The following is a 47,356-nucleotide window of genomic DNA, read 5'->3' on the forward strand; positions in this document are numbered from 1 at the left end:
TCAGCAGAACCCCGGTTGAGCAGTAGCAGATTACGTTTGATCACCATCAGCACCCGGCGGCCATCCGGTAATGAAGCCATCGCAATACCGTATTTATACATCTCATCCCGCGCGCCGGGCAGTTCATTAGCCACCCGGATAAACGGGCTGGTCTTGATCAGTTCATCGCTGGTCAGCGTCCTCACCTGATACTCATGACTGCCCAACTGCTCAGATTGCCACTTGCTGGTCAGTGAAGCATTCAGGCTGTCCAGTCGCTGGCGAATATCCGGACGCAGGCAGGAGATATGAATATGCAGCTGATTCTGCGTTCTGCCGCGAAGTGAATTGATGGTGAGTGCCACCGCGCTGTCATCAACAGGCTGGCCGCGTTTCTCTTCCATATAGTGACGGGAACGCCAGGCTTCGGCAAAGAAGTTGGGCGTCGAGGGATTCAGCACTTTCGGGCTTTCAATACCGGTTATTTTCTCCACCGGCATCAGTAAAAATTGCAGTGGACCCACGCGATCTTTCAGTACCACGTAGCTATTGTGAAGGTCTACCAGACGGCACGGGGTGGGATCGTTATTCTGCTGCTGATTAGGGACACACTTCTGGCTGACAATCCGCCACAGGGCATCGGAATTATTTTTATGATTGTACGCCACCGAGGCACAACCGGCCGTCAGGGCTATCGCAATTAGTCCCACTACAATCAGGACACGCTTTCGTCCCTGCATGATCGAAACCTCTGGTCATCACCTGCTCATAATGTAAACGAACAGGTGATGAAGATCATGTCAAATAATCAATCGCGGTGACCATTTAAAATGCTTTCAATTTTATCAGGGTACAGGCGCAGCTCCGCTACCCTGGTTCTATTAATCCGGCTTCATCACCTGATCGTAAGTGCCGCCATCAGAGAAGTGGTCTTTCTGAGCTTTGGTCCAGCCACCAAATTTATTATCGATGGTGAACAGCTTCACTGGCGCGAAGGTACTGGCAAACTTCTTCGCCACTTCAGGATCGCGCGGGCGATAGAAGTTCTGTGCGGCGATGGTTTGCCCTTCTGGCGAGTAAAGGTATTTCAGATACTCATCGGCAACTTTGCGGGTGCCGCGCTCATCGACAACCTTATCCACTACGGAGACGGTCGGCTCGGCAAGGATAGACTCACTTGGGGTGATGATTTCATATTTATCTTTACCCAGCTTGTTGGCCAGATAAGCTTCGTTTTCCCATGCAATCAACACATCGCCTAACCCTCTTTCGACGAAGGTATTGGTTGCGCCACGTGCGCCTGAATCCTGCACTTCAACGTTTTTGAACAGCGCTTTGACGTAAGCCTGAGCTTTAGCCTGATCGCCATTGTTGTGGTCCAGCGCCCAGCCCCATGCCGCCAGATAGTTCCAGCGTGCGCCACCGGAAGTTTTCGGGTTCGGGGTGATCACGGATACGCCAGGCTTGGTTAAATCCTGCCAGTCATGGATCTGTTTGGGATTCCCCTTGCGGACCAGGAACACAATGGTGGAAGTGTAGGGAGCAGAGTTATCCGGCAAGCGCTTGATCCAGTTCTTGTCGATACGCCCGCGGTCGGCAATCGCATCCACGTCGGACTGCAGTGCCAGCGTGACAACATCGGCACGGATGCCGTTGATAACGGAAGTGGCCTGTTTGCCAGAGCCGCCATGTGACTGACGGATCACGACATTGTCACCGGTTTCCTGCTTGTAATGCGCACTGAACGCCTTGTTGTACTGTTCGTACAGTTCACGGGTTGGATCGTAAGAGACGTTCAACAGCTGAATATCTTTTGCCAGCACACTGGTTGAGACCAGTAACAGGGTTATGCCCACACTCCACTTCTTCATCACACGCGCTCCCAAAGGTTTTTTTGCTGTAAGAGAGCGTGACACAAAGTCTTTCACGATTTAAAGAATTAAAAAATAGCTGTAATAACTTAATGGAATAACGATTTGCATAAAAAAGGCGCTGACAGCCAGCGCCCTGATTTTTGTCAGTAAAGTTTCTTGGCAGTATCCAGCCAGTCACCTTTAAACGGACGTTTCATGTTTTCAATCGCGTCGATGATGTCGTGGTGGACCATCTTCTCGTTCTGAATACCCACGCAACGACCGCCATAGCCCTGCAGCAGCAGTTCAATAGAGTAAGCGCCCATGCGGGAAGCCAGGATACGGTCATAGGCTACCGGTGCGCCGCCGCGCTGGATATGGCCCAGTACGGTGGAACGTGTTTCACGTTTCGTTTCGGCTTCGATGTATTTCGCCAGCTCGTCGATATCGCAGATGTGCTCGGTAATCGCCACGATGGCGTGTTTTTTCCCTTTAGCGATACCCGCTTTGATCTCCTGCACCAGCTCTTCGCGGGTGTAAGGGATTTCCGGCAGCACGATAAACTCACAGCCACCGGCAATGGCTGCCGCCAGCGTCAGGTCGCCACAGTAGCGGCCCATCACTTCCACGATGGAAATACGCTGGTGCGAAGAGGAGGTATCACGCAGGCGGTCGATAGCTTCCACCACGGTTTCCAGCGCGGTAAAGTAACCAATGGTGTAGTCAGTACCCGCCACGTCGTTATCAATGGTGCCAGGCAGGCCGATGCACGGGAAGCCCATCTCGGTCAGGCGCTTGGCGCCCATGTAGGAACCGTCGCCGCCAATAACCACCAGCGCATCAATGCCGCGCTTCTTCATGTTCTCAATGGCAACGGTACGCACGGATTCTTCACGGAATTCAGGGAAGCGGGCTGAGCCAAGGAAAGTGCCGCCACGGTTGATCATATCGGACACGCTGTAGCGGTCCAGATTCACCATACGATCTTCGTACAGCCCCAGATAGCCATCATAGATACCAAAAACTTCCAGATTCTCACTCAGCGCTGCGCGAACCACTCCCCTGATGGCAGCGTTCATGCCTGGAGCGTCACCGCCACTTGTCAGTACACCGATTTTTTTTATCATGACAACCTCTGAACTTGTTGATGCAAATTATAAATTCTGAACGCCGTTGGGGGGATCGACGCACGCTCGATCTTACGGACTGATAATGGCAATAGTATATCAAAGCCTGTGAGCTGAATTGATTCAGGTCAGTGATCATTCGCCTAAATTATTTGCGCTACGTCACGTTTTTTACACTGTAATGGTAAGCCATTTATTTTACTGGAAATCATAGCTCATGCGGATGCTGTTCGGGAACCACCGAACAGGGGTCCTGGTGGATGGTGATATCCGCGCCGGGAAAACCTTTTAACAGAGCCTGCTCCACCTCTTCAGCAATTTGATGAGCCTGGAACAAAGGCAGATGATCGTCCAGTTCCAGATGCAACTGAATAAAGCGCGTAGGACCAGACTGGCGTGTACGAATATCATGGGCTCCCTGCACACCCGGCCAGCTGGAAACGATAGTCATGATTTCCTGCTGGTCCTCTTCCGGCAGCGCTCTGTCCAGCAGCGACTGCACCGCATCGTAGCCCATCCGCAATGCACTGTAGAGAATATAAACGCCAATACCCAACGCAAACAACGCATCGGCACGTTTGAAGCCATACCAGCTTAGCGCCAGGGCCAGTAAAATCGCGCCATTCATGATCACGTCGGACTGGTAATGCAGCATATCGGCCCGCACGGCCTGGCTGCGCGTCCGCCGCACCACCCAGCGTTGAAAAGTCACCAACACCATCGTTGAAAACAGCGCAATTAAAGTCACCACAATACCGACCAGTGGCGCCCGCATTTCATTGGGCGTGGCCATGTGCTGCAAGCCAGTCAGGAAGAGGAACAATGCAGAACCGGAAATAAACATACTTTGCGCCAGCGCGGCGAGGGATTCAGCTTTACCGTGGCCAAAAGTGTGTTCTTCATCGGCGGGTTGAAGGGAGTAGCGCACCACAAAAAGGTTGGTCAGAGAGGCAGCGATATCCACCAGGGAATCCACTAAAGCCGCCAGCAGGCTGACCGAACCGGTATACCACCAGGCGAAAATTTTCACCAACAGCAGTAGCGAAGCCAGGGTCGTTGCCGCCAGCGCAGCACAGTTCACCAGGCGCGCGTAGTGTTGTTCCATGCCACACTCCGTTCAGTTCAGTGCGCTAAGTATACTGGATTTGGGACAAAAAAAACCCCGCCATCATGGCGGGGAAGACAGGGATAGTGTCTATGGCAAGGAAAAACAGGGATACTATGTTACTGGTTACTGCCGATACTACTCACTGCCTGCAGCGATGACGCCTGCTGCATGTTCGTTAGCTTGCGCATTTCGCTCATGCGCTGCTGGTGTTTCTGGTTCAAAACGTCCTGCTGGCTTGGTGTTAACAGGTGGTACATCTGGTTGCGAACGCGGGCCATCTCGACCTGCCGGGCAACTTCCGCCTGTGCTATTTGATCCAACCGGGCTTTGTAGGCCGCTTCGTCAAATTTATCTGCGATAATCATGTCGTGCAGTTGTTCTAAATCGCTAATACTTATGGGAGAACGTTCATAACGCGCCTGCTGCATCAGATCCCGCATCTGTTGACGCTGCTGTTCAGTGAGATTGATGCCATCAAACATGTGACTCTGCGGGATTTGCGTCATACTGCGTGGCGCCGCGTTGTCGTGATGCATCTCGTCAGTCGTCGTCACTTCTGTGGCCCACGCGGCGGAAAAACTCAGTATCAGCGCCGGTACCACAACGACGGCGGTAACTTTGCGCATCGTTAACTCCCAGGTTGGTTTCCATATTTCGATTCAACGAAAATGAGTCTACGGAACCAGCTGCAAACATGCGTCAGGCGGTGTAAAACTACGTAAAGTCATGGAATGACAGCATTCGTTCACGGTATTTTGCCTGCGGAGGGCAATAAAAATGAATAAAATCCTGTTGGTTGACGATGACCGCGAATTGACTTCGCTACTGAAAGAATTACTTGAAATGGAAGGGTTTGACGTGACGGTTGCCGGTGACGGCGAACAGGCACTGGCCCTGCTGGACAGCTCAATAGATCTTCTGCTACTTGACGTGATGATGCCGAAGAAAAACGGCATTGATACCCTGAAAGAACTGCGCCAGCAGCACCAGACGCCGGTCATTATGCTGACCGCCCGAGGAAGCGAGCTGGATCGCGTTCTGGGGCTGGAACTGGGTGCCGATGACTATCTGCCGAAGCCGTTTAACGATCGTGAGCTGGTAGCCCGTATTCGCGCTATTTTACGCCGGTCAAACTGGAGCGAGCAGCAACAATTGCACGACAACAGCTCTCCGACACTGGAAGTGGACAATCTGCGCCTGAATCCGGGCCGTCAGGAAGCGAGTTTCGACGACCTGGCGCTGGATTTGACCGGCACGGAGTTTACCCTGTTGTATTTGCTGGCTCAGCATCTGGGGCAGGTCGTCTCCCGTGAGCATCTGAGCCAGGAAGTACTGGGCAAACGCCTGACACCGTTTGACCGCGCCATCGATATGCATATTTCAAACCTGCGCCGCAAACTGCCGGATCGCAAAGACGGTCATCCGTGGTTTAAAACGCTGCGTGGCCGGGGCTATCTGATGGTTTCCGCTACATGATTTCAAGTCTGACCACCCGCATCTTCGCCATTTTCTGGCTGACCCTGGCACTGGTGCTGATGCTGGTTTTGATGGTGCCCAAGCTGGATACCCGCCAGATGACGCCGCTGCTGGATAACGAGCAGCGTCAGGGCATCATGATTGAGCAACACGTTGAGGCGGAGCTGATGCAGGATCCGCCAAACGACCTGATGTGGTGGCGCAGGTTATTCCGCGCCATTGATAAATGGGCTCCTCCTGGCCAGCGCCTTTTGCTGGTCACCAGTGAAGGGCGCGTTATTGGCGCACAGCACAGCGAAATGCAGGTGATCCGTAACTTTATCGGCCAGTCCGATAACGCCGATCATCCGCAGAAAAAGAAATATGGCCGGGTTGAGATGATCGGCCCCTTTTCGGTGCAGGACGGCGAGGATAACTACCAACTTTATCTTATCCGTCCAGCTGGCAGCTCGCAGCTCGACTTTATTAACCTGCTGTTCGACCGCCCGCTGCTGCTGCTGATTGTCACCATGCTGATCAGCTCTCCGCTGCTGCTGTGGCTGGCATGGAGCCTGGCAAAACCGGCGCGTAAGCTGAAACATGCGGCGGATGATGTGGCCGCAGGGAACCTGCGCCAGCGCCCGGAACTGGAATCCGGTCCGCAGGAGTTTCTGGCTGCGGGTTCCAGTTTTAACCAGATGGTCAGCGCGCTGGAAAGGATGATGACCGCTCAGCAGCGTTTGCTGTCGGACATTTCCCACGAATTGCGCACTCCGTTGACCCGTCTGCAACTGGCGACCGCGCTGATGCGTCGCCGCCAGGGCGAAGGGAAAGAGCTGCAGCGTATTGAGATGGAAGCCCAGCGTCTGGACGGCATGATCAATGACCTGCTGGTCCTCTCCCGCACGCAGCACAAGAACGCGCTGGTCAGTGAGGCAATGAAAGCCAATCACCTGTGGTCAGGCGTGCTGGATGACGCACGCTTTGAGGCCGAGCAGATGGGGAAAACGCTGGAAGTCCCCTATCCGCCTGGCCCGTGGCCGCTGTATGGCAACCCGAGTGCGCTGGACAGCGCGCTGGAAAACATTGTCCGTAATGCGCTGCGCTACTCCTGGTCGAAAATTATGGTCAGCTTCTCAGTTGATAAGCAGGGCATCACCATTCACGTAGATGACGATGGTCCGGGCGTCAGCGCGGAAGATCGCGAACAAATTTTCCGTCCGTTCTACCGTACCGACGAAGCCCGTGACCGTGAGTCAGGAGGGACCGGGTTAGGGCTGGCAATTGTGGAGACCGCTATCCAGCAACACCGTGGCTGGGTGAAGGCTGATGACAGCCCGTTAGGAGGTCTTCGTCTGACGATCTGGCTGCCGCTCTATACCAGCAACAACTGATCTTTGCTATGCTTCGGCCCTCGTTCATGAGGGCCGCTGTCGATGCTGAATATCGTATTATTTGAACCTGAAATTCCCCCCAATACCGGCAATATCATCCGCCTGTGCGCCAACACCGGCTTCCGTCTGCACCTGATTGAGCCGCTCGGCTTTGCCTGGGATGATAAACGCCTGCGCCGTGCCGGGCTGGATTACCACGAATTCACGGCCATTCAGCACCATGCTGACTATGCCGCTTTTCTGGCTGCGGAAGCTCCTCAGCGGTTGTTTGCGCTGACGACTAAAGGAACGCCTGCACACAGCGCGGTAAGCTATCAGGCCGGGGATTATTTGCTGTTCGGACCGGAAACACGGGGACTGCCAGCAGAGATACTGAACGCATTGCCTGTTGAGCAGAAGATCCGCATTCCGATGCAGCCAGACAGCCGCAGTATGAATCTGTCGAATGCGGTTTCAGTGGTAGTGTACGAAGCCTGGCGCCAGCTGGATTATGCTGGCGCGCTGATCAAAGAGTAGTTAAATACCGTCGCCGAACTCAAAGCCCGGAACCATGCCGTTGAAGTGCTGATCCATATCCATCGACGGTTTCTCGCTGTTCGGTTTACCGACGATACGCGCCGGTACGCCAGCAGCGGTGGTATGCGGAGGAACAGGCTGCAGCACGACTGAACCCGCGCCAATCTTCGCCCCGCGGCCCACTTCGATATTGCCAAGAATTTTGGCGCCTGCGCCAATCATCACCCCTTCGCGGATTTTTGGGTGACGATCGCCGGAGGTTTTGCCGGTTCCGCCCAGCGTTACCGACTGCAGAATCGACACGTCATCCTCAATCACCGCCGTTTCACCCACGACGATGCCGGTAGCGTGGTCGAGCATGATGCCCCGGCCAATTCTGGCCGCCGGATGGATATCCACGGCGAAGGAAACTGACACCTCATTCTGCAGATAGACCGCCAGCGCCCGTCGTCCCTCATTCCACAGCCAGTGACCAATACGGTAGGCCTGCAGGGCGTGAAAACCTTTCAGATAGAGCAATGGCGTGGAGTATTTATCAATGGCAGGATCGCGCTGGCGCACCGCCTGGATATCGCAGGCGGCCGACTGGATCATCGACGGATCCTGCCTGTACGCTTCCTGCACGATCTCACGGATGGCAATGGCAGGCATGATGGGGTTCGCCAGCTTGTTGGCCAGCATATAACTCAGCGCGCTACCCAAGTCGTCATGCTTCAACAGCGTGGCGTGGTAAAAACTGGCCAGCATTGGCTCGCAGTCCGCCAGGGCCCGCGCTTCCGCTTTAATATAATCCCAGACCAGTTCAGGCTCTACACACGGCATTACTCTCTCCCCATCAAATAGCGCGTCCGGTCGACGCCGGTTCGCTACAGCGCCCTGTCTCAGCTGGCGCTGTTCTCATCTTTTCTGGTGCGTCCAAGCAAGCTCAATGCTGCCTCCCGCGCACTCTTTTCGCAATACAATACCTGATAAATTTGCTCGGTTATCGGCATCTCCACGCCACAGCGCGCGGCCAGAACCTTAACCTCTTTAGTATTTCGGAAACCTTCCACCACCTGGCCGATGGTGGTTTGTGCCGTTTCAACGTCCGATCCCTGCCCCAACATCATGCCGAAGCGGCGGTTACGCGACTGGTTGTCGGTACAGGTCAGCACCAGATCGCCCAGTCCGGCCATGCCCATAAATGTTGTGGGATCGGCACCCAGCGCAATGCCCAGACGGGTCATTTCCGCCAGGCCGCGGGTGATCAGCGCCGTACGCGCATTGGCCCCAAAGCCAATACCGTCAGAAATACCGGCACCAATAGCGATAACGTTTTTTACCGCTCCCCCGAGCTGAACGCCGGTGAAATCCGGATTGTTATACACGCGGAAACTTTTGCCACAGTGCAACAGAGTTTGCAGATCTTCCGCGAAAACGGCATCAGTTGCTGCCAGAGCAATGGCTGTTGGCATACCTGCCGCCAACTCTTTGGCAAACGTCGGCCCGGAAATCACCGCCAGTGGAATTTGACCGCCGAGGATCTCGCGCGCCACTTCCTGTAGCAGCCGCCCGGTCTCTTTCTCCAGGCCTTTGGTGGCCCAGACAATGCGGGAATCGGCCCGCAGATGTGGTTTGATTTGCTGTAACACATCGCCGAATACGTGGCTGGGTACAACCACCAGCAGATCGCGACTGGCCGCAATAGCGGTCGCCAGGTCGGTTTCAAGGCTCAGCGAATCAGGAAAGGGAACATCGGGCAGGAAAGCCGTATTACAGCGGTCAGCCTGAAGCTGTGCCTGATGGTGTGGGTTATGACCCCACAGCACGACGTTGTGGCCGTTGCGGGCCAGCGTGATAGCTAAAGCGGTGCCGTACGAACCGGCACCGATGACGCTCATTGAAGCATTAGCTTGTGGCATCAGGCATCCTGTTGAGGTGCGGCGCCTTCGTTTGACTGCTGAAGATAGTTCATGAACAGCGCGTCAAAGTTAACCGGGGCCAGGTTCAGTTGCGGGAAGGTACCGCGGGAAACCAGGCTGGTGATGCATTCACGTGCATACGGGAAAAGAATGTTCGGGCAGTATGCACCCAAGCAATGCGCCATCTGGTTGCCTTCGATACCGGAGACAGAGAAGATGCCAGCCTGCTGCACTTCGCACAGGAACGCGGTGTCTTCGCCGACGGTTGCGGTCACGGTGACACGCAGAACCACTTCAAACACGTCATCTGCAAGCTGGCTGGAAGCCGTATCCAAATCCAGTTTCACTTCTGGTTCCCACTCTTTCTGGAAAACCGCAGGCGCGTTAGGTGCTTCAAAGGAGATATCTTTAGTATAGATACGCTGGATCTGGAAAGACATCTCGGTGTTGTTTTGTTCTGACATGTTACGTAATCCTATATGTTTAATAATCCGTTATTGCGCTGCTCGCCCGTTTTATTTTAAGAGCGGGTCGAGACCTTGTCGGCTATCGAGCGCGTACAGGTCGTCACAGCCGCCAATATGCTGTGCATCGATAAAAATCTGTGGGACGGTGGTACGGCCGCTGCGTTTGATCATCTCTTCACGCTTACCGGCATCGCCATCAATGGCAATTTCCTGATAATTCACCCCTTTCTGGCTCAGTAGCGCCTTAGCGCGATGGCAGAAAGGACAGGTTGCTTTGGTATAGACCTCAACGTTTGCCATGCCGTACCTCCAAATATTATTTACCGCGTACCAGCGGCAGGTTCTCACCGCTCCAGCCGGAAACGCCATCTTTCAGGACGTAAACCTGCTCGAAACCGGCAGCGTTCAGCTGTGCAGCAGGATCGGCTGCGGAAGTGCCGTTAGCACAGACAACAATTAGCGGCTGCGCTTTGTGTTTATCCAGCTCGCCAAAGCTGCCTTTTTTGATGTCGGCAGCCAGTACGTTGATCGAATTCGAAATATGGCCCTTACGGAAGTCATCGCGGGAACGCACATCGACTACCACGGCTTCTTCTTTATTGATTAAACGGGTAGCTTCACCGCGGCTAATCGTTTTTATCTTGGAGAACATGCCCTTAACGGTGGTCACGATCACCAGAACCAGCAGAACAACCCACGCCAGACTGAGAATGGTGTGGCTGCCTGCGAACTGCATAATATCTTGCATGAGGGGTAACAACTCCCGAAAGGGTTAATAAGCTAAAACAAGGCTTCTGAGTATACCTGCCAGTGTTCTCATGTACAGTCGTGATGCGGTCAGAGTTACGTTTTCTGGGGCAGATCCTCAAAAAAAATTGCGTTAAGTGTAAAACCTGCTGTCGACTTGCGACAGCCTCATTATTAAGCGGCGAAATGTTGTACTACTTAATCCCTTCCGGTGAGCTTTTTGACACTCCCCCGCCTCACCTGAACCAGCGGTCTGTCACCACTGGAAACGCAAATGCCCCCACAGATGACTGGTAAGCTGCTGTTCATCGTGGAATAATCCTCGTCCTATGAGGGAAAAAGCGACAGTTTCAATTCAACGAACCCAGGGTAATGGAGCGGCCGCAGGCGTTCCGTTACGATCTGCCGTGTTCAGCCTCTCTGCCAGCGTGCTCTGCGCTGGCCTTCTGCTGTTGCCTGCAGCCAGCCAGGCTGCCGACGATAACAAGTCTGAGCTGAAGAGCATTCAGCAAAACATCGCTGCTAAAGAGAAGAGCGTGCAGCAGCAGAAACAGCAGCGCAGCAAACTGCTCGATCAGCTGCAAAGCCAGGAAAAAATCATTGCCCAGGCCAGCCGACAGCTACGCGAAACGCAAATTTCCCTCACCGCTCTGAATAAAGACATTGCGGCACTGACCGCTTCAATCAGCAAATTGCAGGCCCGGCAGGACGCCCAGGAGAAATTACTGGCCGAACAGCTGGATGCCGCTTTTCGTCAGGGCCAGCACAGCGGATTGCAGCTGATCCTCAGCGGAGAGGAGAGCCAGCGTAGTGAACGCATTCTGGCCTACTTCGGCTACCTCAATGACGCTCGCCAGAAATCTATAGACGATCTGAAAAAGACCCGCAGCGATCTGTCGGCGCAAAAAGCCACTCTGGTGGACAAACAGACGCAGCAGAAATCCCTGCTGGCTACGCAACAGGGCCAGCAGCAGAAGCTGGAAGGTGCCCGCGCCGCCCGTAAGAAGACCCTGACCACGCTTGAATCCTCGTTGGAGAAAGATCAGGCCCAGTTGGTCGAGATGCGCCAGAACGAAAGCCGCCTGCAGGACAAAATTGCCAAAGCCGAGCGAGAAGCCCGCGCGCGTGCTGAAAAAGAGGCAAGAGATGCACAGCGTGTTCGTGACCGCGAAGCGCAGGCAAAGAGCAAAGGCACCACTTACAAACCCACTGAAGGTGAGCGTTCACTGATGGCGCGTACCGGCGGTCTGGGTCGTCCCTCTGGTCAGGCGATCTGGCCGATCCGCGGAGCCATTGAACATCGCTTCGGCGAGCAGCTGCAGGGCGAGCTACGCTACAAAGGTCTGGTGATTGATGCTCCTGAAGGCACCGAAGTGAAAGCCATTGCCGACGGTCGCGTACTGATGGCCGACTGGTTGCAGGGCTACGGCCTGGTGGTGGTGGTTGAACACGGCAAAGGGGATATGAGCCTTTACGGCTATAATCAGAGTGCGCTGGTGAGCGTGGGAACCCAGGTTAAGGCAGGACAGCCAATCGCCCTGGTGGGGACCAGCGGCGGCCGGGGCACGCCTTCACTGTATTTCGAAATCCGACGCCAGGGACAGGCCGTCAATCCACTACCGTGGTTGGGAAAATAACTTTTGTCACATCTCCGTAAAATCAGCGGCGTGCTGACAGGTCTGCTGATGGCCTGCTCGGCACATGCCGGCAAACTCTCCATTGTTATCGATGATTTTGGCTACCGCCCGGCGCAGGAAAATCAGGTATTACAGATGCCAAAGGCCGTTTCCGTCGCGGTACTGCCCAACGCCACTCACGCCCGTGAGATGGCGGTTAAAGCGCATCTGAGCGGTCATGAAGTTCTGATCCACCTGCCGATGGCCCCGCTCAGCAAACAGCCGCTGGAAAAGGATACGCTGAGGCCGGATATGTCCAGCGCCGAAGTGGAACGCATTATCCGCGAAGCCGTAGCCAAAGTGCCTTATGCCGTCGGGCTGAATAACCATATGGGCAGTGCAATGACCTCCAGCCTGTCAGGAATGCAGAAAGTGATGCAGGTGCTGAATCACTATAATTTTTACTTCCTCGACAGTATGACTATCGGTAACAGCCAGTCCACCCGTGCTGCTCAGGGAACCAGCGTTAAAGTGATCAAACGCCGGGTGTTCCTCGATGATACGCAGAACGAAGCGGATATCCGCAAACAGTTTATGCGAGCGGTCCACCTCGCTCAGCGGGATGGCTCTGCTATTGCTATTGGTCATCCCCATCCGACCACGGTAAAAGTGCTGCAGCAGATGTTGCCGACGTTACCTGCAGACATTACTCTGGTTCGCCCAAGCCAGCTGCTGAATGAGCCACAGAACACCAGCCATAAGCCGCTGCCAGTGGAAAACAAACCGGCCACGCCGCGTAATCCGTTCCGGGGTGCGCAGAGCTGTCCGGTTAAAGTGCTGCCGGTACCAGCAACCCGGGCATTGGGCGTAGTGGCAGACAGCATTTCCGACAGCGCGGGTGTTCGCTATATTAAAACTAATTTTTCCGGGTTGAAGTTTGACCTGGAAAAGACCCCATAATCTTACTGTTGCGTCCCGCCCCCTGACGCGGGACGCAGGATACATGGATACGGAAGCGGCGTGATGGAACAACAGCGTAAGAAGATCCTGCTGCTGGATACCGGCAACGAATGGGGCGGCGGCACCAACAGCATGCTTGAGCTACTGAAGCGCATTGACCGCACCCGGTTTGATATTCACTGCTGCTTCTATCACAACTACTCCCGTGGCAAAGGCGAGTCGATTAAGCAGGTCCTCGAATCGCTCGACATCCCTGTCATTTTTCTGCCTCAACGCCGCCAGCCTGGCTGGGCAAAAGTCAGCAAAGAGCTGCTGCGCTCACTGGTGTTTTTCCACCGTGGCCTGCGTCAGAAAGTGACCCGCCTGGTGGATAGCCTGTGGCGCATCAACCCGAATGCCAGCAGAATCCGGCAACTGCTGGTGCAACAGAATTTTGCCATGCTGTATATGAACAACCAGCCGGGATCGAACGCCGAAGGCTACCTTGCCGCTGCGGGACTGCCCGTGATCGTGGTGCAGCACTGCCGGATTGAACCCGTCCTGACCCCTGAACTGGTAGAGCTGGTGAACAAGCGTGCCGACGCTGTGATTGCTGTATCCACTGGCGTGCATAGTGTATTACTGGCGCACGGCGTGGCGGCTGAAAAATGTTTCACCGTCTTTAATGCCATTGATATCCGGCAGCAGCTACCAGATCGCGAAGAGATGCGCCGCCAGCTGCTGAACGTGCAGCCGGAGACACTCGTTTTTGGTAGCATCGGCTCGTTAATTGCCAGAAAGTCCAATCAGCACAGCCTGCAGGCGCTGGCGAAATTCGCAGCCACCTTTCCCGAAGCTGACTGGCGCATGGTGATCCTCGGTGAAGGACCGGAGCACGAAGCTCTGCAGCGCCTGGCTCAGCAATCAGGCATTGCCGATCGCGTTCAGTTCACCGGTTTTCGCAGCAATGCGCTGGAATACCTCGCCGCTTTCGACGTGTTTATTCTGGCCTCGAAAAGTGAAGGACTGCCCCGCGTGGTGCTGGAAGCGATGCTGCTGAAAACAGCGGTGATTGGTTCCCGCGTGACGGGAACAGCCGAGCTGATCGAGCATGATAAAACCGGGTTGCTGTATGACTACGGTGATATTCAGGCCCTTTATGAACAGATGAAAACGCTGTGGCTTGATGCCGCAAAGCGCCAGCAGTTATTGCTGCAGGCGAACACCAGCGTGAAAGAACACTATGCCATTGAGAAGTACGTCTCAGGTGTGGAAACCATTTTGCAAAATGCGGCTCACGGAAACTCATCGCATGTTTGAATTTTTGAATCCTCAGTATCGTCACGTTCGCGCCCGTCACAACCTTTCTTATCAACAAAATAAGGTGCAGGGCACGGTGACAGTCACCTCGATTGTGATCCCCTGTACCGGCGCGGACTTTGTCGAAGAGGCCCTGCTCAGCGCACTTTTTGCCTCCCGTTTCGCTCCGGCAGCGGAAGAGATTGTTATTGTGACCGATCAGCCAGCCGGACAGTTTGGCGAACTTCCCCCTAAAACCAGAGTGGTCACGCTGGAGGTGCCTTTTCGTGAAGAGAGCTACCGCTACAAACAGATTTACCGCAGCCGCCTGATCAAGCTGCAGGCTCCGCTACAGGCGCGGACTGAAGGGGTTTTGATGATCGATTCCGATCTGAACCTGCTGCAGATGCCGGAAATCAGCATGCTGGACGGGCATATCTACTCCAGCTTCCGCCAGGGCAAAATGATTGCCAAGCTGATGAAGGCACCCGAAGAAAACCGCCCGGCTTACTATCGCAACAGCATCCGCCCGTATATTGTCGATCATGTTAACGGGGCATTTCTTGCCGCCACCCGCCAGACCTGGCAGCGAATCTGCCCGCTGTGGCTGACGCTGTTCCAGGATACCTGGGAGCTGATGGACGATTCCCAGCCGCCAACCGATCAGCTGCCGCTGGCGGCATTGCTGGATTTGCTGGATCTGAAAACCGTCAATCTGGGCGACTGGATGAACTGGCCGGTGTCGAAGAAAATCGGCGGCAACACGGCCGTTATCCCGCAAGAGGTGGTTGGCGCACATGGCGGCTTCCCTCTGTCTGAATGGCAGAAATACCTTGAATCCCCTGCCACACCGCTGACGTTTAAAGGCCAGGACTACACGCGCAAAGTGCGCTACCTGACTGACGCAGAAAAACAGCAGTAACAAGAGCAACCGGTAAAAGAGGGTCTTGCCGCTTTTACCGGCCCTGATCATTTATTGCCAGTCGAGAATGACCTTTCCTGACTGGCCGGAGCGCATCTGGTCAAATCCCTGCCGGAACTCATCAATACTGAAGCGATGGGTGATCACCGGCGTCAGATCCAGCCCGGACTGGATCAGCGCGGCCATCTTGTACCAGGTTTCAAACATCTCCCGGCCATAGATTCCCTTGATAAACAGCCCCTTGAAAATAACCTGATTCCAGTCAATCGACATCTCAGACGGTGGAATACCCAGCAGCGCAATCCGGCCGCCGTGGTTCATCACGCTCAGCATACTGCGGAAGGCTGCTGGCGCACCGGACATCTCCAGCCCGACGTCAAACCCCTCCGTCATCCCCAGTTCGTGCATCACTTCTGTCAGCTTTTCCCTGCCAACGTTCACTGCCCGCGTTACCCCCATGCTGTGCGCCAACCCGAGCCGGTAATCATTCACATCAGTGATCACTACATGACGGGCACCCACATGGCGACAAATCGCTGCGGCCATAATGCCTATCGGCCCGGCACCGGAAATCAGCACGTCTTCACCCACCAGATCGAAAGAGAGCGCGGTATGGACGGCATTGCCAAAGGGGTCGAAAATGGCGGCGAGCTCATCGGGAATATTGTCCGGGATGCGGAAAGCATTAAACGCCGGGATCACCAGATACTCGGCGAAGCAGCCCTGCCTGTTCACCCCCACGCCAATTGCATTACGGCAAAGATGGGTCCGGCATGCGCGACAGTTACGGCAGTGGCCACAGGTGATATGCCCTTCGCCCGAAACACGATCGCCAATGGTAAACCCCTTCACTTCCTGGCCGATTGCCACCACTTCGCCGACATATTCATGGCCGACTATCATCGGCACCGGAATGGTCTTTTGCGACCATTCGTCCCAATTGTAGATATGCACATCCGTACCGCAGATGGCGGTTTTACGGATTTTAATCAACAGGTCATTATGACCAGGCTCGGGGATCGGCGCATCGCTGACCATCCAGATCCCCTCTTCTGCCCGCAGTTTGGCTAATGCTTTCATCGTCACCGCTCCTCTCAGGCAATCACGCCCAGTTGCTTTCCGATACGGGTAAAAGCTTCCACTGCATGCACCAGTTGCTCATGAGTGTGACCGGCAGAAATTTGCGTGCGGATACGCGCCTGGCCCTTGGGCACTACCGGGTAGAAGAACCCGGAGACATAGATCCCCTCTTTCTGCAGAAGGCGGGAAAACTCCTGCGCCACCTTCGCTTCGCCCAGCATCACCGGAATGATGGCGTGATCCGCTCCCGCCAGAGTGAAACCGGCTCTGGACATCTCTTCGCGGAAGAACTTCACGTTTTCCCAAAGGCGCCGACGCAGGCCGTCACCTTCAGTGAGCATATCCAGCACGCGCAGAGAGGCCGCGACAATTGCCGGGGCGAGAGAGTTAGAGAAAAGGTAGGGACGTGAGCGCTGGCGCAACCATTCCACCACCTCTTTCCTGGCAGCGGTGTAACCACCAGAAGCGCCGCCGAGCGCTTTACCAAGCGTGCCGGTAATGATATCAACGCGCCCCATCACTTCGCAGTATTCCGGCGTGCCACGCCCACCCGCGCCCACAAAACCTACTGCATGTGAGTCATCCACCATCACCAGCGCGTGATAACGTTCGGCCAGATCGCAGATCCCCTGCAAATTCGCAATCACCCCATCCATAGAAAACACGCCATCGGTAGCGATCATGATATGACGGGCACCGGCTGCCTGAGCTTCCTGCAGGCGCTGCTCCAGCTCGGCCATATCGTTGTTGGCATAGCGATAACGTTTAGCCTTGCACAGGCGGACGCCATCGATGATGGAGGCATGGTTCAGCGCATCGGAAATAACGGCATCTTCCGCATCCAGTAACGTTTCGAACAGGCCGCCATTGGCGTCAAAGCAGGAGGAATAGAGGATCGAATCCTCCATTCCCAGAAACTCTGCCAGCCGTTTTTCCAGCTGTTTATGCGTGTCCTGAGTGCCGCAGATAAATCGCACTGAAGCCATGCCAAACCCGTGGCTCTCCATGCCTTCTCTGGCAGCCGCAATCAGCGCCGGATGATTCGCCAGTCCAAGGTAATTATTGGCGCAGAAATTAACAGCGCGTGCTCCTCCCTCCAGCCCGACTTCTGCCTGCTGCACGGAAGTCAGCGGGCGTTCGGCCTTGAACAGTCCTTCCTGTTCTAAATCAGTGAGCTGCTGCGAAATTTGCTGATAAAACGATGACGGCATTTTCATTCTCCACCAGCGGGCTGATTAGCGGAACATCTTACTGATTGAAGGCCAAATGAACGAGATTGTCAGTTGCAGAGTATTATTTTTGCAGCATAAATCACGGTAACGAATGACAATTACATTCGCTTACGGAGTCATCTGGCTGCCTGCCGCGTGATGAGATGTTATGATAATAGGCATTAGCGTGTGAAACCTCCCGTTTCACCCACTCTCTTTAAAGGTTAAAGCTCATGATCATCGTCACTGGCGGCGCGGGATTTATCGGAAGTAACATCATCAAAGCGCTGAATGACCAAGGCCACACCGATATTCTGGTGGTCGACAACCTGAAAGACGGCACAAAATTTACCAACCTCGCGGATCTGAATATCGCCGATTATATGGATAAGGAAGATTTCCTGATCGCCATTCTGGCCGATGAAGAGCTCGGTGACATCGAAGCGGTATTCCACGAAGGCGCCTGCTCATCCACCACCGAGTGGGATGGCAAGTACATGATGGATAATAACTATCAGTACTCCAAGGAGCTGCTGCACTACTGCCTGGAACGCCGGATCCCGTTCCTGTACGCCTCTTCTGCTGCTACCTATGGCGGCCGCAATGAAAACTTTATTGAAGAGCGTCAGTATGAACAGCCGTTGAACGTTTACGGCTACTCCAAAATGCTGTTTGACCACTACGTGCGCGACATTTTGCCAGAGGCTGATTCGCAGGTGTGCGGGTTCCGCTACTTCAACGTATATGGCCCGCGTGAAGGTCATAAAGGCAGTATGGCCAGCGTTGCGTTCCACCTGAACACCCAACTGAATAATGGCGAAAACCCAAAACTGTTCGAAGGTAGCGATAACTTCAAGCGCGACTTCATCTACGTGGAAGACGTGGCTTCAGTGAACCTGTGGTTCTGGCAGAACGGCGTGTCCGGCATCTTTAACTGCGGAACCGGCCGCGCGGAATCCTTCCAGGAAGTGGCCGATGCGGCACTGAATTACCATCAGAAGGGTGAAATCGAATACATCCCGTTCCCGGATAAACTGAAAGGTCGTTACCAGGCTTATACTCTGGCGGATCAGACCAAATTGCGTGCGGCGGGCTACGATAAGCCGTTCAAAACCGTGGCCGAAGGCGTGACAGAATACATGGCCTGGCTGAACCGCAACGTGTAACAGGGCACTTCCGGTAATGAAAATTCTGGTTATCGGCCCTTCGTGGGTTGGCGATATGATGATGTCGCAAAGTCTCTATCGCACGCTGAAGGCTGAACATCCTGAAGCCGTCATCGACGTGATGGCACCCGCATGGTGCCGTCCACTGCTGTCACGCATGCCGGAAGTCAACGAAGCGCTGGCAATGCCGCTCGGCCACGGCGCGTTGGAGCTGGGCGAACGTCGTCGTCTGGGAAAAGCGTTGCGCGGCAAAGGTTTCGACCGCGCTTATGTCCTGCCTAACTCCTTCAAGTCTGCCCTGGTACCCTTTTTTGCCGACATCAAAACCCGTACCGGCTGGCGCGGTGAAATGCGCTATTGCCTGTTGAACGATGTCCGGGTGCTGGACAAGGCGGCTTTCCCGCTGATGGTGGAGCGCTACGTCGCGCTTGCTTATGACAAACAGCGGATCGGCAGTGCGAAAGATCTGCCTCAGCCGCTGTTGTGGCCTGCACTGGTCGTCAGCGCGGAAGAAAAGCTGGCCACTGCGGCAGAGTTTACTCTTTCGGAAGCAAGACCCGCGATTGGCTTCTGTCCCGGTGCTGAATTTGGCCCAGCCAAGCGCTGGCCGCATTATCACTACGCCGCGCTGGCGCAGAAGCTGATCGATGATAGCTACCAGATTGTGCTGTTTGGCTCGGCGAAAGATAAAGAGACCGGCGAACAGATCCTGCAAAACCTTCAGGAAGAGTCCCGCCAGCACTGCCGTAACCTGGCTGGCGAAACGAAGCTGGAGCAGGCGGTTATCCTGCTGGCTCACTGCCGTGCGGTGGTCAGTAACGATTCAGGTCTGATGCATATCGCCGCCGCGCTGGATCGTCCGCTGGTGGCGCTGTACGGCCCAAGCAGTCCGGACTTTACGCCGCCGCTGTCGGACAAAGCGCGCGTTATCCGCCTGATCACCGGCTACCACAAGGTGCGCAAAGGCGAAGCGGAAGAAGGTTACCATCAGAGTCTGATCGATATTCAACCCGAGCGTGTCCGTGCCGAACTGGCCAGCCTGCTGGGTGAAAGCCAGGAGAATGAATGCACGTCCTGATAGTTAAAACCTCCTCAATGGGCGACGTGCTCCATACCCTGCCAGCCCTGACCGACGCCATGCAGGCGATCCCGGGGATCCGTTTTGACTGGGTAGTGGAAGAAGGTTTTGCCCAGATCCCCGCCTGGCATCCGGCGGTAGACCGCGTGATCCCTGTGGCGATCCGCCGCTGGCGTAAGCACTGGTTTGGCAGTGAAGTGCGTGAAGAGCGCTTTCTTTTCAAGCGTGAGGTTCAGTCTCGACAGTACGATCTGGTGATTGATGCCCAGGGCCTGATTAAAAGTGCCGCGCTGGTGACCCGCATTGCTAAAGGAATCAAACACGGACAGGATAGCCGTAGCGCCCGTGAGCCATTTGCCAGCTGGTGGTATGACAAACGTCATGAAATCAGTAAGAAGCAACATGCGGTGCAGCGCACTCGAGAACTGTTTGCCAAAAGCCTTGGCTATCCTCTGCCCGAAACCCAGGGCGACTATGCCATTGCAGAACATTTCCTGGCGGAACCACCAGCCGATGCTGGCCAGTATCTGGTGTTCCTGCACGCCACTACGCGAGATGCGAAACACTGGCCTGAAAGCCACTGGCGCGAGCTGATCGGTCTGCTGCAGCCCGGCGGGTTGAAGATTAAACTGCCCTGGGGCGCGGAGCATGAACATCAGCGGGCACAAAGGCTGGCAGAAGGCTTTGACTATATTGAAGTGTTGCCAAAGCTGAGCCTGGAACAGGTCGCCAGAACATTGGCCGGTGCAAAGGCGGTGGTCTCCGTCGATACCGGGCTCAGCCATTTAACCGCCGCGCTGGATCGCCCCAATATCACCCTGTATGGCCCGACCGATCCGGGACTGATTGGTGGCTACGGTAAAAATCAGTTCGTCCTGCGTCCGGTTCAGGGCAATAATATGGCGGATATCTCTGCACAGAATGTTGCAGAGCTGCTCCATCCCTTTATCACGCCAGTGGCTGATTAAACGCAGATGAAAACACCCAGCCTGAGCATCCTGATTGCTGCACATAACTGCGGCGATTATCTTGCCGGAACTTTAGAAAGCATAGTCGCCTCATTGGGTGAGTCGCTGTCACAATCAGAAATTGTGGTGATTAACGACGCCTCTACAGACAATACACAGGCAATCATTGATGATTACGCGCGACGTATCCCCCAGCTTCGCCCAGGTCGCACCGATTACCGCAATGTAGGTAAGGTGCGTAATCATGCCGTTCAGCAGGCCACAGGGGACTATATTCTGATGGTAGATGGTGATGACCAACTGCTGCCTGGCGCTTTGCACGATCGGCTGCATACACTGCAGAAACACACCCCGGATATCCTGCTCAGTAAGATTATCGAAGTCAGGCAGGAAACGCCGCAGCTTCAATGGCAACCAGCTGAGCCTGAATTACTCGCCCGCAACGACGCCATCGAACGCTTCCTGGTACATCGTGACTATCAGGCTCATTTTATCGGGCAGTTCTTCTCCAGACAGTTGCTGCAACAGCATGCTTTCCCGGAGTTCATCTGTTACGAAGATACCTGGCTGTTCCCGCTTCTGCTGACACGCAGTAAAAAAACGTTGTTCACGCAGAGTGGTTTTTATCTCTACCGCAAGCACGAGCACAGCCTGTCGACAGCTATTGATGAGCACAAGATCGCCTGTCTGATTGCAGCAACCCAGAATATGGATGAAGTACTGCCGCCACAATTTGAGCACCTGATCACCTGTCACTGGCTTGATATCGCCAATCGCTATCACCTTTCGCTACGCGGGACTTCGCAGGGGCAGCAGGTCAGAGAGCGAATCGCGCGCGTCAGCCTGAGCCGTTTTTTGCTTAGCGGAAAAATCAGGGTGAGTTACAAAAGGAAGATGTTGGCAGTGCGTAAACGGGGCCTCTGAAGACCCCGCGCTTTTGCTGATTATGCGGCAGATACACCCTTTTCTGACTTCATCGCAGCATACTCCGCCAGCGTCATTCCCCGGGTCCGGTTATGTAGCCAGCTGAATAACCTGTCGAGGTCGTCATAAAGCCTGTCGATATCGGCTTCGTTTTTAAATGTCGGGCTGCCATCAGGCATAAACTCGGATGAATGCAGCATAAATTCGACATAGTCGGCCCCGGAAGCCAGCGTTTTTTCCGCCACGTTGATCATCTGTTGAACATTTCCCCCGGTCGGACGAAGCCAGTGAACGGAAGGGCTGCGCTTTTTGCCGCGAAGCGCGTCGTACCCCTGTTTGAGAGTATTCATCAGTCCTGAATGTTTGTACTGAATGCTCATCGGCACTTCCAGCAGCGCAGAGCTGCCTGGGCGGGAAATATCTTCAGTATCAAGATAGTAGGCAGTCCGCGGGAAACGGGTGTAGTTTGTTCCACCTTTGCCCTGCGGTGCTCCGGGAGAATATTGCCAGTTCACCCCCGGCGTGACCGAACAGTCAACCTGATAACCGAATTCGATCAGCAACTGTGCATAATATTCATCAAATGCCCAGCGTCCGGCCCGATGGCTCACCATTTTTGTTTTAAACGTCTCTTCCAGCAGCTGAGTCATATACGCCACTTTTTTGCGTATTTCCTCACGCGGATACTCAATCAGATAGGGCTGGAACTGCCAGTCATTTTCGGTCAGTTGATAGTCCGGAGGGCTGTTCCAGGCATGCAGGTGCATTCCCACTTCGCCAGTATTACGGGCAATAACGTCGCGGGCAAAATCGATATAAACCGGATCGACAGCCATTTCATAGTTGGTCAGCCAGGTGGGTTTAAAGGCGTACTTTTCGCAAAGTTGCTGGAAACGGGAGAGAAATGCCGAGTTTTCGGTCGTCACATTCCCTGAACGGTTGCGCCAAAGGTTATCGCCTTCGGTATCAATAGTGATTAAAAATGCTGGTGTGTTCATGCCACATGCGGCTCCGTTATGACCCTGCCGGTATGTTACGCAGCTGTCCCCGGTGACGCAAAAAGATTTGCTGACACTCCGGGACAATGTCCGATTCGCGGTAGCGCTATCTTTTTTATTTTTCTAAGATAACCTCAATAGATTATGTTGACCGCGTTCAGCAGCCGCACCTGCTCAATACCACAGGTGTACCGGGCGAAGGCAGAGGGATTGCCTGAATCGATAATAAAAAGGTAAGCACTCTTTATGCGGCAGAGAGGAAGGAGCATCTTCTCGCAGCAGACTTTCTCTGTTTAAGGATAAAAAATTGTCCAAGCGTATTTTGATGATCATTGATGGCCTGCCCGGCGGTGGCGCGGAGAAAGTCGTGCTAACGCTGGCGAAAGGGCTGATTGAGCGTGGGCATCGGGTTTCGCTGTTTTCACTGCGTGCGGTGTGCGAATACCCCATCCCGGCTGGTTTGCATTATCAGGTCATTCAGGATCGCTGCCGATCACCCTGGCGAAAACTGACTGAACTGAACAGGCGAGCGGCTTTACTCGATCGGGCGATAGCGACGACAGAAGAAGCTGGCTCTTTTGATCTGGTGGTTTCTCATCTGCATAAAACCGACCGCATCGTCAGCCGTTGTCCCCGACTGCAACCGGAGAAAACCTGGTACTGCCTGCACGGCGTCTTTTCAGCTTCTTATCTGGCACACAGGAAGGGCTTTTCACTGTGGCTGAAGAAAACGAAAACCCGCAAGGTCTACCAGAACCGTAATGTGTTGGCTGTATCAGAGTACGTGCTGGAGGATCTTAAGCAAACCTTCCAGGTTCAACCGGCCCGGGAAGCCGTCATTTTCAATCCTTTTGATGTCGATGCCATCCTCAGTCAGTCGATGAAGCCTTGTAAAATGGCCGGTCAGGATTACCTGATCCACGTAGGCCGCTTCCATCAGACAAAACGCCACGATCGCCTGCTTCGCGCCTACGCGAAAAGCGGCCTGACCGCGCCGCTGGTCCTGATAGGCCAGGGCAGCCCTGAGGCTACCACCACCCTGAAAGGGCTGGCGAAGGAGCTGGGGATCGTCGACAGAGTTTTCTTTGAGGGTTTTACCAGCAATCCTTATCCCTGGATCCGCAATGCAAAACAGCTGATTGTCAGCTCCGACAGTGAAGGATTTGGAAACGTGCTGGTTGAAGCTCTGATTTGCCATACGCCGGTCGTCAGTACTCGCTGTCCGGGCGGCCCAACCAGCATTATGACCGGCGACCTGGCTCGCGGCCTTGCTGGCATGGATGAAGACTCGCTGGCGGCCACCATGCGGGATGTCTGGCAACATCCTACTGCCGTGGAGGAACTTGACCTCAAGGCTTACAGTATTGAGGCGATATGCCAACAATATATTGATTTAATTAATGAAAGTTAACGTTTCCCCGGCACATTCCGTCAATAAAGATGATTAAGATAGCCCGGAAGCCTCACTCATCGTTTCGGATTGGGGTGCAGAGCGCACTTTTCTTTCTTCATCATTTAAGGTTTTAGCCCATGATAACGCTCATAAACAGGAACGGATATCAGAGCTCAGTGACAACTATTTGCAGAGTACCTATGCCAACCGGTTCAGATCGTGGCAATGGATTGACAACTTCGCTCAGGGAGAAAAGAGCGTGAATTATGTGTTGATATTCCTGCTTCTGCTGCCGGTTAAGCTGCTGATGAAGCTGGGACGTAAAAAGCAGAAGCGCAATCTGGTGATCCAGACGGCAAAGATCGGTGATTTCATCAATATAACCCCTTTGCTGGCCCACCTTAAGCACAGCGATGCCCTGCTGAGCCGCGCCGTTGCGCCGTTAGCAAAGCACGACGCTATGCTTGAAGAGATCTTCTATGTGGAAGACTACAAAACCAGCCTGGTGACCAAGCTGAAGCTCGCTTTTAAGCTGATGAACCGGTATGAAAATGTTTATCTGCTGCACCCTAACAACATTAACCTGTTTTATGCAGCCTGCTGTAACGCTGACAATAAGCAGTTCCTGTCGATGTACCGAAGGAGAGGATATCAGGGAATTTTCTACCTCACGGCAACAGGTATTGTTGAGCACAAAAAAAACACGCTGACGCTGGAAAACTATCTCAGGCTGGCCGATCGGTCACTGACCAAAGAGAGTTATCCCAAGCACGCTACGTTTCCATTGCTGCAGCCTGAAAACTCGCCTGAAGAACTGTTCAGAACTGACCGGATTAAAATCGGCCTCAGTATCTCAGCCGGAAATCAGGCCAAAACGATCCCACCGGCAATCTGGAAGACGTTTTTCGATCGGCTCAGCGATCTGCCCTGCTTATTTTATGTTTTTGGTTCCCCGAATGAACTTACTCACCTTATTGAGCTCAATAAAGTGGTCGGTGAACGCGATAACCTTGTGAACATGATTGGCAAAGTGTCTCTGGAAGGACTGCCCAGCGCCATCAGCCAGATGGATTTTTATGTGGCGTCTGACTCGGGGAACATTTATATCGCTGATTCACAGAATGTGCCGACTATTTTAATTTACGGCCCTTGCTGCGTCGAAGAACAACGCCCACTGGGTGATGTCCTGCTGATAGGCCCGGATCATATCGCCCCGACGTCTTATGTGTTCCAGGCGTTATATAAATTTCATCATCCGGCTGAGCAACTGTTCGCCCTTGATCAGCGCAAACTGGATGATATCCATCACTTTATTTGCGTGCGCAGCCCGCAATTTGTTGCAGAGAAGAAGATACTATCCTGAGTATGAAGCCGCATTCTGAAGCCTCCGCCCCCCAGCTGAGCGTGATTGTCCCGATGTACAACGCCGGAAAAAGTTTCCAGGCCTTTATCGGGTCAGCGCTGGCGCAGACGCTGCAATCTGTTGAAATCATCATCGTTAACGACGGGTCCACTGATGAATCGGCGGAAATGGCTCATCGCTATGCTGCGCAGTATGACCATGTTCAGGTTATCGATCAGCCGAATGGCGGTGTTTCCCGGGCGCGTAACGCCGGTCTTGCTGTTGCGCGCGGACGCTATGTCACTTTCCCCGACGCTGATGACACCATTTCACCGGAGATGTACAGCAAACTGATCGACATGGCGGTCAAAGACGATCTCGACGTAGCCCAATGCAATGCTGAACGGGTGTTCTGGGGGGGGAATGATGCCAAACCGCTGATCCCCACCGACCGTTTGCAATCAACGGGCGTGCTGAGCGGAGCAGAATGGCTGGGTAAGGCGCTGTCGAGCAACCGCTATCTGCACGTGGTCTGGCTGGGAATTTACCGCCGGGCACTGATTGAACAACTCAACCTGCTGTTTGAGCCAGGTTTACATCATCAGGATATTCCGTGGACCACCGAGCTGATGCTTAATGCCCGGCGGGTGCGCTACACCGAAGAGATACTTTATCGCTACTACGTTCATGACCAGTCAATCAGTAATCAGAAGCGCACCGGCATGCGCAATGCAGAATATCAGCGTCATTACCTGAAAATCGCCCGAATGCTGGATGAGATCAATCAGCGCTACCGCCATAAAGTTAATATTCCCGCAGCGCTGTACCGTCAGGTGACGAAAGAGGCATTAACGGTTTGCCACTCCATCCGCCGCGAGCCGTATGAGGAAGCACGCCAGGCAATGATTGCCGATATGTTTGCAACAAAAACCCCCGGCAGAATGCTGCGCAACGCGCGCGGTGCCCGTCAGTGGTATCAGTTGCTGCTCTGGCTGAGTCGTATCTGGCGGTGGCGAAGGAAGTCATGCCGCTAAGCGGCCTTTCCCCGAAAAGGGGTTTCCCTTACAATCGGTCCACTTCACTTTGAGATCCAATGAGCATGGCCTCTCCTCAATCGATCCCCGCCACGTTTGCGCCGCAAAACATCCTGCTGATCAAGCTGCGTCATCATGGTGATATGCTGCTGACCACACCGGTGATTAACGCCCTGCGTGAGCAGTATCCCGCGGCCAGCATCGACGTACTCCTGTATAAAGAGACCCGTCCGATGCTGCAGGCGCATCCGGCCATTCGCCATCTGCACGTTATCGATCGCAACTGGAAAAAAGAAGGAAGCTGGCAGCATCTCCGCCATGAAGTGGCGCTGCTGCGCGCCATCCGTGGTCAGCATTATGACCTGGTGATTAACCTGGCTGACCAGTGGCGCAGTGCCATTCTCACCGGGCTTTCCGGAGCGAAAATCAGAATCGGCTTTGATTTTCTCAAACGACAAAACGCCCTGTGGCGACATGCCCATACTCACCGGGTTTCCACCAGAGATCACAGCGAACTGCACACGGTTGAGCAAAATCTGGCGGCTCTCAGGCCCTTGAATATTCCTGACAGCGGCTTCCCGGCTTCAATGCATTACAGTGACAGTGACTGGCAGCAGACGCAGGCCGCGCTGGCAAAACGGCAAACTTTGCCAAAGTCTTATATCGTTATCCAGCCAACCTCTCGCTGGGTGTTTAAATGCTGGGAGGATGACAGGGTCGCCGGGCTGATCGATGCGCTCGCCGGTTACGGTTGCGATATTATCCTGACAGCCGCGCCTGATAAGAAAGAGCAGGCAATGATCGACAATATTCTTTCCCTCAGCCATAACCCACAGGCGATTTCCCTGGCCGGTCAGTTGACGCTGCCTCAGCTGGCCGCGCTGATTGACCACGCCCGCCTGTTTATCGGCGTGGACTCTGCTCCGATGCATATGGCCGCCGCGCTGAATACGCCCTGTATCGCATTGTTTGGCCCGACCAAACTGAAACAGTGGCGACCATGGGGAGAGAATAATCAGGTTATCTGGGCGGGGGATTATGCGCCTTTACCGTCTCCGGACAGCATCGACACCAAAACTGAAACCCGCTATCTTTCGGCGATCCCGCTGGACAAGGTGGTGAATGCCGCAAGGAAATATCTGGATGAGTAAAGTTCGCCTGGCGATTGTGCGGCAGAAATACCGGCCTGATGGCGGCGCTGAGCGCTTTATCTCTCGGGCGCTGGAGGCGCTGGATGATGACAGCCTGCAGCTGAATATCATCACCCGCAGCTGGCAGGGCGAACCGAAGCCGGACTGGCATCTGCATATCTGTAACCCCAAAAAGTGGGGCCGCATCTCCCGTGAGCATGGCTTTGCCGTTGCTGCACGCCACTGCTGGGAACGTGAAAAGTTCGATATCGTGCAGAGCCACGAGCGCATTGCCGGCTGTGATATTTTCCGTGCCGGAGACGGCGTGCATCGCGTCTGGCTGCAGCAGCGGGCACGTGTGATCTCCCCTTTTCAGCGCATGTTAACCCGCTTCAGCGGCTATCACCGCTACGTAATGGCAGCGGAAGAGGAGATGTTTCGCTCGCCCGCGCTGAAAAAAATCATCTGTAACTCGCTGATGGTAAAAAACGACATCATGCGATGCTTCCAGGTTCCGGAAGAGAAGTTCGCCGTTATTTATAACGCCATCGACTCGCAGCGCTTTACGCCAGCCACGGCGGAACAACGGCAACAGTCGCGCGAAAAGCTGCAACTGCCTGCAAAGGCCAAAGTCTTTATCTACGTGGGTTCCGGCTTTGAGCGCAAGGGGCTGAAAGCCAGCATTTCAGCGCTGGCCGCCACCGATGCGCATCTGCTGGTCGTTGGGCAGGATAAGCAGCAGTCACAGTACGCCAGTCTGGCCCGTCGCCTGGGATGTGAAAACCGCGTGCATTTCTGCGGCGTGCAAAACAACGTCATCCCGTTTTATCATGCCGCCGACGGTCTGATTCTGCCGACGCTGTATGATCCATTTCCTAACGTAATCCTTGAAGCGATGTCCTGTGGCCTGCCCGTGATCACCAGCTTTACCTGCGGAGGAGCCGAGTTCATTGTTGATGGCAAACAGGGCTTCGTCTGCGATGCTCTGGACACCGCTTCCCTGACAGCTGCCGTAACCGCCATTCCACTGAGAACCCTGGACAGTCGGATGGGCAATGCCGCCCGCGAACGCATCCTGCCATATTCGCCGCAGCAGCTGGCAGGCCAACTCCATGCGCTGTATCAACAAGTGTTACAGCAGCCCTGATAAGTAGTGTGAGCGGGGAAGACTTATCTGCTAACATGCCGTATTGTTTCTCTTTTTCGGCATTCTCTGGCGCGAGTCTCTCCGCACTTTTTTAAAGACTGTGATGACAACACTTTATACCGTCCTGCTGTACCTCATTCAGCCCCTGATCTGGCTTCGGCTCTGGCTGCGAGGCCGTAAAGCCCCTGCCTACCGTAAACGCTGGGCGGAACGCTATGGCTACTGCGCAGGCAAAGTAAAGCCGGACGGTATCCTGCTGCACTCTGTTTCGGTTGGTGAGACACTGGCTGCGGTTCCGCTGGTCCGGGCTTTGCGCCACCGCTACCCTTCAATGCCGATCACCGTCACCACGATGACGCCAACGGGTTCCGAACGAGCCGCCTCAGCCTTTGGCAAAGATGTGCATCACGTCTATCTGCCGTACGATCTGCCTGGCTCCATGAACCGCTTCCTGGACAACGTCAATCCCCGCCTGGTGATCATTATGGAAACCGAGCTGTGGCCAAATATGATTGCCCTGCTGCACGCGCACAAAATTCCGCTGGTGATTGCCAATGCACGCCTGTCAGAACGGTCAGCCAGAGGTTACAAAAAGCTCGGTAAATTTATGCAGCGGTTGCTGCAGCAGATTACCCTGATAGCGGCGCAGAATGCTGAAGACGGTGAACGTTTCATCAGCCTGGGGCTGAAGCGCCCCCAGCTGGCAGTTACCGGCAGCCTGAAATTTGATATTTCCGTCACTCCGGAACTGGCCGCCCGTGCCATAACGTTGCGACGCCAGTGGGCACCGCGCCGCCCGGTATGGATTGCCACCAGTACCCACGAAGGGGAAGAGAGCATTATTCTGGATGCGCATCGCAAACTACTGGAGCGTTTCCCGAACCTGCTGCTGATTCTGGTCCCCCGTCATCCGGAGCGTTTCTCTACCGCCCGTGAAATGGCGCAAAAAGCTGGGTTCAGCTTTATCCTGCGCAGCAGCGGCGAGATCCCGTCCGGCAGCACCCAGGTGGTGATTGGCGATACGATGGGCGAGCTGATGCTGCTGTACGGCATTGCCGACCTGGCGTTTGTTGGCGGCAGCCTGGTGGAGCGTGGCGGTCATAACCCACTGGAAGCGGCGGCCCACGCCATTCCGGTACTGATGGGGCCGCATACCTTCAACTTCAAAGACATCTGCGCCAAACTGCAGCAGGCCGACGGACTGATTACCGTCACCGATGCCAGTTCGCTGGATAAAGAGATCGGCACCCTGGTGACGGACGAAGATTACCGGCTGTACTATGGCCGTCATGCCGTGGATGTACTGCATCAGAACCAGGGCGCGCTGCAGCGTCTGCTACAGTTACTCGAACCCTATCTGCCACAGCGGAATCACTAAATGTCTTCACGCCAACCTCTGTCAGTGGTGCTGATTGCCAGAGACGCAGCCGACCTGCTGCCGGAATGTCTTGAGTCCGTCAGCTGGGCTGATGAGATTATCCTGCTGGACTCGGGCAGCAGTGATGGGACGCCTCAGATCGCGGCACGCCACGGCGCGAAGGTGTATCACTCCACAGAGTGGCACGGCTACGGTAAACAACGTCAGCTGGCACAGAGTTACGCCAGTCACCCGATGATTTTGATGATCGATACCGACGAGCGCGTCACGCCGCAGCTGAGAAACGCCATCGAAGCAGTGCTGGAACAACCTCCTGCAGATAAAGTTTACAGCCTTGGCCGCCGCAACCTGTTTCTGGGTCGCTTTATGCGCCACAGCGGCTGGTATCCCGATCGGGTGACCCGCCTCTATCCCCGTCATTTCAGCTATAACGATCACCAGGTGCATGAATCACTGGAAACCAACGGTTCTGGGGTCACTGCGCTGAAAGGCGACCTGCTGCATCTGACCTGCCGTGACTTCTCCGCTTTCCAGTGGAAACAATTTGCCTATGCGGAAGCCTGGGCAAAACAGCGCTATCATCAGGGGAAACGTTGCAATTTCTTCTCGGTGTTTAGCCACACGCTCGGCGCATTTTTCAAAACGCTGATCCTGCGCGCCGGTTTTCTCGATGGCAAACAGGGCTGGCTGCTGGCGGTGGTGAACGCACAGTACACGTTTAACAAGTACACGGCGCTCTGGGCGCTGAATCACTCCTCTCACGCTTCCAGCAAGGGCGGCCTATGAGCACCAAAGCGATTTATCCCGGAACCTTCGATCCGATGACTAACGGTCACCTGGACATCGTCACCCGCGCCGCACTGATGTTCGACCAGATTGTACTGGCTATCGCCGCCAGTCCCAGCAAAAAGCCGATGTTCTCGCTGGATGAGCGCGTGGCGCTGGCCCGCCAGGTCGTGACCCATCTGCCCAATGTGGAAGTGGTGGGATTCAGTGATTTAATGGCGAATTTTGCCCGCGACCAGCAGGCAAATGTGCTGGTGCGTGGCCTGCGCGCAGTATCTGACTTCGAATATGAGATGCAGCTGGCGCACATGAACCGGCATCTGCTCCCCACGCTTGAGAGCGTGTTTCTGATGCCGTCGGAAAAGTATTCTTTTATCTCTTCCTCGCTGGTGAAGGAAGTGGCGCGCCACCAGGGTGATGTCAGCGCTTTTTTACCCGCACCGGTCTTCACTGCGCTACAGGCAAAGCTTTAACGTTCAACCTCAGGTGGCACGCGGCCACCTGAAAAGTTACTTCTGGCAATTTGGGCAGAAGAAGGTGCTGCGCTGAGCGTGTCTGGCACTCTCAATCGGCGTATTGCATACCCGACAGGGTTCACCTGCACGGCCATACACCTGCAATTCCTGTGCAAAATAGCCCGGTTTCCCGTCAGTCTGCAAAAAATCTTTCAGGGTAGTGCCACCCTGTTCAATTGAGCGCAGCAGAACCGCCTTGATGGTGTTGACCAGCAGCGCGCCTTCTTCATGGCTCAGCGCCATCGCCTGACGATCGGGATGGATCCCGGCGGCAAAGAGCGATTCGCTGGCATAAATGTTACCCACACCGACCACCAGTTTGTTATCCATCAGCCAGGGTTTCACCGGTGTGCGCTTGCCACGCGACTTCTCAAACAGATAGTCCGCACTGAACGCCTCGCTGAGCGGCTCAGGCCCCAGGTGGGCCAGCACGTTACTGGCGGCAAGGTCGCTACTCCACAGCCAGGCACCAAAGCGGCGCGGATCGGTATAGCGCAGTACTTTGCCGTTGCTCATCACCAGATCAACGTGGTCATGTTTGTCAGGAGGCAGCTCTTCCGGCAGGATCCGCAGGCTGCCGGACATCCCCAGATGAATAATGATCCAGCCTTCGGGCAGCTCCAGCAGCAGGTATTTTGCGCGACGCTGCACGCTGATCACCGGCTGGTCGCTTAGGCTGTGGATTTCATGGGATACCGGCCAGCGCAGGCGGCCGTTGCGGACAATCGCATGCAGAATAGTGGCCCCGACAAGATGTGGTTCAATCCCGCGCCGGCTGGTTTCAACCTCTGGTAATTCTGGCACTCAGCTGCCTCCTGCTGTTTTGCTTGCCCACAAAAGAAAAAACCCCGCCGAAGCGAGGTTTTTCATCCACCAAAATCAATTACTTGATTTTAGCTTCTTTATAGATCACGTGCTGGCGGACAACTGGATCGAATTTCTTCAGTTCCAGTTTTTCCGGCTTAGTACGTTTGTTCTTCGTGGTGGTATAGAAGTGACCTGTACCAGCAGAAGAAACCAGCTTGATCTTCTCACGAATACCTTTAGCCATGTTTCAGTTCCTTACCTTAGTACTTCTCACCGCGGGTACGCAGATCGGCCAGAACCGTCTCAATACCCTTTTTATCAATTACGCGCATGCCTTTGGCAGTGACGCGCAGTGTAACGAAGCGCTTTTCGCTCTCAACCCAAAAACGGTGAGAGTGCAGGTTCGGCAGGAAACGGCGTTTCGTCGCGTTCATTGCGTGGGAACGGTTGTTACCCGTTACCGGACGCTTGCCAGTTACTTGGCAGACTCGTGACATGTCTATTCTCCAAAAATCAAATCAGCTCGAGCTTTAAAAATAAGGTTTTGGCCGCCTCGTCAGGCTCGAGGCCCATCCAGGCGAGTTCTATGTGAACCCGCTGAGCAGGCCCAAACGCCAAACCCGAGATTCTCAAAGGTGGCGTAGTATACGCCCTGCGCCGCTGGTGCTCAAGTCCCGAACAGATAAAGATCCCTTTGGATCGTGCAAAATTGCTCCATTTGAACAGTAAAACGCCCCGTGTTTTAGCGGAAACCGGCTTGCGGTCAGACAATTACGCCTTCAGAGCCATCCCCGCTCGGCAAACGAAACATATTCGCCATGTCCGATCACCAGATGGTCGAGTACGCGGATTTTCATCAGCTGGCAGGCCGCGATAATTTGTCTGGTGATCTCTTTATCTGCTTTGCTGGGCCGGGAAAGCCCGGAAGGATGATTATGCGCCAGGATTAGCGCAGCGGCATTATGCTTCAACGCTTCACGCACAATTTCACGCGGGTGAACTTCCACGCTGTTGATTGTTCCAGCAAACATCTCACAGTGGTGAAGCATCTGGTGCTGGTTATCGAGGAAAACCACCATAAAGATCTCCCTCTCCCGATGCGCCAGCGTGCTTCTTAAAAAACTGAGCATATCCGCAACACTCTCCACACACTGATGCTCCAGCACCTCGTTGCAGGTAAAGAAGCGTCGCCCCAGCTCCGCGATGGCATTCAGCTGCGCGTATTTGGCAACCCCCATTCCTTTGATATGTTTAAACGCGGTTTCGCCCGCTGTCATCAGTTGATACAACGAACCAAATTGCTCGATCAGCTGTGCGGCCAGCGTCATCACGTGCACACCTTTCGCTCCCGTGCGTAAAAATATCGCCAGCAACTCCTCGTCCGTCAGTACCCTCGCCCCTTTTTGCAGCAGCTTTTCTCGTGGCGGGATTGTCAGCCATTGTTCTTCCATATGTTTGCACTCCTTTTCCACCCCCGAAAATCATGGCATTATATACAGTAGTTTTCCATCTGTTTTGGTCAGCTTCCCGATCGGCATCGCAAAGGCAACATTGTGCTAAAAGGTGGAGAGGCGGGAATGTGGTAAAATAGCGGAATTGTGACGCCAGTATGTGCGTCAGTCTGATTCTACGGGGCGGATAGCAGCATGACAGGATTAACCGGTAAACACATTGTTTTAGGCGTAAGCGGCGGTATTGCAGCTTATAAAGCGCCTGAGCTGGTCAGACGCCTGCGCGACCGAGGGGCTGAAGTACGGGTGGTCATGACCGAAGCCGCAAAAGCTTTTATCACTCCTCTGAGCCTGCAGGCCGTATCTGGTTATCCGGTGTCTGATGACCTTCTGGATCCGGCTGCTGAAGCGGCAATGGGGCATATTGAGCTGGGCAAATGGGCCGATCTGGTGATCCTCGCCCCGGCCACTGCAGACCTGATTGCCCGCGTCACTGCGGGGATGGCTAACGATCTGGTGACCACTATTTGCCTTGCCACACCGGCCCCCATTGCTGTGGTTCCGGCAATGAACCAGCAGATGTATCGTGCGTCTGCCACTCAGCACAATCTGCAGGTACTGGCAGAGCGCACCGTGATGATCTGGGGGCCTGACAGCGGCAGCCAGGCCTGCGGCGATGTCGGCCCGGGCCGGATGCTGGATCCTTTGGCGATCGTGGATGAGGCGGTCAGCTGGGCTTCCCCCGTCAACGACCTGAAACATCTCAACATTATGATTACCACCGGTCCAACCCGCGAAGCGCTTGATCCGGTACGGTTCATTACCAACCACAGCTCAGGTAAGATGGGCTTCGCCATTGCGGCGGCGGCGGCAAAACGGGGCGCGAATGTGACGCTGATTGCCGGTCCTGTGGCGCTACCAACCCCTGCCTGGGTCAAGCGTATAGATGTCATCACCGCGGCAGAAATGCAGCAGGCAGTGATGGCTGATGCGCATCGTCAGCACATATTTATCGGCACCGCAGCCGTTGCTGATTATCGCGCTGCGGAAGTTTCTGCGGAAAAAATTAAAAAACAGGGTGATGAAATTACCCTGCGGATGGTAAAAAACCCCGACATCGTGGCCAACGTAGCAGCGATGCAGGAGAGCCGACCCTACGTGGTGGGATTTGCGGCAGAAACCCAGAATGTGGAAGAATACGCCCAACAAAAAAGGGTGCGAAAGAATCTGGATTTGATCTGCGCCAACGATGTTTCGAAAGCCGGGCAAGGCTTCAACAGTGACAGCAATGCCCTGCATCTTTTTTGGCAGGGGGGAGAGAAGGTCTTACCGCTCAGCGATAAGTCACTCCTTGGCCAACAGTTAACAGACGAGATAGTCAGCCGTTATGATGAAAAAAATCGACGTTAAGATTTTAGACCCGCGCGTAGGCAAAGAATTGCCTCTGCCCACCTACGCTACTTCAGGTTCTGCGGGTCTTGACCTGCGCGCCTGCCTCGATGAAGCCATCGATCTGGCACCGGGCGTCACCACACTGGTGCCAACAGGTCTGGCTATCCACATCGGCGACCCGCAGCTGGCAGCAGTGATCCTTCCCCGCTCTGGTCTGGGGCATAAGCACGGCGTGGTTCTGGGCAACCTGGTGGGCTTGATTGATTCCGACTATCAGGGACAGCTGATGGTTTCCGTCTGGAACCGCGGCCAGACTGCGTTCATCATTGAACCCGGCGAGCGCATCGCCCAGATGGTTTTTGTGCCGGTAGTGCAGGCCGAATTTAATCTGGTGAACGATTTCGACACCAGCGATCGCGGTGAAGGTGGCTTCGGTCACTCAGGCCGTCAGTAGCAATCGGCCTCCCTCCGGGACGATTTACCAATTCCTATTTCCGCCGTGAGTATTTCGCTCACGGACGTTGCGTGGGCAATTGCCCGTTCAAGGTGATATTTCAGGGGTCTTTCAGGACATGGCAGAAAAAAAGAGTGCGAAAAGGAACCGTCGCGAGGAAATATTGCAGGCTCTGGCACAGATGCTGGAATCCAGCGATGGCAGCCAGCGGATCACCACCGCCAAGCTGGCGGCAAACGTTGGGGTCTCGGAAGCGGCACTTTACCGGCACTTTCCCAGCAAAACCCGGATGTTTGACAGCCTGATCGAGTTTATTGAAGACAGCCTGATTACGCGCATCAATCTGATTTTGAAAGACGAGAAAGAGACCCTGCCGCGTCTTCGTCTGATCATCCAGTTAATCCTGGGCTTTGGTGAGCGTAATCCAGGTTTAACGCGAATTCTGACCGGTCATGCGCTGATGTTTGAGCAGGATCGCTTGCAGGGACGGATTAATCAGCTGTTTGAACGTATTGAGGTTCAACTTCGTCAGGTGCTGCGCGAGCAGAAAATGCGTGACGGGGAGGGCTTCAGGACAGATGAAACGCTGCTGGCAAGCCAGCTGCTGGCGTTTTGTGAAGGGATGCTGTCCCGCTTTGTTCGTTCTGGTTTCCGCTATCGTCCAACGGTGGATTTCGACACCCGCTGGCCATTACTGGCCACCCAGCTGGTCTGACAGCACAATGAAAGCGGGCCAGTGAAAACTGGCCCGCAGCACATCAGATACCGTACTCTTTGCGGTAAGCACGAACAGAGGCCAGATGGTCTGCCAGTTCGGGCTTCTCTTCCAGATAAGCAATCAGCTCGTTCAGGGTGATAATCGAAATCACCTTGCAGCCGTAATCCCGCTCCACTTCCTGAATTGCAGACTGCTTACCACGTCCGCGCTCCTGACGATCGAGAGAGATCAGTACGCCTGCCAGCGTTGCCTTGTTAGCAGCGATGATTTCCATTGATTCACGGATAGCCGTTCCGGCAGTGATCACATCGTCCACCAGCATGATGCGGCCCTGCAGCGGGCTGCCTACCAGCAAACCACCTTCGCCATGGTCTTTCGCTTCTTTACGGTTAAAGCAATAAGGCACGTCGCGGTCATGATGATCGGCCAGCGCAACTGCGGTGGTAGTGGCAATCGGGATACCCTTGTAAGCCGGACCAAACACCAGGTCGAAATCAATGCCGGAATCAACCAGCGCCTGAGCGTAAAAACGCCCGAGGAGCGCCAGATCGCGACCAGAGTTAAACAGACCCGCGTTGAAGAAATAAGGGCTTTTGCGCCCTGATTTCAGCGTGAACTCACCAAATTTCAGCACCTGCTTGTTGATGGCGAATTCGATAAATTGGCGCTGCCAGGCTTTCATGTCTTCTTCCTCGTTTAATTATAAAAAAAGGCGACTCTCGGGTCGCCTTAACAATCAGTTCTGTAATGCCGCTTTCTGCGCCTGAATCAGCGACTCAATCCCGCCCCGCGCCAACGCCAGCAACTTCAGCAGTTCATCATGGCTGAAGGGTTCACCCTCTGCCGTGCCCTGAACTTCAATCATGCGGCCATCTTCCGTCATCACCACGTTCATGTCAGTTTCTGCAGCGGAGTCTTCCACATATTCCAGGTCACACAGTGCTTCGCCGTTAACGATACCAACGGAAATCGCGGCAACCATGCCCTTCATTGGATTAGTCTTCAGCTTGCCGACAGACACCAGACGGTTCAGCGCATCGGCCAGCGCCACACAGGCTCCGGTGATGGAAGCGGTTCGGGTACCGCCATCCGCCTGCAGCACATCGCAGTCGAGCGTGATGGTAAACTCACCCAGCGCTTTCAAATCCAGCGCGGCACGTAGCGAACGGGCAATCAGGCGTTGGATCTCCAGCGTACGACCACCCTGCTTGCCTTTGGCGGCTTCACGCGCGTTACGGCTATGGGTAGCACGTGGCAACATGCCGTATTCAGCGGTGACCCAACCCTGCCCCTGACCTTTCAGGAAACGTGGCACGCCCTCTTCAATGGTGGCGGTGCACAGCACTTTGGTATCACCGAATTCAACCAGGACTGAACCTTCAGCATGTTTGGTGTAGTGGCGGGTTAGTGTGACGGGACGCACCTGTTGTGCGCTACGGCCTGCTGGACGCATGGTTTATCTCCGGCTGGTAAAAACAGTATTGGCTGCGCATTATACGGATTTCACCGCCGGATGCCTATGACCGCCTGTCGGTTGCGGTGATTCTTATAGCATCCGGCGTCAGCCGGTAGTCTCAGTCCAGAGTTTTACGGTAGCTTTTCAGTCCGATCCCCATCACTACCACGGCCAGTCCAAGTAAAGGAAGCAGATCGGGCAGTAAAGCGACCTGCGTCACTACAGACAGAGCGGCAATCAGTGGGGTATTTTTCATCAGCTTCCTTTTTTTCAGTCTGCTTTCACTGTCATCATTTCGCCTGGCAGTGGCCAGAACGGCTTTGCACATCTTAATCATCCGGCTTTAAAACACCAGATACGCCAGCCGATTTGCCAGAGTTTGCCCTGACGCCTGTTAAGCCATCGCCTGCACCGCTATAATCCCCTCATCTTTCTCTGAAAACGGGTACGCATAATGATCCGCAGTATGACCGCCTACGCCCGGCGCGAAACCAAAGGCGAATGGGGCAGCGCAGCCTGGGAGCTTCGTTCCGTCAACCAACGCTATTTAGAAACCTACATCCGTCTGCCTGAGCAATTCCGTGGCCTGGAGCCGGTGATCCGTGAACGAATTCGTAACCGCCTGACGCGCGGCAAAATCGAATGCAACCTGCGCTTTGACGCCGACCCGCGAGCGCAGAGCGCGCTGGTGCTGAATGAGAAGCTGGCAATCCAGCTGGTTCAGGCGGCAAACTGGGTGAAAATGCAGAGCGACGAGGGGGAAATAAACCCGGTCGATATCCTGCGTTGGCCTGGCGTGATGTCAGCAGAAGAGCAGGATCTGGATGCCATTTCCGCCGAACTGCTGCGAGCATTGGATAGCGCGCTAGATGACTTTATCACCTCGCGGGAAACTGAAGGTGCGGCACTGAAGTCACTGATCGAGCAGCGTCTGGAAGGCGTCAGCACTGAAGTCACCAAAGTGCGTGCGCAGATGCCGGATGTGCTTAAATGGCAGCGTGAACGTCTGGTCACCAGGCTGGAAGAAGCGCAGGTGCAGCTGGACAGCAACCGCGTTGAGCAGGAGCTGATCATGCTGGCGCAGCGCGTGGACGTGGCGGAAGAGCTGGACCGTCTGGAAGCGCACGTGAAAGAGACTTACAACATCCTGAAGAAGAAAGAGGCCGTTGGCCGTCGACTCGACTTTATGATGCAGGAGTTCAACCGCGAGTCGAACACCCTGGCCTCGAAATCGATTAATTCTGAAGTCACCACTTCCGCCATCGAGCTGAAGGTACTGATTGAGCAGATGCGCGAGCAGATTCAGAATATTGAGTAATATCTCACCAGATTTCATATAATGTCATAACACTAATAAAACCCGTATGTTACGGGTTTTATTGTCTCACTAAGTACCATCAGTTCTCGCCAAATCTCCCGCCTTTGCTGTACCATCAGGAGTACCAAGTACATTTTTAACCGCTATCGTTTTGGTACAAGCAGGAAGAATGGGAAAGCTATCAGATATACAGATAAAAGCCTGGCTAAGGTCTCAGGAACGCTTCGAGGGACGCTCTGACGGAAACGGATTGTATCTTTGCTACCGCAAAGAGTTCTCAATACCAAAATGGCGCTTTCGCTACAGCTTTGGAGGCAAGGCGCGTGCGATGTGGATCGGTTCGTATGGTGATCTGTCCTTAGCAAAAGCGCGTGAAAGAGCCAGAGAGCTATCTGCAAGAGTAGCTTTAGGCTATGACGTCGCCGGAGAGAAGCAGGAGCGTAAAGCCTCTACCCTCGCCAAAATCGAGAAAGAGAAGAACGCTCGCCGCGTTTCTGACCTGGCGCTTGAGTACTACGAAAAGCAAATTGTTGGACGATGGAAGCATCCCGACATTCTTCGCAGACGCATTGAAAAAGACATTAACCCTCATATAGGCGGCATTAAGGTAGAAGACGTTAAGCCTGGGGACATTGATATGATGTTGCAGAGCATTGTCCAGCGTGGTGCGCCAACTATCGCTAATGACGTATTACGTTGGATAAAGCGAATATTTAACTATGGTATAAAGCGTCAGTATTTGGGCGTTAATCCGGCGGCAGCTTTTGATAATAATGATGCAGGCGGCCAAGAGAAATCAAGAGATCGTTTTCTCTCAGAAGAAGAAATTGAATTACTTTTCCGTGCGATGAAAATGGCTAAAGGGTTTAGCCGACAGAATGAGATAACTTTTAAGTTACTTTTACTTCTTTGCTGTAGGAAAATGGAACTGTGCTCAGCTAAATGGGAAGATTTCAACCTTGCAGAAGGTGTTTGGTATTTAAAAAATACTAAAAACGGCGATAATCTGGATATTCCTCTTCCTGATTTATCTTTGACTTGGCTGAAGGAACTGAAGCAACTTTCTTTAGGCAGTGAATGGGTTCTGCCAGCAAGAAAAATGCAGAACAGGATGATACCTCATATTGCAGAAAGTACCCTTCCCGTGGCACTGGCAAAGCTTAAACCGCATATGGAAGGAGTTGAAGGATTTACTATCCACGACTTCAGGCGAACCGCCAGAACGCACCTGGCCCTTTTGGGTATAGACCCAGTGGTGGCCGAGCGTTGCCTTAACCATCGTATCAAAGGTGTTGAAGGCATCTATAACCGACATAATTACTTTAATGAAAGGAAATCAGCGCTAAATAAAATGGCTGATTTTCTGGCTGGAATAGAGGCGGCAGTATAATGCATTTTAGTTTCTCAAAGGGTAGCGCCATTGACAGGCTGACCTATTACCCCCAGATTGAAATAAAGGAGCTAGCAAGGGCTTTAGCTAATGTTGATCCGCATACAAAAACTGATGATTTGCCAGAAGATAAGGCCAGCATAGTCAGCGCTTACTCTGACTATCTTATCCGGGTTAACAGAAACCTATATGCTTTCCTGAAAGCAAATGGAAAGAAAAAAGAACTTGAGTTATTTTACCCAAAACCTATTGCAACTAATTGTCCTATAGAAGCAAACATTCTCTTTGCATCCAGCATTAACCTTATCGAAAAAGACGTAACTCCCAATATTTTAGCTGAAAAGTGCATTCTATCTTTATCTCAGATGTACAAAAAATATGGAGAAGCGGTTATTACTTATTGTGGCGGCGAAAAAGCCGTTATGATCGCAAAAGAAAATGCACAAGATAGGCGTGGCGAGCATAAAAAAAATGAAGAAAATGCATCTTTACATAAAATTATAGGGTTGCTTGCGATCAATCTTGCAATGGAAAAATCAGCCAGCGGATCTACAAAATGGATCAACAAAGCTGGTTCACCCAGCATTGAGTCTCTACATAATTTGTTGAACGACTATGCCGAATCTAATGGCATAAGCAAAAAAGGGATAGGTAAATCTTCTTTTTACGACAAGTTACGAACTTCGCTTTCCTCACTTTACGACGAATAACACTGGTATTGTGCCCGGCACGAATATGCTCGGGCGCTCTGCCTGTGATCGGAATATGCAACAATAGGCCAAACTATGCCATCGCGTTACTTTTAATTACCATTCAATTGCCAACATTAGCCATTAGTATTGAACCTGTAGATATATAAAGGGACATACCGGTCAAGAAAGAAAAAAATACTTTATAAAAATCAAATAATTAACAAGATTAATAATACTTCTTTCACCTCACATAGCCACAGGCTGCACTTTGATGGAATGGTATTTTTTTAGTGGAATTTTAAATTTATTGATGGAATTCCATTTTCAGTGGAATACCTCACCACATCTCGATTAGTCTCACCACATACCATTTTTAATCAATGAGATAGGAGAGCCTGCTTTGAATATCACACCCTACGGCAGTATTCCAGAAACAGGATTTGTCAGGCAAAAGCAGTTGATGCATTGCCTGCCGTTTTCATCAGCAACTCTATGGAGGCGGGTCGCGTCTGGCTCATTTCCAAAGCCAATAAAAATTTCCGCTCGTATTACTGCCTGGCGCGCTGAGGAGGTTAAAGAATGGATAGGCCAGCAGCGTTCGCATTGATAAATGTGCGGCGACAAGTCACCCCGAAACATCATCCTTTAGGTTCAATGCCACGACGCTTAAGTTCCTGTCTTGCAACCTCTTTGAACCAGTTGCCTAGAGTGGTTTGGTCTTTGGCTGCTTCAAGATCGAGTTGCTCTCTCAGTTCAGGATTAATGCGGATCTGGAAGGTCGGCGATTTACCACCGGTTTTAGGAGTGCGATCTTTAGCCCTTGACATTGTACGTACCTTCTACTTTAATGAACACCATAAGGTACGTACCTTATACAACAAAGCACTTGAAAACAAGCGGCTCTGCAAGGTACTCGCAATACCTCACAAAGCCTGACCATAAATGAACTTGGGAGTCACATACATGGCTACATCAAAGTGTACCTGGATCTTTGCTGCAATCAACCGTGCGCAGTCCAACTGCCGCCTGGTAATGCTGCGGGTTACGGCAAATGATGAGCGCAGCGCCCGCCGTCGTCTGGCAGCGGATTATATTTTGCTCTTTGCAGGCCGCCTGCCCTGCCTGGGAGATCATTATGCGTGAGTATCCGCAACCCGGCGAACGCTGGCAGCATGAACAGGGCTGGACGGTCAGCATTATCCGCCTGACGGCGGCCCCCTTCAGCGTGGCGGCCGCTAACCCGGAATTCAGCCATGAGGTGCTGTATCGCTATGACAGCGACGGCCAGCTTACCTCCGGCCCGCTGGCGTGGTTTGAGGCGCACTATCAGCGTATCGCTGCGGCTCCCCGTCAGCGGGCAGCTACAACCGGCGGTGAAGGCGGTTCCGCCCCCCTGAGCCTGCATCCATCCGTGACGTTTGTGCATTACCGGGATAGGGTTACCAGCCCACGCCCGGAGCCGGACGCCGACCACTACTCACGCTTCCTGTAAGCCGTAACCGAATCCAGTAACGGAGTTATCCATGAATACTTTTAACGGGCAGCATGCTGCTCAGGGCCACCCCTTGCCGTTAAACCGCCATTTTGCCGCTTACGGCCTGCCGGAAGACGCATTCGAGAAGCTCGAGAGGGCTAAAGATGCCTGCGACCTGCTGCAACAGCTCTTTGCGCAACACCCTCAAAACGACGGCCTGCCGTTCGGTGGCAACGTGCCGGGCGTGGCCGCGCTGATGGACTACCTGTATGCCGACCTGAAAGAGGTGACGCGGCACTGCACCCCGCTGACGGAGGCGCATGTATGAGCCAGCCAAACGTCTCGGTCTTTCCGGCGGAGCTGACCACCGCCCTGTACCGTCGCGCCATTGCGTCAGCATGGCGGGCAAAAGTACTGGCCGATACCGGCAGCGAAAACTTCGGGCCTCACAGGCTGTCGGTGGAGCGCATTGAAATGGCGATTGCCCTGCATGTTGAAAGCGCAATGGTGAACGAGTACGGCGAGGCGCAGGGCGCAGCTGCGGCACTGGCGCTGATGAGCGACATGGTGGAGCCGGGGCTGCTGACCGCCCCGCCGGTACTGACGCCACGCGGTAATGACGTGATGACGACCCTGTACCGCACGCTTCCGGCGGCGTTTGATGATTTCTGCGATACCGGCATTTCACTGTATGACCATTAAGGGGGCGCTATGACAGTCACACAGATTGCCTCCGCCGCGCGGGGCCGCTGGCCGGTCATCCTGCCGCTGCTGGGCATTACCGTTCCGGACAACGGCAGGCACGGCCCGTGTCCGCACTGCGGCGGCGATGACCGTTTTCGTTTTGATGACCTTGAAGGGCGCGGTACGTGGATTTGCAGCCACTGCGGCAGCGGTGACGGCCTCGACCTGGTTAAGCAGGTCACGGGCAACGGAGTGAAGAAGGCCGCGCAGTCGGTGGCGCAGGTGCTGGATTTACGCGACGTGCAGGACATGCCGGTAACGCCAGCCAGAGAAAAAGCCCCGAAGCGTGATATGGCCGCCACGGTGGCTGCACTGCTGGTAGAGAGCCGCACCGGCGAAAGTGCCTACCTCGGCGTGAAGGGGTTCACCAGCTATCCCGCCACGCTGACCGGCAAGGCGCAGCGCATCAGCAACACGGCGTTCCCTGCAGGCTCCCTGCTGCTGCCGCTGACGACGACTGACGGCTCGGTAAACGGCGCGCAGCTGATAGCGCCCGGCGGTGAAAAAAGCCTGCTGCCGGGCAGCACCATGAAGGGAGCATTTATCACGCTGGCCCCGCTGCCCTCAGAGCCGCCGGTGCAGGTGGTGATTACCGAGGGCTGGGCCACGGCGCTGACCGTCAGCCAGCTGACCGCCGGTTACGTGGTGGCCGCCGTCTCGGCGGGTAATCTGCCGAACGTGGCGAAGGCGCTGCGGGCGCGCTGGCCGGAGGTGAAAATCATCCTTGCCGGTGATAACGATTTTCACGACGGAGAGGAGAACGCCGGAAAGACGTTTGCAGATCGCGCTGCTAAAGCCGTCGGTGGCTGGGTGACGCTGCCGCCGGGCGAAATCCGCGCCGACTGGAACGACTACCACCGCCAGCACGGCGTGACCCGCGCCCGTGAAGCCTTCCGTAACGGTCTGGTGCTGTGCGGTGAGGGCCGCACGCTGCTGCCGCAGGGGTTCCGGCTGACGCAGGAGTATCTCTGGTATGAAAAGCAGGTACAGCGCAACGGCGAGACGGAAATCCAGAACGTCAAAATCTGCAACCCGCTGCGGGTGACGGCCATCACCTGCGACGCCGACGGCGGCAACTTTGGCCGCCTGCTGGAGTGGGAGGACACCTGGGGCGAGCGCCGCAAATGGGCGATGCCGATGGAAATGCTGAGCGGCAGCGGCGAGGAGCTGCGCCGGGTGCTGCTGGTCAACGGCCTGTCGTACATCAGCACCACCGGCGAGGCCCGCGCCCGGCTGATGGAGTACATCTCGCTTTGCAAGCCTGAGCGGCGCGTCACCTGCGTCAGCCGCACCGGCTGGCACGGGCAGGTTTACGTCCTGCAGGATGAGGTCACCGGCGAGGATGCGGAGGGCGTCATTCTCCAGACCACCTCCGTACAGGGGCGTGACTTTCGGGTGGCAGGCACGACGGAAGAGTGGCGGGAGCACGTCGGGCGCTACTGCACCGGCAATTCCCGCGTGGCGTTTGCGGTCAGCCTGGCCTTTGCTGCCCCACTACTGCGCCTGATTGGCATGGACGGCGGCGGCTATCACCTCAAGGGCGAGTCCACCGACGGCAAGACCACCACCATGAAGGCGGCCACCTCGGTATGCGGCGGCCCGGACTACTGGCAGACATGGCGGGCCACCGGCAACGCGCTGGAAGGTTCGGCCAGCCGCCGCAATGATGCGCCGATGATGCTCGATGAAATCCGCGAGGTGGACGGGCGCGAGGCGGGCAACATTGCCTACATGCTGGCAAACGGCCAGGGCAAGGGCCGGGCGGGAACGGACGGCGAGCTGCGCACCCGCAAGCAGTGGCGGCTGCTGTTCTTCTCCACCGGTGAGCTGTCGCTGACCGAACACGCGGCAAAGGCCGGAGAGCGTACCTTCGCCGGGATGGAGGTGAGGATGATACAGATACCCAGCGACTCCGGTAAGTTCGGCGTGTTTGAAGAACTGCACGGCTTTGAGAGCGGAAAGGCGCTGGCCGAACATCTGGAGTGGGCAACAGGCAACTACTACGGCTCGCCGTTCCGCGAGTGGCTGAAGGCGCTGACCGGCGACCTTAACGGGCTGACGGCGCAGGCAAAGGCGCTGATGAAGGAGTACACCGCCGCGCTGACGCCACAGGATGCGGGTAATCAGGTGGGGCGGGCAATAAACCGTTTTGCCCTGGTGGCAATGGCCGGGGAGCTGGCAACGCGGCTCGGTATCACCGGCTGGCCGGAAGGGGAAGCGCTGCGCGCCACGCGGATTTGCATGAGGGCCTGGCTCAATGACCGGGGCCACACGGCCAACCAGGAAGACATGGCCGCGCTGGAGCAGGTGCGCACCTTCTTCACCGCCAATCAGTACAGCCGCTTTGCCGACTGGCACGACGAGCGCAACCGCCCCGGCAACATGGTGGGCTGGCGCAGGGTGGACAGGGGCAACACGGCACAGAACCGGGAGGCGGTGACCACCTTCTACGTGATGCCATCGGGCTGGAAGGAAATCTGCCGGGGTTTTGACCCGCGTAAGGTGGCGAGGCTGTGCGCGGATAAGGGCTATCTGCTTGCGGCCAACGACGGGAAGCTACAGACCAGCATACGCCCGCCAGAGATGAACGTGCGCAGGCTGTACGTCTTTAACAGCGAGGTGCCGGGTTAATACGGTGCGTGAATCTTACTTATAAAGGGTAACAGAGGTAACAGGTGTAACAACCGCGTCAGCAGTGAGCCGGGGCTGTTACACCTTACCCTGATAAAAAGGTAACAGGTGTAACACCCTCACCCCTGCCTGTTACCCGCTGCAACCCGCCGTGTTACACCGCCCAAGATTTTAAAAATTACGTTATTTCAATGATGTAACCCGTGTAACACCTGTTACCCACTCAGATAAACAGAGACAGTCCTGAAACGGCATGCTGAGGCTTTTTCCTGGCGGGCCGGTTCCCTTAAAAGGTTTGTCCTGTGAGCGGGGAACGGACAGCGATGAAATGCATTGTTTTGTGAGAGACAGCAGAATGTCCATAACCTTTACAGAGAGAGGATCGGAATGAGCGACATCATTAATTCTTCAGTTCATCGCTTCAGCCAGGCAAAGGCCGCGCACGGTGAACAGATGCAGAAAATCAACGGTATCAGCAGCGCCATTGCCCGCAGTGAAAAAGAGCGTCAGGCGGCGGTTGAGAACGGACAGGAAGCGGAAAGCAGCTGGCGCACCCGTTTTCGTGAGCTGCGCGGGGCAATCACGCCGGAGATGCGCGCCGAGCACAGCCAGCGCATTGCCAGCCGCGAGCTGGCCGGAGAGTTCACCGCGCTGATTGAGGAGCTGGAGACCGAAAGGCAGTGGGAAATGATTAAGGCCGTCAGCACCGGCCGCAGCTACGTCCACGCACACAACACCGCCTTTACGGAATACGCGGAAAGCCAGTGGGACTCCGCCATGCGCAATCTCAGCCCGACGCTGCTGCGGGCCATCAGGCTCAAGCTGATGGCGCTGACGCTCAGTGACAGTGAACGCGATACCAACCCGAACCACGAAGAGCCTGTCACCGTGCTGGCCCGCCTGACGGGTGAAATCCTGACGAAGAAAGCCGCCTCAGCGCAGCTGGATATGGAAGCCGAGCCGGTACTGTCGCAAATCGGGCTGCATCGCCCGGCACTCACCGGCGTGGATATGGCCCTTTACAACAGCCCGGCCAGCGTTCACATGCTGAGGACTAAACTGAAGGAGAAAAAAGCATGATGCGCTGTCCGTTCTGCCGCCACACATCGCATGTGAAAACCAGCCGCTACCTGTCCGAACAGGTGAAGGAGTCTTATCATCAGTGCACGAACCTGGAATGCTCCAGCACCTTCAAGACCCATGAGAATATTGTGAAGGTCATCACCCCGCCGCCCGAGCCGGAACGGGTATCTGTAGAGGCTCCACCACCTTCGGTGAGGTGTCAATACCATTCAAATAGTGACCCACCCTGCCAAAGTAAAACTGACCCACCCCTGTCAGTGGTTAGCCAGAAAC

At 54.7% G+C, this 47,356-nt stretch carries 54 protein-coding genes (1 of these 54 running past the window's edge); 33 read left to right on the forward strand and 21 right to left on the reverse strand.

Annotated elements, in window-relative coordinates:
- The 5 genes from AC3Y5R_RS19780 to cpxP all read right to left on the reverse strand — a co-directional run.
- Positions 1 to 719 carry the 5' portion of a CDP-diacylglycerol diphosphatase gene (locus AC3Y5R_RS19780; RefSeq protein WP_489922747.1) on the reverse strand. The gene continues 40 nt to the left of window position 1, outside the view, so 719 of the gene's 759 nt are visible here — the first part of the coding sequence; the start codon lies at positions 717 to 719; its stop codon lies beyond the left edge, outside the window.
- 141 nt (positions 720 to 860) lie between these two features.
- On the reverse strand, positions 861 to 1,850 hold the full coding sequence (locus AC3Y5R_RS19785; protein WP_489922748.1) for a sulfate ABC transporter substrate-binding protein: 990 nt from the start codon (positions 1,848 to 1,850) through the stop codon (positions 861 to 863).
- A gap of 146 nt (positions 1,851 to 1,996) precedes the next feature.
- Positions 1,997 to 2,959, reverse strand: a complete 963-nt coding sequence (gene pfkA, locus AC3Y5R_RS19790) for a 6-phosphofructokinase (protein WP_158782259.1) — start codon at positions 2,957 to 2,959, stop codon at positions 1,997 to 1,999.
- Between the two features lie 208 nt (positions 2,960 to 3,167).
- Positions 3,168 to 4,064, reverse strand: a complete 897-nt coding sequence (gene fieF / locus AC3Y5R_RS19795; protein ID WP_489922749.1) for a CDF family cation-efflux transporter FieF — start codon at positions 4,062 to 4,064, stop codon at positions 3,168 to 3,170.
- Positions 4,065 to 4,183: 119 nt separating this feature from the next.
- Positions 4,184 to 4,693, reverse strand: a complete 510-nt coding sequence (cpxP, locus tag AC3Y5R_RS19800) for a cell-envelope stress modulator CpxP (protein WP_489922750.1) — start codon at positions 4,691 to 4,693, stop codon at positions 4,184 to 4,186.
- 151 nt (positions 4,694 to 4,844) lie between these two features.
- On the opposite strand from cpxP, the gene cpxR reads away from it, so the two are divergent.
- From cpxR to trmL, 3 genes are read left to right on the forward strand one after another with little or no spacing between them, the layout of a single operon-like run.
- Positions 4,845 to 5,543 carry an envelope stress response regulator transcription factor CpxR gene (gene cpxR / locus AC3Y5R_RS19805; protein ID WP_158782262.1) on the forward strand — a complete coding sequence of 233 codons (699 nt, stop codon included), beginning with the start codon at positions 4,845 to 4,847 and terminating at the stop codon, positions 5,541 to 5,543.
- Positions 5,540 to 6,916, forward strand: coding sequence for an envelope stress sensor histidine kinase CpxA (gene cpxA / locus AC3Y5R_RS19810; protein WP_158782263.1), 1,377 nt, complete (start codon positions 5,540 to 5,542; stop codon positions 6,914 to 6,916). Before cpxR ends, cpxA begins: the two co-directional genes overlap by 4 nt.
- Positions 6,917 to 6,958: 42 nt before the next feature.
- Positions 6,959 to 7,432, forward strand: a complete 474-nt coding sequence (gene trmL, locus AC3Y5R_RS19815) for a tRNA (uridine(34)/cytosine(34)/5-carboxymethylaminomethyluridine(34)-2'-O)-methyltransferase TrmL (RefSeq protein ID WP_489922751.1) — start codon at positions 6,959 to 6,961, stop codon at positions 7,430 to 7,432.
- On the opposite strand, the gene cysE is transcribed toward trmL, so the two are convergent.
- Genes cysE through AC3Y5R_RS19840 form a run of 5 tightly spaced genes read right to left on the reverse strand, consistent with a single transcriptional unit; the run spans position 7,433 to position 10,548 of the window.
- Positions 7,433 to 8,254: a serine O-acetyltransferase gene (gene cysE, locus AC3Y5R_RS19820; RefSeq protein WP_489922752.1), complete on the reverse strand. Its 822-nt coding sequence runs from the start codon at positions 8,252 to 8,254 to the stop codon at positions 7,433 to 7,435. It lies immediately after the preceding gene.
- Between the two features lie 59 nt (positions 8,255 to 8,313).
- Positions 8,314 to 9,333 (reverse strand): NAD(P)H-dependent glycerol-3-phosphate dehydrogenase, encoded by a 1,020-nt coding sequence (gene gpsA, locus AC3Y5R_RS19825; RefSeq protein WP_489922753.1) that lies wholly within the window; start codon positions 9,331 to 9,333, stop codon positions 8,314 to 8,316.
- On the reverse strand, positions 9,333 to 9,797 hold the full coding sequence (gene secB / locus AC3Y5R_RS19830; RefSeq protein ID WP_158782267.1) for a protein-export chaperone SecB: 465 nt from the start codon (positions 9,795 to 9,797) through the stop codon (positions 9,333 to 9,335). The genes gpsA and secB overlap by 1 nt, the downstream gene beginning before the upstream one ends.
- A 51-nt stretch (positions 9,798 to 9,848) precedes the next feature.
- Positions 9,849 to 10,100 (reverse strand): glutaredoxin 3, encoded by a 252-nt coding sequence (grxC, locus tag AC3Y5R_RS19835; protein WP_158782268.1) that lies wholly within the window; start codon positions 10,098 to 10,100, stop codon positions 9,849 to 9,851.
- Between the two features lie 16 nt (positions 10,101 to 10,116).
- The gene (locus AC3Y5R_RS19840) at positions 10,117 to 10,548 is read right to left on the reverse strand and encodes a rhodanese-like domain-containing protein (RefSeq protein ID WP_158782269.1); all 432 of its coding nucleotides are present in this window, start codon (positions 10,546 to 10,548) and stop codon (positions 10,117 to 10,119) included.
- 328 nt (positions 10,549 to 10,876) lie between these two features.
- On the opposite strand from AC3Y5R_RS19840, the gene envC reads away from it, so the two are divergent.
- The 4 genes from envC to AC3Y5R_RS19860 all read left to right on the forward strand — a co-directional run bounded on the left by envC (position 10,877) and on the right by AC3Y5R_RS19860 (position 15,323).
- Positions 10,877 to 12,184: a murein hydrolase activator EnvC gene (gene envC, locus AC3Y5R_RS19845; RefSeq protein ID WP_489922754.1), complete on the forward strand. Its 1,308-nt coding sequence runs from the start codon at positions 10,877 to 10,879 to the stop codon at positions 12,182 to 12,184.
- A 3-nt stretch (positions 12,185 to 12,187) separates the two neighbouring features.
- Positions 12,188 to 13,123, forward strand: a complete 936-nt coding sequence (locus AC3Y5R_RS19850; protein WP_489922755.1) for a divergent polysaccharide deacetylase family protein — start codon at positions 12,188 to 12,190, stop codon at positions 13,121 to 13,123.
- 63 nt (positions 13,124 to 13,186) lie between these two features.
- The gene (locus AC3Y5R_RS19855) at positions 13,187 to 14,422 is read left to right on the forward strand and encodes a glycosyltransferase (RefSeq protein WP_489922786.1); all 1,236 of its coding nucleotides are present in this window, start codon (positions 13,187 to 13,189) and stop codon (positions 14,420 to 14,422) included.
- Positions 14,415 to 15,323 (forward strand): hypothetical protein, encoded by a 909-nt coding sequence (locus tag AC3Y5R_RS19860; RefSeq protein ID WP_489922756.1) that lies wholly within the window; start codon positions 14,415 to 14,417, stop codon positions 15,321 to 15,323. The genes AC3Y5R_RS19855 and AC3Y5R_RS19860 overlap by 8 nt, the downstream gene beginning before the upstream one ends.
- 51 nt (positions 15,324 to 15,374) lie before the next feature.
- On the opposite strand, the gene tdh is transcribed toward AC3Y5R_RS19860, so the two are convergent.
- Positions 15,375 to 16,403, reverse strand: coding sequence for an L-threonine 3-dehydrogenase (tdh, locus tag AC3Y5R_RS19865; protein WP_489922757.1), 1,029 nt, complete (start codon positions 16,401 to 16,403; stop codon positions 15,375 to 15,377).
- A gap of 14 nt (positions 16,404 to 16,417) precedes the next feature.
- The gene (locus tag AC3Y5R_RS19870; protein ID WP_489922758.1) at positions 16,418 to 17,614 is read right to left on the reverse strand and encodes a glycine C-acetyltransferase; all 1,197 of its coding nucleotides are present in this window, start codon (positions 17,612 to 17,614) and stop codon (positions 16,418 to 16,420) included.
- Between the two features lie 233 nt (positions 17,615 to 17,847).
- Here AC3Y5R_RS19870 and rfaD point away from each other — a divergent pair, with 233 nt between their 5' ends.
- From rfaD to AC3Y5R_RS19890, 4 genes are read left to right on the forward strand one after another with little or no spacing between them, the layout of a single operon-like run.
- A complete protein-coding gene (gene rfaD, locus AC3Y5R_RS19875; protein ID WP_158782275.1) occupies positions 17,848 to 18,780 on the forward strand; it encodes an ADP-glyceromanno-heptose 6-epimerase in 933 nt (310 codons plus the stop codon).
- Positions 18,781 to 18,796: 16 nt separating this feature from the next.
- Positions 18,797 to 19,858, forward strand: a complete 1,062-nt coding sequence (gene rfaF / locus AC3Y5R_RS19880) for an ADP-heptose--LPS heptosyltransferase RfaF (RefSeq protein ID WP_489922759.1) — start codon at positions 18,797 to 18,799, stop codon at positions 19,856 to 19,858.
- On the forward strand, positions 19,846 to 20,826 hold the full coding sequence (gene rfaC / locus AC3Y5R_RS19885) for a lipopolysaccharide heptosyltransferase RfaC (RefSeq protein ID WP_489922760.1): 981 nt from the start codon (positions 19,846 to 19,848) through the stop codon (positions 20,824 to 20,826). Before rfaF ends, rfaC begins: the two co-directional genes overlap by 13 nt.
- A 6-nt stretch (positions 20,827 to 20,832) precedes the next feature.
- Positions 20,833 to 21,750 carry a glycosyltransferase family 2 protein gene (locus AC3Y5R_RS19890; protein ID WP_489922761.1) on the forward strand — a complete coding sequence of 306 codons (918 nt, stop codon included), beginning with the start codon at positions 20,833 to 20,835 and terminating at the stop codon, positions 21,748 to 21,750.
- 20 nt (positions 21,751 to 21,770) lie between these two features.
- Here AC3Y5R_RS19890 and AC3Y5R_RS19895 read toward each other — a convergent pair whose 3' ends face one another.
- The gene (locus AC3Y5R_RS19895; protein ID WP_489922762.1) at positions 21,771 to 22,748 is read right to left on the reverse strand and encodes a polysaccharide deacetylase family protein; all 978 of its coding nucleotides are present in this window, start codon (positions 22,746 to 22,748) and stop codon (positions 21,771 to 21,773) included.
- Positions 22,749 to 23,073: 325 nt separating this feature from the next.
- Between AC3Y5R_RS19895 and AC3Y5R_RS19900 the strand changes: the two genes are divergently transcribed.
- The 8 genes from AC3Y5R_RS19900 to coaD all read left to right on the forward strand — a co-directional run bounded on the left by AC3Y5R_RS19900 (position 23,074) and on the right by coaD (position 31,431).
- Positions 23,074 to 24,159: a glycosyltransferase gene (locus tag AC3Y5R_RS19900; protein ID WP_489922787.1), complete on the forward strand. Its 1,086-nt coding sequence runs from the start codon at positions 23,074 to 23,076 to the stop codon at positions 24,157 to 24,159.
- A 241-nt stretch (positions 24,160 to 24,400) separates the two neighbouring features.
- Positions 24,401 to 25,504: a glycosyltransferase family 9 protein gene (locus tag AC3Y5R_RS19905; RefSeq protein ID WP_489922763.1), complete on the forward strand. Its 1,104-nt coding sequence runs from the start codon at positions 24,401 to 24,403 to the stop codon at positions 25,502 to 25,504.
- A gap of 2 nt (positions 25,505 to 25,506) precedes the next feature.
- A complete protein-coding gene (locus AC3Y5R_RS19910) occupies positions 25,507 to 26,517 on the forward strand; it encodes a glycosyltransferase (protein ID WP_489922764.1) in 1,011 nt (336 codons plus the stop codon).
- Positions 26,518 to 26,582: 65 nt separating this feature from the next.
- A complete protein-coding gene (gene rfaQ, locus AC3Y5R_RS19915) occupies positions 26,583 to 27,668 on the forward strand; it encodes a putative lipopolysaccharide heptosyltransferase III (protein ID WP_489922765.1) in 1,086 nt (361 codons plus the stop codon).
- Positions 27,661 to 28,794, forward strand: a complete 1,134-nt coding sequence (locus AC3Y5R_RS19920; RefSeq protein ID WP_489922766.1) for a glycosyltransferase family 4 protein — start codon at positions 27,661 to 27,663, stop codon at positions 28,792 to 28,794. The genes rfaQ and AC3Y5R_RS19920 overlap by 8 nt, the downstream gene beginning before the upstream one ends.
- Positions 28,795 to 28,897: 103 nt before the next feature.
- Positions 28,898 to 30,172: a lipid IV(A) 3-deoxy-D-manno-octulosonic acid transferase gene (waaA, locus tag AC3Y5R_RS19925; RefSeq protein WP_489922767.1), complete on the forward strand. Its 1,275-nt coding sequence runs from the start codon at positions 28,898 to 28,900 to the stop codon at positions 30,170 to 30,172.
- Positions 30,173 to 30,958 carry a glycosyltransferase family 2 protein gene (locus tag AC3Y5R_RS19930; protein ID WP_158782284.1) on the forward strand — a complete coding sequence of 262 codons (786 nt, stop codon included), beginning with the start codon at positions 30,173 to 30,175 and terminating at the stop codon, positions 30,956 to 30,958. It begins immediately after the preceding gene.
- Positions 30,955 to 31,431: a pantetheine-phosphate adenylyltransferase gene (coaD, locus tag AC3Y5R_RS19935; protein WP_489922768.1), complete on the forward strand. Its 477-nt coding sequence runs from the start codon at positions 30,955 to 30,957 to the stop codon at positions 31,429 to 31,431. Before AC3Y5R_RS19930 ends, coaD begins: the two co-directional genes overlap by 4 nt.
- Positions 31,432 to 31,467: 36 nt before the next feature.
- On the opposite strand, the gene mutM is transcribed toward coaD, so the two are convergent.
- From mutM to radC, 4 genes are all read right to left on the reverse strand, one after another.
- Entirely contained in the window at positions 31,468 to 32,277 is an 810-nt protein-coding gene (gene mutM, locus AC3Y5R_RS19940) for a bifunctional DNA-formamidopyrimidine glycosylase/DNA-(apurinic or apyrimidinic site) lyase (protein WP_489922769.1), read from the reverse strand.
- 79 nt (positions 32,278 to 32,356) lie between these two features.
- On the reverse strand, positions 32,357 to 32,524 hold the full coding sequence (gene rpmG, locus AC3Y5R_RS19945; protein WP_001051798.1) for a 50S ribosomal protein L33: 168 nt from the start codon (positions 32,522 to 32,524) through the stop codon (positions 32,357 to 32,359).
- Between the two features lie 16 nt (positions 32,525 to 32,540).
- Positions 32,541 to 32,777, reverse strand: coding sequence for a 50S ribosomal protein L28 (gene rpmB / locus AC3Y5R_RS19950; RefSeq protein ID WP_034888493.1), 237 nt, complete (start codon positions 32,775 to 32,777; stop codon positions 32,541 to 32,543).
- Between the two features lie 282 nt (positions 32,778 to 33,059).
- Entirely contained in the window at positions 33,060 to 33,731 is a 672-nt protein-coding gene (gene radC, locus AC3Y5R_RS19955) for a RadC family protein (RefSeq protein WP_489922770.1), read from the reverse strand.
- A 195-nt stretch (positions 33,732 to 33,926) separates the two neighbouring features.
- On the opposite strand from radC, the gene coaBC reads away from it, so the two are divergent.
- The 3 genes from coaBC to slmA all read left to right on the forward strand — a co-directional run bounded on the left by coaBC (position 33,927) and on the right by slmA (position 36,292).
- The gene (gene coaBC / locus AC3Y5R_RS19960; protein WP_489922771.1) at positions 33,927 to 35,141 is read left to right on the forward strand and encodes a bifunctional phosphopantothenoylcysteine decarboxylase/phosphopantothenate--cysteine ligase CoaBC; all 1,215 of its coding nucleotides are present in this window, start codon (positions 33,927 to 33,929) and stop codon (positions 35,139 to 35,141) included.
- Positions 35,119 to 35,577 carry a dUTP diphosphatase gene (dut, locus tag AC3Y5R_RS19965; RefSeq protein ID WP_489922772.1) on the forward strand — a complete coding sequence of 153 codons (459 nt, stop codon included), beginning with the start codon at positions 35,119 to 35,121 and terminating at the stop codon, positions 35,575 to 35,577. The genes coaBC and dut overlap by 23 nt, the downstream gene beginning before the upstream one ends.
- A 118-nt stretch (positions 35,578 to 35,695) precedes the next feature.
- A complete protein-coding gene (gene slmA / locus AC3Y5R_RS19970) occupies positions 35,696 to 36,292 on the forward strand; it encodes a nucleoid occlusion factor SlmA (RefSeq protein ID WP_158782290.1) in 597 nt (198 codons plus the stop codon).
- A gap of 43 nt (positions 36,293 to 36,335) precedes the next feature.
- On the opposite strand, the gene pyrE is transcribed toward slmA, so the two are convergent.
- From pyrE to AC3Y5R_RS19985, 3 genes are all read right to left on the reverse strand, one after another.
- On the reverse strand, positions 36,336 to 36,977 hold the full coding sequence (gene pyrE / locus AC3Y5R_RS19975; protein ID WP_489922773.1) for an orotate phosphoribosyltransferase: 642 nt from the start codon (positions 36,975 to 36,977) through the stop codon (positions 36,336 to 36,338).
- 54 nt (positions 36,978 to 37,031) lie between these two features.
- Complete coding sequence (rph, locus tag AC3Y5R_RS19980; protein WP_489922774.1) at positions 37,032 to 37,748, reverse strand: ribonuclease PH; 717 nt, start codon at positions 37,746 to 37,748, stop codon at positions 37,032 to 37,034.
- Between the two features lie 121 nt (positions 37,749 to 37,869).
- Complete coding sequence (locus tag AC3Y5R_RS19985) at positions 37,870 to 38,007, reverse strand: hypothetical protein (RefSeq protein ID WP_489922788.1); 138 nt, start codon at positions 38,005 to 38,007, stop codon at positions 37,870 to 37,872.
- A gap of 198 nt (positions 38,008 to 38,205) precedes the next feature.
- Here AC3Y5R_RS19985 and AC3Y5R_RS19990 point away from each other — a divergent pair, with 198 nt between their 5' ends.
- From AC3Y5R_RS19990 to AC3Y5R_RS20005, 4 genes are all read left to right on the forward strand, one after another.
- Positions 38,206 to 39,069: a YicC/YloC family endoribonuclease gene (locus tag AC3Y5R_RS19990; protein WP_158782293.1), complete on the forward strand. Its 864-nt coding sequence runs from the start codon at positions 38,206 to 38,208 to the stop codon at positions 39,067 to 39,069.
- Between the two features lie 169 nt (positions 39,070 to 39,238).
- Positions 39,239 to 40,459, forward strand: coding sequence for a tyrosine-type recombinase/integrase (locus AC3Y5R_RS19995; protein WP_489922775.1), 1,221 nt, complete (start codon positions 39,239 to 39,241; stop codon positions 40,457 to 40,459).
- Complete coding sequence (locus AC3Y5R_RS20000; protein ID WP_489922776.1) at positions 40,459 to 41,169, forward strand: hypothetical protein; 711 nt, start codon at positions 40,459 to 40,461, stop codon at positions 41,167 to 41,169. Before AC3Y5R_RS19995 ends, AC3Y5R_RS20000 begins: the two co-directional genes overlap by 1 nt.
- A gap of 382 nt (positions 41,170 to 41,551) precedes the next feature.
- The gene (locus tag AC3Y5R_RS20005; protein WP_489922777.1) at positions 41,552 to 41,758 is read left to right on the forward strand and encodes a helix-turn-helix transcriptional regulator; all 207 of its coding nucleotides are present in this window, start codon (positions 41,552 to 41,554) and stop codon (positions 41,756 to 41,758) included.
- Between the two features lie 31 nt (positions 41,759 to 41,789).
- On the opposite strand, the gene AC3Y5R_RS20010 is transcribed toward AC3Y5R_RS20005, so the two are convergent.
- Positions 41,790 to 41,978, reverse strand: coding sequence for a toxin-antitoxin system HicB family antitoxin (locus tag AC3Y5R_RS20010; RefSeq protein ID WP_105630452.1), 189 nt, complete (start codon positions 41,976 to 41,978; stop codon positions 41,790 to 41,792).
- Between the two features lie 136 nt (positions 41,979 to 42,114).
- Here AC3Y5R_RS20010 and AC3Y5R_RS20015 point away from each other — a divergent pair, with 136 nt between their 5' ends.
- From AC3Y5R_RS20015 to AC3Y5R_RS20045, 7 genes are all read left to right on the forward strand, one after another.
- A complete protein-coding gene (locus AC3Y5R_RS20015) occupies positions 42,115 to 42,294 on the forward strand; it encodes a host cell division inhibitor Icd-like protein (RefSeq protein ID WP_489922778.1) in 180 nt (59 codons plus the stop codon).
- A complete protein-coding gene (locus AC3Y5R_RS20020) occupies positions 42,287 to 42,643 on the forward strand; it encodes a hypothetical protein (RefSeq protein ID WP_489922779.1) in 357 nt (118 codons plus the stop codon). The genes AC3Y5R_RS20015 and AC3Y5R_RS20020 overlap by 8 nt, the downstream gene beginning before the upstream one ends.
- A 31-nt stretch (positions 42,644 to 42,674) precedes the next feature.
- Positions 42,675 to 42,953 (forward strand): hypothetical protein, encoded by a 279-nt coding sequence (locus AC3Y5R_RS20025; protein ID WP_489922780.1) that lies wholly within the window; start codon positions 42,675 to 42,677, stop codon positions 42,951 to 42,953.
- Positions 42,950 to 43,327, forward strand: coding sequence for a DUF5375 family protein (locus AC3Y5R_RS20030; RefSeq protein WP_489922781.1), 378 nt, complete (start codon positions 42,950 to 42,952; stop codon positions 43,325 to 43,327). Before AC3Y5R_RS20025 ends, AC3Y5R_RS20030 begins: the two co-directional genes overlap by 4 nt.
- 9 nt (positions 43,328 to 43,336) lie before the next feature.
- Positions 43,337 to 46,000 carry a DUF927 domain-containing protein gene (locus AC3Y5R_RS20035; protein ID WP_489922782.1) on the forward strand — a complete coding sequence of 888 codons (2,664 nt, stop codon included), beginning with the start codon at positions 43,337 to 43,339 and terminating at the stop codon, positions 45,998 to 46,000.
- Positions 46,001 to 46,387: 387 nt separating this feature from the next.
- On the forward strand, positions 46,388 to 47,080 hold the full coding sequence (locus AC3Y5R_RS20040; protein ID WP_489922783.1) for a hypothetical protein: 693 nt from the start codon (positions 46,388 to 46,390) through the stop codon (positions 47,078 to 47,080).
- A partial coding sequence (locus AC3Y5R_RS20045; RefSeq protein ID WP_489922784.1) for an ogr/Delta-like zinc finger family protein occupies positions 47,077 to 47,356 on the forward strand: 280 nt, incomplete at its 3' end. The genes AC3Y5R_RS20040 and AC3Y5R_RS20045, both read left to right, overlap by 4 nt.

This window comes from Erwinia sp. 009765445 (genome assembly GCF_058137865.1).

What these genes read in the sequence shown, in the direction of transcription:
- AC3Y5R_RS19870 (WP_489922758.1), bottom strand. Translation starts at nt 17,614, where the DNA reads ATGCCGTCATCGTTTTATCAGCAAATTTCGCAGCAGCTCACTGATTTA.
- AC3Y5R_RS19855 (WP_489922786.1), top strand. Translation starts at nt 13,187, where the DNA reads ATGGAACAACAGCGTAAGAAGATCCTGCTGCTGGATACCGGCAACGAA.
- rfaC (WP_489922760.1), top strand. Translation starts at nt 19,846, where the DNA reads ATGCACGTCCTGATAGTTAAAACCTCCTCAATGGGCGACGTGCTCCAT.
- AC3Y5R_RS20035 (WP_489922782.1), top strand. Translation starts at nt 43,337, where the DNA reads ATGACAGTCACACAGATTGCCTCCGCCGCGCGGGGCCGCTGGCCGGTC.
- AC3Y5R_RS19990 (WP_158782293.1), top strand. Translation starts at nt 38,206, where the DNA reads ATGATCCGCAGTATGACCGCCTACGCCCGGCGCGAAACCAAAGGCGAA.
- AC3Y5R_RS19985 (WP_489922788.1), bottom strand. Translation starts at nt 38,007, where the DNA reads ATGAAAAATACCCCACTGATTGCCGCTCTGTCTGTAGTGACGCAGGTC.
- AC3Y5R_RS19895 (WP_489922762.1), bottom strand. Translation starts at nt 22,748, where the DNA reads ATGAACACACCAGCATTTTTAATCACTATTGATACCGAAGGCGATAAC.
- rpmG (WP_001051798.1), bottom strand. Translation starts at nt 32,524, where the DNA reads ATGGCTAAAGGTATTCGTGAGAAGATCAAGCTGGTTTCTTCTGCTGGT.
- trmL (WP_489922751.1), top strand. Translation starts at nt 6,959, where the DNA reads ATGCTGAATATCGTATTATTTGAACCTGAAATTCCCCCCAATACCGGC.
- cpxP (WP_489922750.1), bottom strand. Translation starts at nt 4,693, where the DNA reads ATGCGCAAAGTTACCGCCGTCGTTGTGGTACCGGCGCTGATACTGAGT.
- AC3Y5R_RS19910 (WP_489922764.1), top strand. Translation starts at nt 25,507, where the DNA reads ATGAAGCCGCATTCTGAAGCCTCCGCCCCCCAGCTGAGCGTGATTGTC.
- AC3Y5R_RS19995 (WP_489922775.1), top strand. Translation starts at nt 39,239, where the DNA reads ATGGGAAAGCTATCAGATATACAGATAAAAGCCTGGCTAAGGTCTCAG.
- secB (WP_158782267.1), bottom strand. Translation starts at nt 9,797, where the DNA reads ATGTCAGAACAAAACAACACCGAGATGTCTTTCCAGATCCAGCGTATC.
- gpsA (WP_489922753.1), bottom strand. Translation starts at nt 9,333, where the DNA reads ATGCCACAAGCTAATGCTTCAATGAGCGTCATCGGTGCCGGTTCGTAC.
- AC3Y5R_RS19840 (WP_158782269.1), bottom strand. Translation starts at nt 10,548, where the DNA reads ATGCAAGATATTATGCAGTTCGCAGGCAGCCACACCATTCTCAGTCTG.
- cpxR (WP_158782262.1), top strand. Translation starts at nt 4,845, where the DNA reads ATGAATAAAATCCTGTTGGTTGACGATGACCGCGAATTGACTTCGCTA.
- AC3Y5R_RS19900 (WP_489922787.1), top strand. Translation starts at nt 23,074, where the DNA reads ATGATCATTGATGGCCTGCCCGGCGGTGGCGCGGAGAAAGTCGTGCTA.
- rph (WP_489922774.1), bottom strand. Translation starts at nt 37,748, where the DNA reads ATGCGTCCAGCAGGCCGTAGCGCACAACAGGTGCGTCCCGTCACACTA.
- fieF (WP_489922749.1), bottom strand. Translation starts at nt 4,064, where the DNA reads ATGGAACAACACTACGCGCGCCTGGTGAACTGTGCTGCGCTGGCGGCA.
- AC3Y5R_RS19930 (WP_158782284.1), top strand. Translation starts at nt 30,173, where the DNA reads ATGTCTTCACGCCAACCTCTGTCAGTGGTGCTGATTGCCAGAGACGCA.
- rfaD (WP_158782275.1), top strand. Translation starts at nt 17,848, where the DNA reads ATGATCATCGTCACTGGCGGCGCGGGATTTATCGGAAGTAACATCATC.
- AC3Y5R_RS19920 (WP_489922766.1), top strand. Translation starts at nt 27,661, where the DNA reads ATGAGTAAAGTTCGCCTGGCGATTGTGCGGCAGAAATACCGGCCTGAT.
- waaA (WP_489922767.1), top strand. Translation starts at nt 28,898, where the DNA reads ATGACAACACTTTATACCGTCCTGCTGTACCTCATTCAGCCCCTGATC.
- pfkA (WP_158782259.1), bottom strand. Translation starts at nt 2,959, where the DNA reads ATGATAAAAAAAATCGGTGTACTGACAAGTGGCGGTGACGCTCCAGGC.
- AC3Y5R_RS19785 (WP_489922748.1), bottom strand. Translation starts at nt 1,850, where the DNA reads ATGAAGAAGTGGAGTGTGGGCATAACCCTGTTACTGGTCTCAACCAGT.
- dut (WP_489922772.1), top strand. Translation starts at nt 35,119, where the DNA reads ATGATGAAAAAAATCGACGTTAAGATTTTAGACCCGCGCGTAGGCAAA.
- AC3Y5R_RS20040 (WP_489922783.1), top strand. Translation starts at nt 46,388, where the DNA reads ATGAGCGACATCATTAATTCTTCAGTTCATCGCTTCAGCCAGGCAAAG.
- AC3Y5R_RS19860 (WP_489922756.1), top strand. Translation starts at nt 14,415, where the DNA reads ATGTTTGAATTTTTGAATCCTCAGTATCGTCACGTTCGCGCCCGTCAC.
- AC3Y5R_RS20025 (WP_489922780.1), top strand. Translation starts at nt 42,675, where the DNA reads ATGAATACTTTTAACGGGCAGCATGCTGCTCAGGGCCACCCCTTGCCG.
- AC3Y5R_RS20000 (WP_489922776.1), top strand. Translation starts at nt 40,459, where the DNA reads ATGCATTTTAGTTTCTCAAAGGGTAGCGCCATTGACAGGCTGACCTAT.
- coaBC (WP_489922771.1), top strand. Translation starts at nt 33,927, where the DNA reads ATGACAGGATTAACCGGTAAACACATTGTTTTAGGCGTAAGCGGCGGT.
- tdh (WP_489922757.1), bottom strand. Translation starts at nt 16,403, where the DNA reads ATGAAAGCATTAGCCAAACTGCGGGCAGAAGAGGGGATCTGGATGGTC.
- slmA (WP_158782290.1), top strand. Translation starts at nt 35,696, where the DNA reads ATGGCAGAAAAAAAGAGTGCGAAAAGGAACCGTCGCGAGGAAATATTG.
- grxC (WP_158782268.1), bottom strand. Translation starts at nt 10,100, where the DNA reads ATGGCAAACGTTGAGGTCTATACCAAAGCAACCTGTCCTTTCTGCCAT.
- cpxA (WP_158782263.1), top strand. Translation starts at nt 5,540, where the DNA reads ATGATTTCAAGTCTGACCACCCGCATCTTCGCCATTTTCTGGCTGACC.
- AC3Y5R_RS20010 (WP_105630452.1), bottom strand. Translation starts at nt 41,978, where the DNA reads ATGTCAAGGGCTAAAGATCGCACTCCTAAAACCGGTGGTAAATCGCCG.
- AC3Y5R_RS20030 (WP_489922781.1), top strand. Translation starts at nt 42,950, where the DNA reads ATGAGCCAGCCAAACGTCTCGGTCTTTCCGGCGGAGCTGACCACCGCC.
- rpmB (WP_034888493.1), bottom strand. Translation starts at nt 32,777, where the DNA reads ATGTCACGAGTCTGCCAAGTAACTGGCAAGCGTCCGGTAACGGGTAAC.
- cysE (WP_489922752.1), bottom strand. Translation starts at nt 8,254, where the DNA reads ATGCCGTGTGTAGAGCCTGAACTGGTCTGGGATTATATTAAAGCGGAA.
- AC3Y5R_RS20015 (WP_489922778.1), top strand. Translation starts at nt 42,115, where the DNA reads ATGGCTACATCAAAGTGTACCTGGATCTTTGCTGCAATCAACCGTGCG.
- coaD (WP_489922768.1), top strand. Translation starts at nt 30,955, where the DNA reads ATGAGCACCAAAGCGATTTATCCCGGAACCTTCGATCCGATGACTAAC.
- radC (WP_489922770.1), bottom strand. Translation starts at nt 33,731, where the DNA reads ATGGAAGAACAATGGCTGACAATCCCGCCACGAGAAAAGCTGCTGCAA.
- AC3Y5R_RS19890 (WP_489922761.1), top strand. Translation starts at nt 20,833, where the DNA reads ATGAAAACACCCAGCCTGAGCATCCTGATTGCTGCACATAACTGCGGC.
- rfaQ (WP_489922765.1), top strand. Translation starts at nt 26,583, where the DNA reads ATGGCCTCTCCTCAATCGATCCCCGCCACGTTTGCGCCGCAAAACATC.
- AC3Y5R_RS20020 (WP_489922779.1), top strand. Translation starts at nt 42,287, where the DNA reads ATGCGTGAGTATCCGCAACCCGGCGAACGCTGGCAGCATGAACAGGGC.
- envC (WP_489922754.1), top strand. Translation starts at nt 10,877, where the DNA reads ATGAGGGAAAAAGCGACAGTTTCAATTCAACGAACCCAGGGTAATGGA.
- pyrE (WP_489922773.1), bottom strand. Translation starts at nt 36,977, where the DNA reads ATGAAAGCCTGGCAGCGCCAATTTATCGAATTCGCCATCAACAAGCAG.
- rfaF (WP_489922759.1), top strand. Translation starts at nt 18,797, where the DNA reads ATGAAAATTCTGGTTATCGGCCCTTCGTGGGTTGGCGATATGATGATG.